At 64.9% G+C, this 55,969-nt stretch carries 53 protein-coding genes and 1 other annotated feature (2 of these 54 only partly in view); of the genes, 18 read left to right on the top strand and 35 right to left on the bottom strand.

Annotated features, from left to right (window positions below; genetic code table 11):
* Both ShzoTeo12_RS21390 and ShzoTeo12_RS21385 read right to left on the bottom strand, forming a co-directional pair.
* Positions 1 to 769: the 5' portion of a sugar ABC transporter permease gene (locus tag ShzoTeo12_RS21390; RefSeq protein ID WP_318914135.1), read on the bottom strand. The gene continues 95 nt to the left of window position 1, outside the view; the window shows 769 of its 864 coding nt (coding positions 1-769); it begins with the start codon at positions 767 to 769; the stop codon falls past the left edge of the window.
* A 60-nt stretch (positions 770 to 829) separates the two neighbouring features.
* Complete coding sequence (locus ShzoTeo12_RS21385) at positions 830 to 2,161, bottom strand: sugar ABC transporter substrate-binding protein (RefSeq protein ID WP_318914133.1); 1,332 nt, start codon at positions 2,159 to 2,161, stop codon at positions 830 to 832.
* 186 nt (positions 2,162 to 2,347) lie between these two features.
* Here ShzoTeo12_RS21385 and ShzoTeo12_RS21380 point away from each other — a divergent pair, with 186 nt between their 5' ends.
* The 4 genes from ShzoTeo12_RS21380 to ShzoTeo12_RS21365 all read left to right on the top strand — a co-directional run bounded on the left by ShzoTeo12_RS21380 (position 2,348) and on the right by ShzoTeo12_RS21365 (position 6,849).
* Complete coding sequence (locus ShzoTeo12_RS21380) at positions 2,348 to 3,946, top strand: choline dehydrogenase (protein WP_318914132.1); 1,599 nt, start codon at positions 2,348 to 2,350, stop codon at positions 3,944 to 3,946.
* A gap of 96 nt (positions 3,947 to 4,042) precedes the next feature.
* Positions 4,043 to 4,801, top strand: coding sequence for a GntR family transcriptional regulator (locus ShzoTeo12_RS21375; protein WP_119254914.1), 759 nt, complete (start codon positions 4,043 to 4,045; stop codon positions 4,799 to 4,801).
* A 10-nt stretch (positions 4,802 to 4,811) separates the two neighbouring features.
* A complete protein-coding gene (locus tag ShzoTeo12_RS21370) occupies positions 4,812 to 5,780 on the top strand; it encodes an ROK family protein (RefSeq protein ID WP_318914130.1) in 969 nt (322 codons plus the stop codon).
* A gap of 10 nt (positions 5,781 to 5,790) precedes the next feature.
* The gene (locus ShzoTeo12_RS21365) at positions 5,791 to 6,849 is read left to right on the top strand and encodes an SIS domain-containing protein (RefSeq protein ID WP_318914129.1); all 1,059 of its coding nucleotides are present in this window, start codon (positions 5,791 to 5,793) and stop codon (positions 6,847 to 6,849) included.
* A 98-nt stretch (positions 6,850 to 6,947) separates the two neighbouring features.
* On the opposite strand, the gene ShzoTeo12_RS21360 is transcribed toward ShzoTeo12_RS21365, so the two are convergent.
* The 8 genes from ShzoTeo12_RS21360 to ShzoTeo12_RS21325 form a co-directional block, all read right to left on the bottom strand.
* A complete protein-coding gene (locus ShzoTeo12_RS21360) occupies positions 6,948 to 8,012 on the bottom strand; it encodes a LacI family DNA-binding transcriptional regulator (RefSeq protein ID WP_318914128.1) in 1,065 nt (354 codons plus the stop codon).
* 85 nt (positions 8,013 to 8,097) lie between these two features.
* Positions 8,098 to 8,979 carry a PfkB family carbohydrate kinase gene (locus tag ShzoTeo12_RS21355; RefSeq protein WP_318914127.1) on the bottom strand — a complete coding sequence of 294 codons (882 nt, stop codon included), beginning with the start codon at positions 8,977 to 8,979 and terminating at the stop codon, positions 8,098 to 8,100.
* 7 nt (positions 8,980 to 8,986) lie between these two features.
* On the bottom strand, positions 8,987 to 9,493 hold the full coding sequence (locus ShzoTeo12_RS21350) for an SIS domain-containing protein (RefSeq protein WP_318914126.1): 507 nt from the start codon (positions 9,491 to 9,493) through the stop codon (positions 8,987 to 8,989).
* A complete protein-coding gene (locus ShzoTeo12_RS21345; RefSeq protein ID WP_318914124.1) occupies positions 9,478 to 10,137 on the bottom strand; it encodes an orotidine 5'-phosphate decarboxylase / HUMPS family protein in 660 nt (219 codons plus the stop codon). The genes ShzoTeo12_RS21350 and ShzoTeo12_RS21345 overlap by 16 nt, the downstream gene beginning before the upstream one ends.
* Positions 10,138 to 10,141: 4 nt before the next feature.
* Positions 10,142 to 10,909 (bottom strand): ATP-binding cassette domain-containing protein, encoded by a 768-nt coding sequence (locus ShzoTeo12_RS21340; protein ID WP_318914122.1) that lies wholly within the window; start codon positions 10,907 to 10,909, stop codon positions 10,142 to 10,144.
* Entirely contained in the window at positions 10,909 to 11,892 is a 984-nt protein-coding gene (locus ShzoTeo12_RS21335) for an ABC transporter permease (RefSeq protein ID WP_313192455.1), read from the bottom strand. Before ShzoTeo12_RS21335 ends, ShzoTeo12_RS21340 begins: the two co-directional genes overlap by 1 nt.
* Positions 11,893 to 11,938: 46 nt before the next feature.
* Positions 11,939 to 12,898: an ABC transporter substrate-binding protein gene (locus ShzoTeo12_RS21330; RefSeq protein ID WP_318914119.1), complete on the bottom strand. Its 960-nt coding sequence runs from the start codon at positions 12,896 to 12,898 to the stop codon at positions 11,939 to 11,941.
* Positions 12,899 to 13,053: 155 nt separating this feature from the next.
* Entirely contained in the window at positions 13,054 to 13,356 is a 303-nt protein-coding gene (locus tag ShzoTeo12_RS21325; protein ID WP_318914117.1) for a hypothetical protein, read from the bottom strand.
* Positions 13,279 to 13,334 (top strand) — a sequence feature (sul1 is cis-regulatory element that is thought to sense ions involved in sulfur or methionine metabolism; They are found in Alphaproteobacteria). It overlaps the preceding gene by 56 nt.
* Positions 13,357 to 13,404: 48 nt before the next feature.
* On the opposite strand from ShzoTeo12_RS21325, the gene ShzoTeo12_RS21320 reads away from it, so the two are divergent.
* Complete coding sequence (locus ShzoTeo12_RS21320) at positions 13,405 to 14,892, top strand: SulP family inorganic anion transporter (RefSeq protein WP_318914116.1); 1,488 nt, start codon at positions 13,405 to 13,407, stop codon at positions 14,890 to 14,892.
* 129 nt (positions 14,893 to 15,021) lie between these two features.
* On the opposite strand, the gene ShzoTeo12_RS21315 is transcribed toward ShzoTeo12_RS21320, so the two are convergent.
* From ShzoTeo12_RS21315 to ShzoTeo12_RS21295, 5 genes are all read right to left on the bottom strand, one after another.
* Entirely contained in the window at positions 15,022 to 15,627 is a 606-nt protein-coding gene (locus ShzoTeo12_RS21315) for a histidine phosphatase family protein (RefSeq protein ID WP_318914114.1), read from the bottom strand.
* Entirely contained in the window at positions 15,624 to 16,724 is a 1,101-nt protein-coding gene (locus tag ShzoTeo12_RS21310; protein ID WP_318914112.1) for an ABC transporter ATP-binding protein, read from the bottom strand. Before ShzoTeo12_RS21310 ends, ShzoTeo12_RS21315 begins: the two co-directional genes overlap by 4 nt.
* Positions 16,721 to 18,466, bottom strand: coding sequence for an iron ABC transporter permease (locus ShzoTeo12_RS21305; RefSeq protein ID WP_318914110.1), 1,746 nt, complete (start codon positions 18,464 to 18,466; stop codon positions 16,721 to 16,723). Before ShzoTeo12_RS21305 ends, ShzoTeo12_RS21310 begins: the two co-directional genes overlap by 4 nt.
* Positions 18,467 to 18,555: 89 nt before the next feature.
* Positions 18,556 to 19,674 (bottom strand): ABC transporter substrate-binding protein, encoded by a 1,119-nt coding sequence (locus ShzoTeo12_RS21300; RefSeq protein WP_413251199.1) that lies wholly within the window; start codon positions 19,672 to 19,674, stop codon positions 18,556 to 18,558.
* A 25-nt stretch (positions 19,675 to 19,699) separates the two neighbouring features.
* Entirely contained in the window at positions 19,700 to 20,536 is an 837-nt protein-coding gene (locus tag ShzoTeo12_RS21295; protein WP_318914107.1) for a MurR/RpiR family transcriptional regulator, read from the bottom strand.
* 255 nt (positions 20,537 to 20,791) lie between these two features.
* On the opposite strand from ShzoTeo12_RS21295, the gene ShzoTeo12_RS21290 reads away from it, so the two are divergent.
* The 3 genes from ShzoTeo12_RS21290 to ShzoTeo12_RS21280 are packed head-to-tail and all read left to right on the top strand — an operon-like array spanning position 20,792 to position 22,715.
* Positions 20,792 to 21,535 (top strand): GntR family transcriptional regulator, encoded by a 744-nt coding sequence (locus ShzoTeo12_RS21290; RefSeq protein ID WP_318914105.1) that lies wholly within the window; start codon positions 20,792 to 20,794, stop codon positions 21,533 to 21,535.
* 14 nt (positions 21,536 to 21,549) lie between these two features.
* Positions 21,550 to 22,401: a sulfite exporter TauE/SafE family protein gene (locus ShzoTeo12_RS21285; protein WP_413251191.1), complete on the top strand. Its 852-nt coding sequence runs from the start codon at positions 21,550 to 21,552 to the stop codon at positions 22,399 to 22,401.
* Positions 22,398 to 22,715: a DUF1634 domain-containing protein gene (locus tag ShzoTeo12_RS21280; RefSeq protein WP_318914102.1), complete on the top strand. Its 318-nt coding sequence runs from the start codon at positions 22,398 to 22,400 to the stop codon at positions 22,713 to 22,715. The genes ShzoTeo12_RS21285 and ShzoTeo12_RS21280 overlap by 4 nt, the downstream gene beginning before the upstream one ends.
* Before the next feature lie 138 nt (positions 22,716 to 22,853).
* Here ShzoTeo12_RS21280 and ShzoTeo12_RS21275 read toward each other — a convergent pair whose 3' ends face one another.
* The 6 genes from ShzoTeo12_RS21275 to ShzoTeo12_RS21250 form a co-directional block, all read right to left on the bottom strand.
* Positions 22,854 to 23,534, bottom strand: a complete 681-nt coding sequence (locus tag ShzoTeo12_RS21275) for an inositol monophosphatase family protein (RefSeq protein ID WP_318914100.1) — start codon at positions 23,532 to 23,534, stop codon at positions 22,854 to 22,856.
* Positions 23,535 to 23,581: 47 nt separating this feature from the next.
* Entirely contained in the window at positions 23,582 to 24,469 is an 888-nt protein-coding gene (locus tag ShzoTeo12_RS21270) for a sugar phosphate isomerase/epimerase family protein (protein ID WP_318914098.1), read from the bottom strand.
* 182 nt (positions 24,470 to 24,651) lie between these two features.
* Positions 24,652 to 25,710: an ABC transporter ATP-binding protein gene (locus ShzoTeo12_RS21265; protein WP_318914096.1), complete on the bottom strand. Its 1,059-nt coding sequence runs from the start codon at positions 25,708 to 25,710 to the stop codon at positions 24,652 to 24,654.
* A gap of 2 nt (positions 25,711 to 25,712) precedes the next feature.
* Positions 25,713 to 26,501 (bottom strand): ABC transporter permease, encoded by a 789-nt coding sequence (locus ShzoTeo12_RS21260; protein ID WP_318914094.1) that lies wholly within the window; start codon positions 26,499 to 26,501, stop codon positions 25,713 to 25,715.
* Positions 26,498 to 27,382 carry an ABC transporter permease gene (locus ShzoTeo12_RS21255; protein ID WP_119254891.1) on the bottom strand — a complete coding sequence of 295 codons (885 nt, stop codon included), beginning with the start codon at positions 27,380 to 27,382 and terminating at the stop codon, positions 26,498 to 26,500. The genes ShzoTeo12_RS21260 and ShzoTeo12_RS21255 overlap by 4 nt, the downstream gene beginning before the upstream one ends.
* A gap of 66 nt (positions 27,383 to 27,448) precedes the next feature.
* Positions 27,449 to 28,567 carry an ABC transporter substrate-binding protein gene (locus ShzoTeo12_RS21250; protein WP_318914092.1) on the bottom strand — a complete coding sequence of 373 codons (1,119 nt, stop codon included), beginning with the start codon at positions 28,565 to 28,567 and terminating at the stop codon, positions 27,449 to 27,451.
* A gap of 176 nt (positions 28,568 to 28,743) precedes the next feature.
* Between ShzoTeo12_RS21250 and ShzoTeo12_RS21245 the strand changes: the two genes are divergently transcribed.
* Positions 28,744 to 30,270, top strand: coding sequence for a PLP-dependent aminotransferase family protein (locus tag ShzoTeo12_RS21245; RefSeq protein WP_318914090.1), 1,527 nt, complete (start codon positions 28,744 to 28,746; stop codon positions 30,268 to 30,270).
* A 157-nt stretch (positions 30,271 to 30,427) separates the two neighbouring features.
* Here the strand turns inward: ShzoTeo12_RS21245 and betA are convergent, their stop codons facing one another.
* The 5 genes from betA to speB form a co-directional block, all read right to left on the bottom strand.
* Positions 30,428 to 32,116, bottom strand: coding sequence for a choline dehydrogenase (gene betA / locus ShzoTeo12_RS21240; protein WP_318914089.1), 1,689 nt, complete (start codon positions 32,114 to 32,116; stop codon positions 30,428 to 30,430).
* Positions 32,117 to 32,132: 16 nt separating this feature from the next.
* Positions 32,133 to 33,596 carry a purine-cytosine permease family protein gene (locus tag ShzoTeo12_RS21235; RefSeq protein WP_119254887.1) on the bottom strand — a complete coding sequence of 488 codons (1,464 nt, stop codon included), beginning with the start codon at positions 33,594 to 33,596 and terminating at the stop codon, positions 32,133 to 32,135.
* A gap of 1 nt (position 33,597) precedes the next feature.
* Positions 33,598 to 33,765, bottom strand: a complete 168-nt coding sequence (locus ShzoTeo12_RS21230) for a hypothetical protein (RefSeq protein ID WP_119254886.1) — start codon at positions 33,763 to 33,765, stop codon at positions 33,598 to 33,600.
* Between the two features lie 111 nt (positions 33,766 to 33,876).
* Positions 33,877 to 35,385, bottom strand: a complete 1,509-nt coding sequence (locus ShzoTeo12_RS21225; RefSeq protein WP_318914086.1) for an aldehyde dehydrogenase family protein — start codon at positions 35,383 to 35,385, stop codon at positions 33,877 to 33,879.
* Between the two features lie 59 nt (positions 35,386 to 35,444).
* Positions 35,445 to 36,416, bottom strand: a complete 972-nt coding sequence (speB, locus tag ShzoTeo12_RS21220) for an agmatinase (RefSeq protein ID WP_318914085.1) — start codon at positions 36,414 to 36,416, stop codon at positions 35,445 to 35,447.
* A 93-nt stretch (positions 36,417 to 36,509) separates the two neighbouring features.
* Here speB and ShzoTeo12_RS21215 point away from each other — a divergent pair, with 93 nt between their 5' ends.
* The 8 genes from ShzoTeo12_RS21215 (at position 36,510) to ShzoTeo12_RS21180 (ending at position 43,165) form a co-directional block, all read left to right on the top strand.
* Positions 36,510 to 37,442, top strand: a complete 933-nt coding sequence (locus ShzoTeo12_RS21215) for a LysR family transcriptional regulator (protein ID WP_318914083.1) — start codon at positions 36,510 to 36,512, stop codon at positions 37,440 to 37,442.
* Positions 37,443 to 37,551: 109 nt separating this feature from the next.
* The gene (locus ShzoTeo12_RS21210) at positions 37,552 to 38,478 is read left to right on the top strand and encodes an amino acid ABC transporter permease (RefSeq protein ID WP_318914081.1); all 927 of its coding nucleotides are present in this window, start codon (positions 37,552 to 37,554) and stop codon (positions 38,476 to 38,478) included.
* Entirely contained in the window at positions 38,475 to 39,239 is a 765-nt protein-coding gene (locus ShzoTeo12_RS21205; RefSeq protein WP_318914079.1) for an amino acid ABC transporter ATP-binding protein, read from the top strand. Before ShzoTeo12_RS21210 ends, ShzoTeo12_RS21205 begins: the two co-directional genes overlap by 4 nt.
* A 61-nt stretch (positions 39,240 to 39,300) precedes the next feature.
* Positions 39,301 to 40,158, top strand: a complete 858-nt coding sequence (locus tag ShzoTeo12_RS21200; protein WP_318914077.1) for an ABC transporter substrate-binding protein — start codon at positions 39,301 to 39,303, stop codon at positions 40,156 to 40,158.
* Between the two features lie 22 nt (positions 40,159 to 40,180).
* Complete coding sequence (locus ShzoTeo12_RS21195; RefSeq protein WP_318914076.1) at positions 40,181 to 40,966, top strand: GntR family transcriptional regulator; 786 nt, start codon at positions 40,181 to 40,183, stop codon at positions 40,964 to 40,966.
* A 26-nt stretch (positions 40,967 to 40,992) separates the two neighbouring features.
* Entirely contained in the window at positions 40,993 to 41,733 is a 741-nt protein-coding gene (locus ShzoTeo12_RS21190; RefSeq protein ID WP_318914074.1) for a BtpA/SgcQ family protein, read from the top strand.
* On the top strand, positions 41,730 to 42,233 hold the full coding sequence (locus tag ShzoTeo12_RS21185; RefSeq protein ID WP_318914072.1) for an ureidoglycolate lyase: 504 nt from the start codon (positions 41,730 to 41,732) through the stop codon (positions 42,231 to 42,233). The genes ShzoTeo12_RS21190 and ShzoTeo12_RS21185 overlap by 4 nt, the downstream gene beginning before the upstream one ends.
* Positions 42,230 to 43,165, top strand: coding sequence for a carbohydrate kinase family protein (locus ShzoTeo12_RS21180; protein WP_318914070.1), 936 nt, complete (start codon positions 42,230 to 42,232; stop codon positions 43,163 to 43,165). The genes ShzoTeo12_RS21185 and ShzoTeo12_RS21180 overlap by 4 nt, the downstream gene beginning before the upstream one ends.
* A gap of 131 nt (positions 43,166 to 43,296) precedes the next feature.
* Here the strand turns inward: ShzoTeo12_RS21180 and ShzoTeo12_RS21175 are convergent, their stop codons facing one another.
* The 9 genes from ShzoTeo12_RS21175 to ShzoTeo12_RS21135 form a co-directional block, all read right to left on the bottom strand.
* A complete protein-coding gene (locus ShzoTeo12_RS21175; protein WP_318914068.1) occupies positions 43,297 to 44,922 on the bottom strand; it encodes a GMC family oxidoreductase in 1,626 nt (541 codons plus the stop codon).
* Entirely contained in the window at positions 44,919 to 46,448 is a 1,530-nt protein-coding gene (locus ShzoTeo12_RS21170; protein ID WP_318914066.1) for an FGGY-family carbohydrate kinase, read from the bottom strand. Before ShzoTeo12_RS21170 ends, ShzoTeo12_RS21175 begins: the two co-directional genes overlap by 4 nt.
* Positions 46,449 to 46,527: 79 nt before the next feature.
* Positions 46,528 to 47,346: a class I fructose-bisphosphate aldolase gene (locus tag ShzoTeo12_RS21165; RefSeq protein WP_318914339.1), complete on the bottom strand. Its 819-nt coding sequence runs from the start codon at positions 47,344 to 47,346 to the stop codon at positions 46,528 to 46,530.
* Positions 47,343 to 49,091: a glycerol-3-phosphate dehydrogenase/oxidase gene (locus tag ShzoTeo12_RS21160; RefSeq protein ID WP_318914064.1), complete on the bottom strand. Its 1,749-nt coding sequence runs from the start codon at positions 49,089 to 49,091 to the stop codon at positions 47,343 to 47,345. Before ShzoTeo12_RS21160 ends, ShzoTeo12_RS21165 begins: the two co-directional genes overlap by 4 nt.
* Positions 49,092 to 49,103: 12 nt before the next feature.
* Positions 49,104 to 50,099 (bottom strand): aldo/keto reductase, encoded by a 996-nt coding sequence (locus tag ShzoTeo12_RS21155; RefSeq protein WP_318914062.1) that lies wholly within the window; start codon positions 50,097 to 50,099, stop codon positions 49,104 to 49,106.
* Positions 50,096 to 51,103, bottom strand: coding sequence for a sugar-binding transcriptional regulator (locus ShzoTeo12_RS21150; protein WP_318914061.1), 1,008 nt, complete (start codon positions 51,101 to 51,103; stop codon positions 50,096 to 50,098). The genes ShzoTeo12_RS21155 and ShzoTeo12_RS21150 overlap by 4 nt, the downstream gene beginning before the upstream one ends.
* A gap of 1 nt (position 51,104) precedes the next feature.
* Positions 51,105 to 52,094 carry an ABC transporter permease gene (locus ShzoTeo12_RS21145; RefSeq protein ID WP_318914059.1) on the bottom strand — a complete coding sequence of 330 codons (990 nt, stop codon included), beginning with the start codon at positions 52,092 to 52,094 and terminating at the stop codon, positions 51,105 to 51,107.
* A 22-nt stretch (positions 52,095 to 52,116) separates the two neighbouring features.
* On the bottom strand, positions 52,117 to 53,643 hold the full coding sequence (locus tag ShzoTeo12_RS21140) for a sugar ABC transporter ATP-binding protein (protein WP_318914057.1): 1,527 nt from the start codon (positions 53,641 to 53,643) through the stop codon (positions 52,117 to 52,119).
* A 65-nt stretch (positions 53,644 to 53,708) separates the two neighbouring features.
* Positions 53,709 to 54,710: a substrate-binding domain-containing protein gene (locus ShzoTeo12_RS21135; protein WP_413251198.1), complete on the bottom strand. Its 1,002-nt coding sequence runs from the start codon at positions 54,708 to 54,710 to the stop codon at positions 53,709 to 53,711.
* A 414-nt stretch (positions 54,711 to 55,124) separates the two neighbouring features.
* Here ShzoTeo12_RS21135 and ShzoTeo12_RS21130 point away from each other — a divergent pair, with 414 nt between their 5' ends.
* Positions 55,125 to 55,969, top strand: partial view of an ABC transporter substrate-binding protein gene (locus ShzoTeo12_RS21130; protein ID WP_318914055.1) — the 5' portion only. The gene runs 16 nt beyond the window's last position; 845 of the gene's 861 nt are visible here — the first part of the coding sequence; its start codon is at positions 55,125 to 55,127; its stop codon lies off the right edge, out of view.

Genomic DNA, 55,969 nt, shown 5'->3' with positions numbered 1-55,969 from the left:
CGCCGAACTTGTAGGACTTGAAAGCCGTCTGGTAGGCGAGGGTCTGCACGCTTTCCGTGGCCCTCAGCGGCCCGCCCCCGGTGGTGCCGAAAATGATGTCGAAGACTTTCAGCGTATCGATGGTGCGGAAGATGATGACGGTGATCAACACCGGCTTCAGCATCGGCAGCGTGACGTAGCGGAAGGTCTGGAAAGGCGTCGCGCCTTCCAGCCTCGCCGCCTCGAAAGGCTCGGCCGGCAGGCTCTTCAGCGCGGATGAGAGGATGATGAAGGTGAAGGCCGTCTGCCACCAGGTATCGATCATGATGATGGACGGCATGGCGGTCGGCACGGTTCCGAGCCAGGCAGGGCCGGATATGCCGACAAGCGACAGGAGATAGTTGACGATGCCGAGCGTCGGGTCGAGCATGACCTTCCAGATCAGCGACACCGCGATGCCGGACACCATCAGCGGAAGGATCATCAGCGTGCGGATCAGGCCCGCGCCGATGCGGATGCGATTGATCGCAAGCGCCAGGCCGAGGCCGAGACATGTCTCGATGACGACGGCGAAGACCGCGAAATAGAAGGTGTTGAACAACGCCTTCGGAAAGCCGGTCCCCGACAGGATCCGCACGAAGTTGCGAATTCCGACGAACTTCGCCTCCGCCCCCCAGTTCCACTGAAGGAGCGAGAGGTAGCCGGCATAGATGACGGGGTAGAGCGTTCCCGCGGCCAGCAGCGCGAGGGCCGGCGCGATCAGCCAACGGATATGTTTGTCTCGGCGCATGGTCGATACGATCCTGCTTTGAAAAGCATGGGGCCGGTTCGCCGGCCCCACGGGTCCGGTCTATTCGAGCGTGTCCTGAACGTTCGTCTGAAGTTCCGCCACGGCATCTTCCGGGGCCGTGCCCTGGTAGATCTGGTGGATCGCATCGACGATCAGCAGGACGACATCGTTCCAGCCCTGGCGGAAGACCGAGGTGGGCCGGGTATGCTGCATCTGCTCCTTGACGGCCGCGACATAGCCGGCGTCGAGCGCCTTGACGTAGTCGGCATCGGCCCAGGACGAGTCGCGCGGCGCACCGCCCGTTGCAACGCCGAGCGCCGCCGTCATCTTCCTGTTCGTCGCCCATTGAACGAAGAGCCAGGCGGCATCCTTCTTCGGCGAGTTCTTCGCGATCGAAATGCCCCAGGACCAGTGGCCGCTATAGCCGATATCGCCCGTGGAGGCCGGCAGCGGCGCATAGCCGACCTTGCCCGCGATCGCCGAGGTCGTGGCGTCCTCGAAGCCCGGACCGAAGACCGAGGCGTCGACGAAGAAGGCGGCATTGCCCTGGGAGAAGAATCGGCTCGCATCTTCCCAGCCATAGGAAAGCGCGCTCGGGGGACCGGCCTTCAGCAGCCCGGCATAATAGGAGAGGCCCTTGGCGATGCGCGGATCGTCGAAGCGCGGCTTCGACCAGTCGCCGTCGAACCAGATGTTGTAGGGAAGATCGGCCAGCTGGCTGCCCCAGGCGTCGAGCACGATGCCCGTCATCGTGTCGACAAGCTCGGCCGAACGCTTGCCGCGCATGGATGCGCCGAAGATCTTGCCCTCACCCTTGGCGCTGATCTCGTTTGCCGCGGCGATCAGCTCGTCCATCGTGGCCGGCACCTTGCCGCCGAGATACTTTTCGACCAGGTCCTTGTTATAGAAGAGCGTATAGGCCTCGAAGGAGATCGGGATCGCATAGAGCTGCGGGTCCGGCTTGCCGACCGGGAAGGACGCGCCCGCGCGGAAGCCTTCCGGATAGTCGGCGAGATCGTAATCCGCCTCAGTCTTGGCGGGATCGTCAAGATAGGGCGTCAACGGTTCGACGACCCCTGCTTCCCATTGGGTGTAGAGCGCCGAGTCCATCTGGATCATGTAGACGTCGGCGACGGAATCGGCCGAACGCACCGCAAGGTTCATACGGTCGGAATAAAGGTCTTCGGCAAAAGCGTCGATCTTCACCTTGATGCCAGTCTCGGCCTCGAACTCCCCGATATGCTTGCGCAGTTCGGCCGTCCACGGATGCTCGCTGAGCAGTACCGTGATCTGCTGGCCGGACTGCTGCTTCCAGTCGATGGCGAAGGCGCTGGAGGACAGTGCGGAGGCGGCGAGCGCCGCGGCCAACGTGATGAATCCCCTTCGTTTCATAGTCTCGCTCCCGTTGTTTTGACGACATGTAGATAAGTTGACCGCTTGACAACTTGTTACTACATGTTAGACAGTTTGCTAACACAGAGACGAACCACTGTCCATCCCCCTCGCAAAACCTCTCACGAGGCAGGCCGAACAGGCGAGGATGCACAGGGCCGCGGACCGGTTGCATCGGAGACAGACATGCGCAGCACAATCCAGGAATTCGACTATGTCATCGTCGGCGCCGGCTCCGCCGGCTGCGTGCTGGCGAACCGGCTGAGCGCGGATCCTGCCGTCTCGGTCTGCCTCATCGAGGCCGGCCCGAGCGATCGCAGCATCTTCATCCAGATGCCGGCCGCGCTCACCTTTCCGATCGAAAGTGACCGTTACAACTGGAAATTCGAGAGCGAACCCGAGACGGAACTGCACGGTCGCAGCATCGGCCAGGCACGCGGCCGCGGCCTCGGCGGCAGCTCCTCGATCAACGGCATGGTTTTCGTGCGCGGGGCGAAGCAGGATTACGACGGCTGGCGCGATCTCGGCGTCGAAGGCTGGGATTTCGAGGATTGCCTGCCCTTCTTCAGGAAGTTGGAAAGTTTCGAGGGGGGACGCGACCCGATGCGTGGCGGCTCCGGTCCCATCAGTGTCGTGCGCAGCAAGGCCGACCATCCGCTCTACCGGACCTTCCTGAAGGCCGGCCAGGAATTCGGCCTGCGGGATGCGGGGGACTACAACAGCGGCGCGCAGGACGGTGTCCATATCACACAGGCGACGATCCGCGACGGGGTGCGCTGCAGCACCAGCCTCGCCTATCTGAAGCCTGCCGGAAACCGTCCCAACCTCACCGTCATGACCGGCTGCCTTGTCGAAAAAATTCTCCTCGACGGCCGGACGGCAACCGGGGTGGCAATCGTCCGACAGGGCGAACGCAGGACGATCCGCGCTGCGCGCGAGACCATCCTTTCGGCCGGCACGGTCGGCTCGCCGCATCTGCTGATGCTCTCGGGCATCGGCGACCGTGCGGCGCTGGCGGAGCACGGCATCGCCAGCGCTGCCAACCTGCCGGGCGTCGGCGCGGATTTGCAGGACCACGTCGTCGCCCCGCTGCGCTTCACCGCACCGGGCGGTGTCTCCATCCGCCGGCAACTGAGCATGGTCGGACGCCTGAAACTCGGCATCGAATGGCTGCTCTTCAAGAGCGGCCTCGGCGCGACGAACTTCTTCGAGGTCGGCGCCTTCTTCAAGAGCGACGAGGCCCTTCCCTATTTCAACATGCAGCATGAATTCCTGCCGTTCCTCGCCGACTTCCAGTCCGGCAAGGTGACGATCTCCGACGGCTTCCAGTATTTCGTCAGCCAGATGCGCCCCTACAGCCGCGGCCGCATCGCGCTCAAATCCGCCGATCCCACGGTAAAACCCTCCATCCGCTTCAACTATCTCACCGACCGGCGCGACACATTGGAAATGGTGGACGGCATTCGCAAGACATTGGAAATGGCCCACCAGCCGGCCTGGGGCCGCTATCGCGGCCAGCCGGTCGACACACCCGACATCAAGGCCACGGATGCCGAGATCGAAGCGTGGCTGCGCACCGTCGCCAATACCGAGCACCACCCGACGAGCACCTGCCGGATGGGTACGGACGATCTGGCCGTCACCGATTCGGCCGGCCGCGTGCATGGGCTCGAGAAGCTGCGCATCGTCGACGGCTCCATTCTTCCGCGCGTGCCCTCGGCCAATATCAACGCGCCGATCATCATGGCGGCGGAAAAGATCGCCGCAACCATGACGCGGCGCTGACGGCTTGAAGAAGATGCTCAGCGGGGCGCGCTTGCCGACTTGTCTCGACATGTTAGAGACTGACGGTTTGATCGCCCTTACGAGAAAGGAAGACCGATGACCGAGACATGGCTGAAGAAGAAGCCGATCCGCAAGAGCGGCGCCGTTCCCATGTATGTGCAGGTGGCCGAAATCCTGGACAGCGAGGTGAAGGCACGCAACGGCGCGCATTTCGCCCTTCCGTCCGAAGGCGAGCTGTCGCGCGAATTCGGCGTCTCGCGCGTCACGATCCGCCAGGCCCTCAAGCAGCTCGAAGCCCGCGGCGTCATCTACAGCGAGCACGGCCGCGGCTATTTCAGCACCGCCTCGCGCATGAAGGGCGTTTCCGGCTTCCACAGTTTCACGACGGAAGTGCGCAAACTCGGTGCCGAGCCCGGCTCGACCGTCGTCGCCTACGAGGAACGCCGGCAACTTTCGCCCGCTTTCCGCAAGCACCTCCAGAGCGAGGGGGAAAGCGGCACCGACTTCATCTTCCTGCGCCGCGTTCGCAGCATCGACGGCGACCCCGTGGCGCTGGAGGATGCCTATCTTCCCACGGCACTCTACCCGTCCGCGACACGGGACATGTTCGAGAGCGGCTCGCTCTATGCGGAAATGACCGCGACCTGGGGCATCGTGCCCACATGGACGGATGCGCTGTTCGAGCCCACGGCAGCGACCGCCGAGGAGGCCGGCTACCTGAAGATCGAGCCCGGCGCGCCGGTGCTCAGCGTCTGGCGCGTCACCGTGACCGACACCGATCAGGCCGTGGAATATGTGAAGTCCGTCTACAAGGGCGGCGGCTTCATGCTCAACGTCAACCGCTACCGCCTCTAGGAGCCCGCCCGTGTCGCAACAGGATTTCGCAATCGGCATCGACATCGGCGGCGGCAGCACGAAGATCGGCCTCGTCTCGACCAGAGGCGAGATCGCCGAGCGGCGTCGCATCGTCGTCAGCGAGACCGATGGCGCAGATGCCATCGTCCGGCAATATGCGGCTGCGATCGGCGATATCCTGTCGGCCCATCCGCAGGCGAAGCCACTGGGCATCGGCATCGGCTTTCCGGGGCGCATCCATCCGGACAATCTTTCCGGTGATCTCGGCAACATCCCTGCCCTCGACGATTTCCCCCTGGCCGAGCGCATCGGCAACCTGTTCGGCCTTCCGGCCCGGATGGAAAACGACGGGACGGCGGCCGGCCTGGCGGAAGCCATGTTCGGCAGGGACAGGGATGCCCGGCGCTCGCTGCTGATCGCGGCGGGAACCGGCATCGGCGTTGCGCTCACCGTCGACGGAAAGCCCTTCATCACCTCGGGCGGCGGCCTCGGGAATGCCGGGCAGCTCATCATTCACGGAAGCGACGGCCGGCCCTGCCGGCAGGGATGCGTCGGCTGCCTGGAATCGCTCGCCTCCGCAGACGCCCTGAACGGAACCGTACAACGCTATTGCGCCGAAATGCCGGAGAGTCCGCTCGCGGCAAGGGCGCGCAGCCTCGGGCGGGAGCCCGACGCGTCGGATGTCGTGGTGATGGGCCTTGAAGGCGACCCCGCTGCAGTGGCGATGCTCGCCGATGTCGGGCGATGGCTCGGGCGTGGGGCTGCCACCTGGGCGCAGATCTTCGCTCCCGACGTCATCCTGCTCGGCGGCGGGCTGAGCGCCGCCGGCGACCTGCTGCTGGGGCCGCTCGAGCGCGAGGCCCGGCTCTCGGGCCTCGCGCTCTATCTCGCACCGGTCCGCTTCTCGCTCGCCTCGCTCGGCAACGATGCCGGCATCATCGGCGCTGCGGCGCAAATCTTTCCCACCCCCAAGCCTTGATGGAGTTTCCGTGTCCCAGTCCTATCTCGACGAAATCGCCGAACAGCCGGCAGCAATCCGCAAGCTGGGCCGGCTCGTCACGCCCGGCCTCGCCGCCGACATCCGGGCGATCCGCGCCGCGATCGACAAGGGAGACGTCCGGCACATCATCCTCACCGGCATGGGCGGATCCCTCTTCAGCGCCTACGGCACCTGGCTGCGGCTGAGCCGGTCGCTTCCCGTCCCGGTCTCACTCTGGGATACGTCCGAACTCATCCAGCAGGCGCCCACGCTGCTGCGCCCCGGCGCCATGGTCATCGCCATCTCGCAGTCAGGCGAGAGCGTCGAACTGTGCCGCATGACGGAACTGGATGCCGGCGTCAGCATCCGCGTGGCGATCACCAACCCCCGCGACAACACTCTGGCACGCTGGGCGTCGCTGGCGCTGGCGACGGAGGTTGGCCCGGAACAGACCGTTTCGACCAAGACCTACACCGCCGGCCTTGCCGCCCTATATATCTTCGAACGCATGCTGATCGACGGGGGCGACACGGTCGCCGCGGATATCGCAACGCTCGCCGACGCCACGGACGAGGTTCTGGCCAGAGTGCCCGCGAGGCTGGACGAGATGCTGGCCTTCCTCGGCCATGACTTGCCTCTGACCTTTATCGGCCGCGGCGCGAGCTATGCCAGCGCCATGATGGGCGCGCTGGTCACGGCCGAGGCCGCAAAGGCGCCGACACAGGCACTGTCCGGCGGCCAGTTCCGCCACGGTCCGCTGGAATTGGTGCGCGACGGTTTCCGCAGCATGCTGTTCCTCGGCGGCCCCGGCGCCACGCTCGACCTCAACCTGAAGACCGTCGCCGACATTGCCCGCTTCGGCGGCCGCAGCCTCGTCGTCGCGCCCGCAAGCACGGCGGCCGCGCTTTCGGGAAGCGAAGCGGTCCTGTCTCTGCCCGCCGTGGCGGAAGGGCTTCTGCCTGTCCTGGAGATCCTGCCCATCCAGCTGCTGATGGTGCCGATGGCCATTGCCCGCGGTTTCGAGCCGGCGAAGTTCCTCAACGGCTCGAAGATCACCGTCATCGAATGAGATTATGCTCCTGCGTCGACCCATTCGGTTGGGTCGACGGTTTTCTTGCCTTGTAGGCGTTGGAACAGGTGTGGCTCGACCATCAAGCTCAGAAGCGGCTATAGCGCGGGCGCTTCTACCGATCGCCGTGCGATCAGCTCCGCCTGGAGCACCTGGGAGCTGCGATACGAACTATCCTCGATCTTCTTGAGCAGGAGCTCCGCTGCTGCCGCACCGAGTTTGGCGACAGGACGCCTTATCACGGACAGCGGCGGCCGGAACACACCGGTCCATGGCGCTTCGTCAAAAGCGATGATCGAGAGAGCCTCGCCAATTCCGACCGCAAATTCCTGGGCCGCGGCCAACGCGCCCAGCGCCATTTCCTCATTCGTGGCGAGGATAGCGGTCGGCGGTTCGGGGCTTGCAAGAATCTCCGCCATCGCCGCACGGGCCGTCTCCACGCTGCTGTGGCAGTAGCGCGTCCATTCCGGATTGACCGCAAGCCCCAACTCGGCCAGCGCCGCAGTTGCCCCTTCGACACGATCCCGAACCGTGCTCACCACCTGCTCGGGCATGGCGAGGCAATGTCCTTCGACGCTGGCAGTCGCCACCAGCAAGCCGATCCGCACATGACCCGCGGCGGCAAAATGGCGGATCGCCGCCCCGGCTGCGACGCGATCGTCCGTCGTGACAAAATCGATTTCATCGGAATCGACGCGCCGGTCCAACAGCACGACTGGTACTTCCGGCTCGCTCTGGACGAGCAAATGCTCGATTTCATGCTGCGAAGCAGGCACGACGATAAGGCCATCGACCCGCTTCTCGATGAGAACCCTGACGGCGTTCCGCTCCTTCTCGATATCGTCGTCCGTATTGAGAACGAGAATCTGGTAACCGGCCCTCGAGGCGGTTTCGATGATGGCGCGGATGGCGCTGTTGAAGAACGAGTTGGAGATGTCGGCGACCACGACGCCGATCGTCAGCGACCGGCCGGAGCGCATCGACCGGGCCAGTTCGTTCACCCGGTAATTCAGCTCGGCCGCCGCCGCCAGGACGCGTTCGCGCGTTGCCTCCGTGACGAGGCCGTAGCCGCCGAGCGCGCGCGCGGCGGTGGCGCGCGACACTTCGGCGCGCCGCGCCACGTCGATCAATCTCGCTGCCTTGTCATTCGGTGCCTGCGTCATGTTCCGTTCCGATTTTCCGACCGCATGTCGATATCCCATATTGGGTTCCTCCCGGGATGGAAACCGGGTAGCCCGAGGCGCGACGCTACGGCAGGACGAGCTCGGCGCCTGCCCGGCGGCAGGTCGCGGCGGCGACCGCCATCGCTTCCATCAAATATCGTCGCCAGACGTCGGCGGTGCCGGGCCGCCCGCCGCGCAGCAGGGAGGCGACAAGGCTTGCCAGCGTCGCATCGCCGGCCCCCATCGTGTCGACGATCGGCTCCGGTCTGCCGGCAATCGGAACCGCGACCTGAAGGCCGGACCGATCGATCAGGGTCGCGCCGCCTGCACCATGCGAAAACAGGACGGTTTCGACCCCCATACCGAACAGATGTTCCGCCACCGACCGCCAGTCCGTTCCATAGAGGAGCTGAACATCCTCGTCGCTGAGCTTCACGAGGCTCGCGACGGGAAGGACCTTCTCGAATCCCTGCCGGTAGGCCGGGAGGGAGGAGATCAGGCGCGGACGGGGATTGGGATCGACGATCCGCAAGCCGGGCGCGGCGGAAAAAGCCTGTACCAGATCGTCGGCATGCGCGGGATTGTCCAGCGGATACGAGTTGACGACCGCGGCGGCGGCATTCGACAGCACATGCAGTGCCTCCGGCCCGAACGCGATCCGGCGGCGGTACATGGCCGGCGCAAAGGCATAGCTCGGCTCGCCGTTCAGTCGCGTCGAGCTGACGACGCCGGTCGGGTCCACCGTCGGCGTGTTGACGATCCGGATGCCGCGTTCGCGCGCATAGCGCAGGAGGTAGTATCCGTCCCGGTCCTGGCCGACGCGCGTGACGAGTGTCGAAGGCAGGCCGAGCCGGGCGATGCCGGCGGCGAGGTTGAGCCCTGCCCCGCCGGCGAACCGCTCGGGGTCTTTCCCCTCGGCCCTGATTTCGTCGACGATGCAATCGCCGATGGTTACGACACCATGCATCGGCGGCTCACTGCAGGTTGGTGTGCCGATAGGCCATCGTGCCGTGGGCATCGGCCATGCCGGAGGCAAGCTGCAGCACGACCGCATCGAGGAGAAGCAGGCACGTCTGCTCGAAGAGGCTGCCGCCGAACTGCTTCGTCTCGACCACCGGAACCGGCAGCACGATGTCGGCGATGCCGGCAAGCGTGCCCTTCGGCTTGTGCGTCAGCGTGATCACCTTCGCGCCCTCGGCCTTGGCGATCTTCGCGTAGCTGAGGCTGACGGGCGTCTCGCCGGAACCGGAGATGATCAAAAGGCCATCGCCCTTGCGGACGGACGGCGCCGTCACCTCGCCGACGAAATGCACGGATCTGCCGAGATGCATGAAGCGCATCGCCGACATCTGGGCCGCAAGCCCCGAGCGTCCCTGCCCGGAGAAGAACCACCGGCGGTCGCCGTCACGGAAAGCCTCCACGACGGCGGCGAAGGCCTGCGGATCGATGCGCTCCAGCAGCTCGCCTATTTCTTGTCCCACGGCCAGCCAAGGCCTTGTTCCGGGAGCCGTTCCTTGATCCATGATGCTACCTTTCCTGGGGTTTCCGATTCCGTGATGGCGCTGCCGACGACGAGAATCTCGGGTTTGACGGCGATGACCGAATCCAGCGTCGCCGGGCCGATGCCGCCGGCGAGCGACACGCGGAAGCCGCGTGCATGCATGGCGGCGACGGCGTCGATGTGGCCGGTCGAATTGTCGCCGGCGAGGCGCGCATCCGTCGGCGAATGCACCGCGACATAGGCAAAGCCCTCCGGCAGGGTGAAGTCCTGCGGCAGCAGGATCGGCTTGCCGGATTCCGTGATCGTGTCGACGATGACGGAAGCGCCGAAGGCGACGGCGCATTTGCCGACCGTCTCGTGCGTCGCCCTGGAGGCGCAGGACAGGACGGTCATGAAGGAGGCGCCCGCGCCGAACACCATGTTGGCTTCGAGCGCGCCGCCGTCGACCGTCTTCGTATCGGCGAGGACGGGCACGTCGGGGCAGATCTCGCGCACCGTCGTGATGGCGGCGACGCCGAACCGCTTGAGAAGCGGGGTTCCCACTTCGATGATATCGGCAAGGCCGGTGAGAGCGGGCAGGATTGCGAGATGCTCGGGCTTGTCGAGTGCGACTTGCAGCAGCATGGGGCTATTTTCCTTCAGGTTGACCGAGGCCGGTGATCGCCTTCAAGAGGCTGTCGGGCGTGAATGCCGAGGACGGCGCGTCCGCGACCACCCGGCCGAGGCGCAGGACGACGATGCGGTCCGTCACCTCCAGAACATGCGGCAGCGTGTGGGAGATGAAGATGACGCCGAAGCCCTTGGCGCGGGCATTGCGGATGATCTCCAGCACCTCCCCCGCCTGGCGCGCGCCGAGATGGTTGGTGGGCTCGTCCAGAAGGATGACCTTGTTCGCCCAGGCCACGGCCCGGCCGATGGCGACGGCCTGGCGCTGGCCGCCCGAAAGGCGCGCCACCGGGCGATCGCTCGCCGGCACGGCGATGCCGACCTGCTCGAGCCCGGCATGGGCCTGGCGCCGCATGGCCTTCTCGTCGAGGAAGCCGAGCTTGCCGAGAAGACCCTTGCGCACGATCTCGCGGCCGAGGAAGACATTGGCCGCCACCGTGAGGTCCGGCGCGACGCCCGAATCCTGGTAGAGCGTCTCGACGCCGGCTTCCAGCGCGTCATGCGGCGACTTCCATACCCGGCGCACGCCGTCGAGATAGATCTCGCCGCTGTCCGGCTCATGCGCGCCGGACAGCACCTTGACCAGCGTCGACTTGCCCGCGCCATTGTCGCCGACGAGGCCGACCACTTCTCCGGCGCGCAGGGCGAAGTCGACATTGTCGAGCGCCACGACGCCGCCATAGCGCTTGCCCACGCCACGGACCTCGTAAAGAACGGAAGCGTTTTCCATCAGCGGCCTCCCTTTGCGCCAAGTCCCTGGATGCCGACGGCCAGCGCGATGAGCGCCGCCACGACGATCTGCTGCCAGTTGGGCTGGACGCCGATCAGGATGAGGCCGCTCAGCACCGCGGTCGTGATGAGCGCGCCGACCACGACGCCCGACAGCTTGCCCGTGCCGCCGAGCAGGCTGACGCCGCCGATGACCGTCGCGGCGATGGCGTTCAGTTCGCCGCCGCGCCCGGAGAGCGGCGAGCCGGAGCCGAGCCGGAAATAGACGAAAGCGCCGGCAAGGGCCGCCAGCACGCCGGACAGCAGGTAGAGCTTGATGAGATGCCGCTCGACATTGATGCCGGCACCACGCGCCGCGAAGGGATTGGAGCCGATCGCATAGGTCCAGCGGCCGAACCGGGCCCGGGACATGAAGGCCCAGGAGACGGCGATGATGACGAACACGGCGATGACGGGCACCGTCAGCGCGCCGAAATAGGTGGCGTTGCCGAGCAGGATGACCTCCTTCGGCGCGCCGGCGATCTGCGTGCCGCCGGTCAGCACGAGGCTCATGCCGGCGGCCGCGCCCATGGTCGCCAGCGTCGCGACGAAGGGCACGAGCCGGCAATAGGTGATCAGAAACCCGTTGATCAGGCCGACCACGACGCCAACGCCGACCGCCGCCAGAAGGCCGAGCGTAATCGCCAGCCACGGATCGATGCCCGCCTCGTTCGCCGCGCGGATGACGAGCGCCATGGAGACGCCCGCCAGCCCGAGAACGGAGCCCACGGAGAGATCGATGCCCCTGGAGGCGATGACGAAGGTCTGGCCGATCGCCATCAGGACGACGGGCGAGAAGTCCTGCAGGATGTTCGCCATGGCTCGGACCGAGAAGAACCGGGGATTGGCGAGCGAGAACGCCAGCACCATCACGCAGAACAGCAGCAACAGGACGACATCCTGCCTGAGGCCGGACGCCTTCAGGCGGGCCAACTTGCCTTGCATTTCCATTGTCGTAGATCTCCGTGCGGGAAACAGGAGAGCCGCCGGCTCACTCCGAATACATGGAGGAGCCCGTCTCCGCGAAATTCTCCCTGGTCATGACCACGTTCGGAATGACTACGGATTTCTCGATCTTGTCGGCGCCCTCGCCCGTGACCTTCGCCTTGGCGTATTCGAGGGCCAGTTCCGCCTCCTTGGCCGGCTGCTGGGCGACCAGCGCGGTGAAGACGCCTTCCTGCAACGCATCGACCTGCGCCTTGTAGGCGTCGTAACCGACGAGCTTGACCTTGCCGACCGCATTGCTGTTGCGCAGCGCGGCGATTGTGCCCGTGCCGCTCGTGCCGTCGATCGCGAAGATACCGGCAAGATCGGGATGGTTCAGAAGCACCGTGTTGACCGCGGATGTCGCAGTGGCCGGCTGGCTGTTGGCATATTCGCGGCCGACGATCTCGATCTTCGGGAAGTTCGCCGCCAGTTCCTCGCGGAAGCCCTGTTCGCGCAAGGTGTTGGTCGTCGCGCCCGGCGAGCCGGACATGATGAAGACCTTGCCCTCGCCGCCGATCTGCCCGGCCAGCGTCCTGGCCGCCTGCCGTCCTCCGTCGACATTGTCGCCGGTGATGTGAGAAGTCAGGTAGGCCTGGTCGGTGACGGTCGTGTCGACGGTGATGACCGGAATGCCCGCGGCCTCCGCCCGCACGACGGCCGGCTGGAGCGAGTCGGGATCGGTCGGCACGAGAATGAGCGCATCGATATCGTCCGCGAGAGCGGCATCGACGAACGGCATCTGCGATTGCGGCGAATATTCCGAGGCGCTGCCCTGCCAGACGAGCTCGACGCCGAGCTTGTCGGCCGCCGCCCGCGCGCCCTTCTCCATCGCCAGGAAGAACGGGTCGGAAGCGATGCCGGGAATGAAGGCGACCTTCAGCTTGTCCTCGGCATTTGCGGCATGCGCGCCGATGGCGAGCATGGAAACGGTTGCAGCAATCAACATGCGGCGGATGCGGCTCATTTTTCTCTCCTCCGTGAAAATGAGATCGATCTCATTAACGGATAGCATGCCCTTTTCCTCTGTCAACCGAAAAAGAGATCGATCTCATCGACAGTAAGATGCTTTCCTGATTCAGACAGCCGTAACCGGCCGCCACTGACAGGCCACGGCCGACATCATGGGCGGTTCAAGGGATGTTCGACGGTAGAGGAGGACACCGGCAGAATGGGTGCAACGGCCATCGAGACCCGACTTGCCGGATTGCGCTGCGCGATGCCCGAAAATACGCCGCAGGAGAGGCTACCTTTCGTTTCATCGTCTTTCCTCCGGCCATCCCGCCGCATCTTGTCCGAAATCGCCGTTGACCCGCGCGCAACATTTTCTATAACGGCTTCATTCACCCCGGACCCGGTGAAATTCCGGGTGGCTCTTCTGGCCGCCGATCCGCCAGACAACGCAAAAGCATCAAACCAGTTCACGTGCCGGACATCGTCCGGTCTGGATGCACTACTCTTGCGGACTTTCCCATGCTCAATCTGACAGCCTACAAGCGCGAGTGGTTCTCGAACGTTCGCGCCGACATTCTCTCCGGCATCGTCGTCGCGCTTGCCCTCATTCCGGAGGCCATCGGCTTCTCGGTCATTGCCGGCGTCGATCCAAAGGTCGGGCTTTTCGCCTCCTTCGCCATCGCCTGCGTCTCCGCCTTCACCGGCGGCCGTCCGGGCATGATCTCCGCCGCAACGGCGGCAACGGCCGTTCTGATGGTCACGCTCGTCAAGGAGCACGGCCTGGAATACCTCTTCGCCGCCACGTTGCTGATGGGCCTCATCCAGATCGGCGCCGGCCTCCTGAAGCTCGGCCGCGTGATGCGCTTCGTCTCGCGCTCGGTTATCACCGGCTTCGTCAACGCGCTGGCGATCCTGATCTTCATGGCGCAGTTGCCGGAGCTCATCGGCGTGCCGGGGCTGACCTATGCCATGATCGCCGCAGGCCTCGCGATCATCTACCTCTTTCCCTATGTCACAAAGGCCATCCCCTCGCCGCTGGTCGCCATTCTCGTCCTGACCGGCATCGCCTGGTGGGGCGGCCTGGATCTGCGCACCGTCGGCGACCTCGGCGAACTGCCGTCCTCTCTGCCGATCTTCGCGCTGCCAAAGGTCCCGCTTACATTCGAGACGCTGCAGATCATCTTCCCGTACTCGGTGGCGCTCGCTGCGGTCGGCCTGCTGGAATCGCTGCTGACAGCCCAGATCGTCGACGACATGACGGATACGCCAAGCTCGAAGAGCCAAGAATGCATCGGGCAGGGCGCAAGCAACATCGCCTCCAGCCTCATCGGCGGCATGGGCGGCTGCGCCATGATCGGCCAGTCAATGATCAACGTCACCTCCGGCGGTCGCGGACGGCTCTCCACCTTCGTGGCCGGTTCGTTTCTCCTATTCCTCATCCTCGTGCTGGACGATCTCGTGCGCATCATCCCGATGGCGGCGCTGGTCGCCGTCATGATCATGGTATCGATCGGCACGTTTTCCTGGCGCTCGATCCTGGACCTTCGCCGAAATCCGCCGTCCTCTTCCATCGTGATGCTGGCGACGGTGGCGACCGTGGTCGGCACGCACGATCTCGCAAAGGGCGTTCTCGTCGGCGTGTTGCTCTCGGGCGTGTTCTTCGCCGGCAAGGTTGCGAGGCTCTTCCACGTTCGCTCCACCCTGAACGAGGAGAAGAGCGAGCGCACCTATCACGTCGACGGTCAGATCTTCTTCGCTTCCGCGGAAGGGTTCATCGCCGCCTTCGATTTCACCGAGCCGGTAAGCAAGGTCACGATCGACGTGTCGCAAGCGCATCTGTGGGACATTACCGCCGTCGGCGCTCTCGACAAGATCGTCCTCAGATACCGCCGGCAGGGCATCGATGTCTCCGTGTCCGGCGTCAACGAGGCGAGCGCGCACATGCTCGACCGCTTCGCCCTGCACGACAAGGAGCATGCCGCGTTCTCAGCATCGACCGGACATTGAGATGAAAACGGGAAGTCCGGCCTGCCGATCCGGACTTCCCCGGCAGTTTCGAATGGCAGGACCGCAAAGTCCCGCAGGCGCGGAAAGGTGGAGGCGGACGAAGCCGAAGGCAACGGTCCGCCTCGGGGATCAATCGGCGACCGAAACATCGGGAGCAACAGACCCGATATTGTAGCCTTCGAGCTGCGCAGCCGATCTGTCCCGCCCCGGGAAGTTGAGGATGGTCGCCGTTCCAGGCGTTACCGGCACGACACGGGACGGCGGCAGGTCGAGGAATTCATGGCAGGCTGCACGGATGACGCCGCCATGCGCGACGACGAGAAGATCGCCCTCCGTGCGGGCCATCCAGTCGCGCACCCCCTCGGCAACGCGGCTGCGAAACACGCCCCAGGTCTCGCCCCTTTCCGGCGTGAAGCGCCCGGCCCGCCAGGCCGCGTAGTCGTCGGGCCGTTCGGCGATGAGGTCGGGCTTGCAGCGGCCGGTCCATTCGCCCATGTCCAACTCGCGGAACCGCTCGTCGGAGGGGGCGTCGGGATGGCCGATCAGCGCGACCGTCTGCCGGGTACGGCCGAGATCGGACGCGATGATGCGCGCCGGCTGCAGGGCCTTCGCATAGGCGCGGAAGCGCTTGACCTGGGCGACGCCGCGCTCGGAGAGCAGCGAATTGTCCTGTCCCTGCAGCCTCTGTTCGGCGTTCCACTCCGTTTCGCCGTGGCGCATGAGGATCAGCCTCATTGATGTATCCTTTCTCCAGTGGTCGCGAAGACCGCATCGGGTGTGCGAATGAACGAAAGCGCGACGGGCTCGCCCGGGCTCGCGCTGAAATAGCCGTCGGCCATGCCGGTGATGCGCAGATCCCCCACCATCGCCGTGACCATGGTCCGCCCGGCAATGGGCGCCGCCTCGGCAAACCGCGCGGTGAGCGTCGGTGCGCCGGACACGGCACCGACGCCGACTTCCTCGGCGCGATAGAGAAGCTGTACCTCGTCCCGGCCGCCGGCCAGCGCGGCCGGAGCCAGCGCCGTCTCGCCGAAGACGAGGCTTTCGCCCGACCGGCGCACCGGCAGGAGGTTTGCCGGCGGTGTGCCGAGGAAGGTCGCGACGAAGGTCGTCTGCGGATTGCGCAGCAGATCGATTGGCTTGCCGAACTGTTCGACGCGGCCATTGTTGAGCACCGCGACATGGGTCGCCATGGTCATGGCCTCGACCTGGTCGTGGGTAACGTAGACCGACGTCGCGCCGGTCGCCCGGTGGATGCGCATCAGCTCGCTGCGCATCTCGATGCGCAGTTTCGCATCGAGGTTGGAAAGCGGCTCGTCGAAAAGCAGGATGCTCGGTTCCGGCGCGATGGTGCGGGCGATCGCCACGCGCTGCTGCTGGCCGCCGGAGATTTCCGCCGGGTAGCGCTCGCCGAGCGCGTCGATGCCGAGAAGGGCGAGGACTTCCTTCACCCGCTTCTCGCGCTTTTCCCGCGGCCAGCCGGCAACCTTCAGCGGCCAGGCGATATTGCCGGCGACGGTCATGTGCGGCCAGAGCGCGTAGCTCTGGAAGACGAGGCCGGCATTGCGGCGGCCGGCATCGGCGATGACGCCGCCCGCCCCGCTGGAAACCGTCTTGCCGACGAAGGCTATTTCCCCCTCGCTGGGGCTTTCGAGGCCGGCCAGCATGCGGAGCAGCGTGGACTTGCCGCAGCCAGAGGGGCCGACCAGCACCAGGAAGGAGCCGGCGGGCACGGAGATATCGACGTCCTTGACGGCGGTGAAGGCGCCGAAGCGTTTGACGAGATTGCGGATTTGTATGGCGTCCGCAGCGCCGGTGGCGATGGCGTTCATTGCTCTTTCCATTTCTGGACGCGGTTCTGCAGGGCATGGGCCAGGAACGAGGCCGCAAGGCAGACGACGAGGATGACGAGGGTGATGGCATTGGCGAACTGCATGAAGCCTTCCGACGCATAGCGGTAGGCGACCATGCTGAGCACCGGCGAGGTGGCGGTGAAGAGAAGCACGACCAGCGAGAGGTCACGCACCATCTTGACGAAGACGAGGATTGCCCCGGCGAAGAGACCGCGGATCGCCAGCGGGAAGATGATGGCGAAGAGCCGGCGGATAAGGCCCGCACCGGTCAGCCGCGCACTCTCTTCGATATCCGCCGAGATCTGGCCGAGCACCGAGCGGCCGGACTGTACCGCGAAGGGCAGGTTGTGCGCGGAGGCCGCGACGACGAGCAGCGCGAAAGTGCCGTAAAGCGAGGGGAACGGGCCGATGGGCGCACCGAACAGTGCGATATAGGCCGCGGCGAAGGCGATGCTCGGCACCAGCAGGGGCAGGAAGGCGAGCTGGCTGAGCAGCGTCGCCAGGAGGGTGCCCTTGCGCTGCACGATCGTATAGGCGAGCGCCAGCCCGAGCAGCATGGTGGTGAAGGCGACGACGAGGCCGAGGCGAATGGTGTTCCAGAGCGCGTCGATCAGCACCGGATTGCGGAAGATGCCCGCCTGACCCTGCGCGATCTCGCCGCCGCCCTCGCCGATCCAGAAATGCAGCGTCCAGTTGGAGAACAGCGCTCCGCTCTGCGGCGCGAGGCTGGAGGCGGCCAGCACCAGCACCGGCGTGACGGTGGTCAGAAGGCCGATCAGCAGCGCGACGGCAAAGAGCGGCCAGCGCCAGGCGCCGAGTGGAAAGCGCTTCGTGCGCCCGCCCTTGCCAGTGACCGTGATGAAGGCCTTGCGACCCGACACCAGACGGTCGGACAGGAAGAGGAACAGCGCGGAAACGGCGATGAGCAGCAGGGCAAGCACGAAGCCGCGTTCGTTCTGCCCCGTCTCGATCATGCCGAAGAGGCGGGTGGAGAGCGTCTGCATGCGCACCGGCAGGCCGAGCAGCGCGGGCGCCGCAAAGTTGGCGACGGCACCGGCGAAGGTGAGCGAGGCCGCGGCGATCAGCGCCGGCGTGACGACGGGCAGGATGATGCCGAAGAAGATGCGCGGCCTTCTTGCGCCCGCCATCTGCCCGGCCTCCACGAGATCGGCCCCGACGGAGCCGAGTGCCGCGGCGATGATGGTGTAGGCGAGCGAATAATAGTGGGCGATCAGCACGATGGCCGTGGGGATAAGGCCCCAGGCGAGCCAGTCGGGAATGGCAAGGCCGTTCGTCTCGAAGAAGCCGGCCGAACCGCCGAGGCGCGAATTGCGGAACAGCGTGCCCCAGGCGAGCGCCGCGGCAAAGCTCGGGATCATGTAGGGCAGCGAGGCCATCATGCCGAGGAAGCGCCGGCCGGGCACATCGGTAAGCACGACGAGCCAGGCGAGGAAGCCGCCAATCAGCAGGCAGCCGCTGGCGACGCTGAAGCCGAGCAGCATGGTGTTCAGCAGCGGCCGCCACCACAGATTGGTCGAAAGCGGGCTGGCGAGCACCGCCGTCCAGGCGGCAAGCCCCTCCGGCGTCAGCGTCGAGAGGAGAATGCGCAAGAGCGGCGCGACCACCAGCACGGCGACGATGAGCACCAGCGCGGCCGGCAACAGGAAGCCCGATCGGAGCAGCCGGCTGCCCGATGGCACGGAAAGCGAAGTCGATGTCATGAAAACCCTCCGCGCGGACCGGCGCGCCCGTGTTGATGCCTGTGCGGCTCCCCGTAAGGAACCGCGCGACACGCCGGCCTGCGGGTTCGTTACTGGAGCGTGATGATGAGGTCGGAAATGCGCCCGCGCGCGGCCGCCGTCTTTGCCGGATCGATCGTCCAGGCCTTCAGTTCGCCGAGCTTCACGGAGTCGGGATGATCGGCGATGGACGGACGCACCGCATAGTCGCCCGGCACGTTGAAGGGCTCGAAGCCCGGACCGCCGGTAGGCGTGTCGTCACCGAACATGAAGTCGATGAGCAGGCGCGCGGCCGCCGGATGCGGCGCCTTGTCGGCGATGGTCAGGATCGCCGGGAAGAGGATGCCGTTGGCGGGCTCGACATTGTTGGCGACCTGCAGGGCCCAGCCTTCCTTCTCGTTGTCGCGGCGGTCGGAATAGGTGCCGAAGCCGACAGGCGGGTTCTTGGCGTTGACGTCGCCGACCGACTTGTTGAGCACGTCGCTGTTGGGCAGCATGATCAGGTCGTTTTCGATGAGTGCCTTGATGAACTGCTCGCCGGCGCCTTCAAGTCCGTCCTCGACTTCGATATCCTTGCCGAACTCGGCCTTGTAGGCGGCCGCCATCTCGTCGGGATGGAGCGCGATTTCGGTGAGGAGATCGAGCAGTTCGCCGCGCTGGCTCGGATCGACCATCAGCACCCGGCCCTGCCATTCCGGTTTGGTGAGCTGCCAGAGATTGGTGACGGGCGAACCGTCAGGGAAGGCCTTCTCGTTGTACATCAGCACCTTGGTCGACAGACGCTGCGTGAGGAGCGGCGCCTTGTAGCGATCCTCCAGCACGCCCGCGACGCGCGGCGGCACGTAATTCACGATGCGCTTCTCCTCCAGGAGCTTCGTGAAGACCACCGGGGAATCGGCGATGTAGAGCACGTCGACGGCATGCACGCCGGCCTGCTGCTCGGCCTCCACGCGGGCGATCTGCTTTGTCGAGCTCATGTCGAGGCCGATGAGGTCGATGCCCGGATAGGCCGCCTCGAAGGCCGCTTCGATCTTGGCGATGCGGCTCGACAGCGAGAACACGGTGACGCTGCCCTCCTTCTGGGCGAGCGGCAGCAATTGCTCCGGCGTCAGCCCGTCGAGATCGTCGGCCATCGCGGCGGCCGGCAGAACGAGAAAGGCCGCAAGGGCGGTCGAACACAGTCGTTTCAGCATGGTTTCCTCCTCCAGGTTTCGTTCAGTCGAAGTCGTTGAAAAGCCCCGACAGTTTTTCCAGTCTTCCAATGATCTCCCGCTCATGCCGCCCCGCGATCGTCAGCACGATGCCGTTGACGATGGCGAAGGGGATGGTCGGGGTCTGGAATTCGCTTCCCGAGCGGCCACGCGGGGCGGCCAGCATGAGATCGGCCGGCGGCTCCATCAGTGGACCGGCGAGGTCCGAGATCAGGATGGTGCGCGCGCCGACGCGGGCGGCATGGCGCGCCAACGGCGCATAGCTTTGCGGCTGCTTGCGGAAGGCAAGCGAGATGACGATGTCGTTGCCGTCCATGCCGACGAGGCGCTCGGCGATGTCGCGGCCGCGGCCGGTGAGCGCGATGGTCGTCATGCCGAAACGGTCGAGCCGGCGCTGCAGGAAGCCGGCGACGGACTGCGCATGGCCCTGCCCGAAGACGAAGACCCGGCGCGCCTCGAAGATCATGTCGGCGGCGCGGTCGATATCGGCCTGCGGCACGGCGCGCGCGAGCGTTTCCAGCGCGGCGATCTCGGCATCGATGAGGTCCGTCAGGTAATCGCCATGCTCGACCTTGGCGACCGAGCGGCGCATGCGGTTCGCCGCATCCTGATCCAGCAGCACCTCGCGCTGAAGCTCTGCCCGCAGATCGGGAAAGCCCTTGTAGCCGAGCTTCTGCGCCAGCCTTGTCGCCGTCGCTTCATGAACGCCTGCGCGCTGGGCGATCTGCGGCCCCGACAGGAAGGCTGCCTCCGCGCGGTTCGTCAGCATGGTCGCGACCAGCTTCTGATCCGCGTCTGTCAGCTTCTTCGACTTGGCCTTTATGCGATCAAGAATGTTCATTGCGCCCGACAAAGTTGTTTGCAGCGCCGATTGTGTTGGCAAAGATGTTTGCAGTCAAGTTGCGTCGGGTAAGAATCCTTGCAAAGGCCTGCAAGGCGGAACCGTTTTCCGTGACGCCCGGCTCCCGACAACAAACGATGCCTTCACCACGTTCGCTCCGGTTACGCAGGACCGCTCGCGATCGGCATCTCATGTCAAATGTGGCGTAACGGGAAGGCATCGACATAGTGACGTCATTATGTCATTACGACCATCATGAACATTGACGATGACCACAGCCCCCTCTACGCAAAAGTTGAAGCGGCGCTGATATCCGACATATCCGCCGGCGTGCTTCGTCCGGGTAACCAACTTCCACCGGAAGATCGTCTGATTGAACGCTTCGGCGTCAGCCGCACGACGGTTCGCAAAGCGATCGCAAACCTTGTGTCGCGTGGACGGGTCGAAATCCGTCGCGGCAAAGGCACCTTCATCGCGCCGCCGAAGGTGACCCAGGAACTGACCCAGCTGACAGGCTTCGTCGAGGACATGCGGGCGCTTGGCCGCACTGCGACCACCCGGCTGCTGGACAAGCAAAGCGTGCCTGCCGATGAGGTCGCCGGCAGGCAACTGGCCGTGCCGCCCGGGAGCCTCGTCATGCGGATTCAGCGCGTCCGGATGGCCGATGGCGTCGCCATGTCATTTGATGAAACCTACTTGCCGCACGAGATCGGGAAGAAGATCGTCACGCATGATTTGGATGCCGAGCCTATCTTTTCGCTGCTCGAAGACAGGTATGACCTGCCGCTCGTCGAAGCGGAGTACCGGCTGGAGGCCACGACCGCCGCGCCTGACGTAGCACAGGCCCTCTGCATCGAGCCCGGCAGCGCGATTTTCCTGATCGAGCGGACGTCCTACACCGAAGGGCATCGCCCCGTCGATTATGAAAGGCTCTACTATCGCGGCGACCTGATCAGCTTTGTCACGCGTCTGGAACGGCGTCCGCGCAGCCATTCGTGACGGGAGGCGGGGCAATGGAAACCCTGTGGCTATTCGTGGCCGCGTTCGGCGCCAGTGCTCTCGGCGGTGTGCTGGGCATGGCCAGCGGCATTTTCATCGTGCCGATCCTCACCTTGCTGTTCGGCGTGGACATTCATGTCGCGATTGGCGCGAGCATCGTTTCGGTTATCGCCTGCTCATGCGGCAGTGCAGCCGCGTTCTTGGAAGGACGCCTGACCAATATCCGCCTTGCCATCGTGCTGGAGACGGCCACCACGCTCGGGGCCCTGACCGGCGTGCTTCTCATCGGGATCGTCTCGACGCGAGCCCTATACGGTCTCTTTGCTGCCATTCTGGCGATTTCTGCCAAGCAGATGCTTGCGCGACGGCACGAGGCGATTGATACGGCCGCCCCGAACGTGAAGGATTGGGGTTCGGTGCTGCGCTTGCATTCCAGCTTTCCCGATCCGGCGTCGGGGCAGATCGTATCGTACCGGGTTGGCCGCGTCCCGCTCGGCATGGCGCTGATGTATGGCGCAGGCCTCATCTCCGCACTGCTGGGGATCGGCTCCGGCGTCCTGAAAATCCCGGCCATGGACACCGCCTTGCGGCTTCCCATCAAAGTCTCGTCCGCCACCTCGAATTTCATGATCGGCGTCACCGCAGCCGCCAGTGCCGGCGCTTATTTCGTCAGAGGCGATATCGACATTGGCATTGCCGGCCCCATCGCGATCGGCTCGGTCGGCGGCGCGCTTCTGGGCGCGCGCCTGCTGATGTGGCTTCCGGCCGACAGGCTGCGCGTCTTCTTCGTGATCGTACTTTCGCTGCTGGCGGTTTTGATGGTGCTGAGCGCCTTCGATCTCAACTTTGCCGGAGGATTTGCATGAAGCCCGGGACAGACGATTTCGAGCGGCGGGACCAGATCATTGCCGGACTTCTCCGGTATGGAACCTGGCTCGCCACCTCGCTGGTCGCCTTCGGCCTTCTCCTGACTCTTTTCGAACCGGTGCCACGCTGGCCGGCCCTCCCGCTGAGCGGACATGACGCGATGAGAGCGGGCATCGTGATGTTCATCTCGCTGCCGATCGCGCGCGTGGCATTGCTGCTGGCCATCTTTTTGCGAGAAAGAGACTACGCCTACACGGCTATCGCGGCGCTTGTGCTGGCAATCATCGCCGCCGGCCTCATCCTTGAAGCGTGAACGGCCTGATGCCGGAGTAAATTCAATTCGGGCTTTCATTCCCGAGCTGATGCATGACCAGGCCATGGATTTACCGTCCGCCTTACTATTGGTTCAATATGTCCAAGGCCCTACGGTGAATCTCCTGATTGGCCGCCATCAGCACAGCCTCGTATCGACGGGCATCGACAAGCGGCCGCCCCTCCAGTCGGTCACGATGCCGCCAGCCGCCTCCACGATGGGCATCTGGGGCAGGATGTCGTAGTCGAAGACGTTGCTTTCAACGAGCAGGTCGATGCCGCCGAGCGCGAGCATGCCGGCGGCGTAGCAATCGTGCGAGAACCGGCTGAAGCTGACCTTCGCCGCAAGCGCCGCGAAGCGGTCGTGGCCCACGCGGTCGAACTGCTCCGGGGCGGATGTATAGAGAATGGCCTCGGCGAGCCCGGTTTTGTCGCTGGTGCGGATCGGCTCACCGTTAAGGGTCGCCGCCGCGTCTGTGCCGAGCCAGCGCTCGCCGGTGATCGGCTGGTTGATCAGGCCGAGAACGGGCTCGCCACGATGAAGAAGCGCGATCTGGGTACCAAAGGCGAATGACCCCGAAAGGAAGGATTTCGTGCCGTCGATCGGATCCAGAACCCAGATCCAGTCCGCATCGCTACGGCAGACACCGAATTCCTCACCCCTTATGCCGTGCTCCGGGAATGCAGTCTCGATCATCCCGCGCATGACCGTTTCCGCGTTGCGGTCGGCGATCGTGACGGGACTGGCGTCGGCCTTGGCATCGACGGCGATCCGTTTGCGAAACCACGGCCGGATCGCTTCGGCGGCGGCATCGGCCATGGCGTGCGCCAAGGCCAGGAATTCCGGCGGGCAAGTGGTATGGGCGCTCATCCTTCGGTCCTTTCAGCTTCATGGGCGATGTCTTCGAGCATGGTGCGGATCGTTTCCACCTGCCGTCGGGCGGCAGCCGCCTCCCGGCTCAGGCGCACCTCGATATTGCCCGGACCGATATCGGTAAAGCTTGCCGTACGGCCGGGAATGAAGGGATCCGGTCCGTCAGAGGGCCGGCGTAAAGCCGGGGCGAAATAACCCTCCTCCTCCTCCAGGCCGAAGGCCAGGACCTGGGGCCTGTCTCGCCCCAGCAGAAGCAGGTCCACGAACATCGCCTGCATCGGCAGATGGCCCTCGCCCGACAGGCAGGCAAGGTGTGCCCAGCCACCATTATCAGGCTGCACGAGGCAGTCCTTGACATGGACCTCGGTGACATATGGCGCCTGGATCGCGAGCGCCGGCATCGGCAGTTCATAGGCATTGATCATGTTGCCGAAGTCGAAAAGCAGGCCGAGGCGCGGATTGGCGACGGCATTCACGATATGAACGAGCTCTTCCGATTTCAGGTCCTCATGCTGTTCGAGCGTCAAGCGCAACCGGCCCTCGGGATCCAAGTCGGCAAGGCGGCGCAGATCGGCGATCGTCCAGGCGATGATTTGCGATACCCGCCCCTCGTAGCGCGGATAGCACCGCAGGGAGGTCGCCCCCGTGGCCAGCCCGATACGCACCGCGTCTGCAAGACCGCTCGCATGCGTCGTGCTGGTTTCGATATGAAGTTCCAATCCCCGCGCCTTCAGTTGCGCGGCGAAGGCAGTGAGCGCATCGTCGCTCATCCGGCTGAGGCTGGCCTGTTCTCCGTCGTCGACATGCAGCTTGAGACCGGCAAGGCATTGCGCTTCGGCAAAATCCACGAGCTGTAGCGGCGTCATGCCGCCGAAGCGCATGTTGAGATGGAAGGCATAAGCGTGGGCGAAGAGCGGTGCGCTGCGTGCCCGAGCGGCAAGCCGGAGGCGGCTTGCCGCAGGCAACGCAGCCACTCTTTCACGCCAATCCTGAGACGCTTCCCGGCCCCATGGCATTTCCGTCACGATGTCGGCTCCTCCTTGAGAATGACCGTGCTCCGCGTTCAGGCGGCGAGCACCAGCAGATCGCGCCCGGATACACTGACCTCGACAGGCGCGCCCACCACCGGGGGTGGCCGGTCGGGCTGGTTGAATGTATCGAGGGAGAGAATCTGGCCGCCCACCGCCACGCGGATACGGATCACCGACCCGAGGAAATGCACTTCGGCGATGCGGCCGGAAAGCACGACGTCATGCCCCTCGGCGCGCCCGAGCGCCACGATTTCCGGCCGCAGCGCCAGACTGATGCGCTCACCGGCGCGCGCAGACAGGGGACGATTCAGCGCGACGGGCACTTCGCCGAAGCGCACCCTGCCGCTCTCCGCCTCGACCACATCGGCATCGACAAGATTGAGCGTGCCGACGAATTCCGCCACGAAACGCGTCGCCGGGCGGTTGTAGATCTCGAAAGGCGTGCCGACCTGGTCGGCGATACCCTGATGCATGACGACAATGCGGTCCGAGATGGAGAGGGCTTCCTCCTGATCGTGCGTGACGAAGATGGTGGTAATGCCAAGCTCCTGCTGGATGCGGCGAATTTCCTCGCGCAGGCTGATGCGGATTTTTGCATCGAGCGCCGAAAGCGGTTCATCGAGCAGCAGAACCTGCGGGCGCGGGGCAAGCGCGCGGGCAAGCGCCACGCGCTGCTGCTGGCCGCCGGAAAGCTGGAAGGGATAGCGCTCACCCAGTTGCGGCAGGCCGATCAGTTCCAGCATTTCCGAAACGCGGCGGGCAATCTGCGCCTTCCCCTCCCCGGCAACCTTGAGGCCGAAGCCGATATTGTCGGCCACCGTCAGGTTGGGAAAAAGCGCATAGGCCTGGAAGACCATGCCGATCTTGCGCCGATTGGCGGGAAGGTCCGTCACATCCCGCCCGTCGATGCGGATCGTGCCGGATGTCTGCGTCTCGAAACCGGCGACCATGCGCAGCACCGTGGTCTTCCCGCAACCGGACGGGCCGAGGAAGGAAACGAACTCGCCCTTTTCGATGCCGAGATTGAAATCCTTGACGACGCGGAGCGAGCCGAAGGTTTTTTCCAGATGCTGGATGTCGAGAAAAGCCATGGTCAGCGCCTCGCGGTGGAGAATTTCGAAAAACGGGTGAAGAGCTGGATCAGCCCCATGCAGGCCCAGGTGATGGCAAAGGCGACAACGGCGAGCGCAGAAGGCTCATAGGCGCGGTTGCTGCCCATCCAGACCATGTAGGGCCCGAAGGAATTGACGTTCAGCAGGGCGGCGAAGACATATTCGCCGATAACGATCGCAAAGGTCAGGAACGCCCCCGACAGGACCGAGACGAAGACATTCGGCAGGATGACGACCGCAAGGATTCGCACCCAGCCGGCCCCCAGCGACTGCGCCGCCTCGGTAAGGCTGGCGATATCGATGGTGCGCAGGCCCGTATCGACCGAACGGTACATGTAGGGCAGTGCAAGCGTCGCATAGCCGAAGAGCAGGAGGAGGTTGGTGCCCCACCAGGTCCCCGTCAACGGCAGGATGGAGGACGTGTTGTAGATACGAATATAGCCGAAGACGATGACGATGGGCGGAATGACCAGCGGCAGCAGCGTGATGAACTCTATGACAGGCCGCAGGCCCGGAAGTTTCAGCCGTACGAAGAAGGCGGTCGGTACGACAAGGAGAATACCGAGGACGATGGTGAGCAGCGCCAGCCCGACCGAATAGAGGAAAGTCTGCTGGAACTGCGGATCGGCCAGCACGATGCGATAGGCTTCGAAGCTGTATTCGCCGCGTTTCATGCGCATCGAGAAATCGACCATGCCGGCGAGCGGCAGCAGGAAATAGAGGCCGCCCAGCGCGACGGCGACAAGAGACCAGAAGCGTTTTCCCGTCATTTGACCCACCGTTCGGCGCGCATGCGCAGGAGGATGTAGATGCCGTTGGCGATCGCGGTCAGCAGGATCATGCCGAAGGCGATGGCATAGCCGAGATGCGGATCGTTCAGCACGTCGCCGCGGATCTGCGCGAAAAGCACGATGGGTGCGATGGAGAGTGAGGAGCCGGTGAGCGCGATGGCCGTGGCGACGGCGCCGAAGGCATTGGCGAAGAGCAGCGCCAGCGTACCCAGCAGCGACGGCCACAGGACCGGCAGGGCCACCATCCGCCAATATTGCGCACCGGAGGCACCGAGGCTTTCGGCCGCCTCGCGCCATTCGCGGCGCAGGCCTTCGAGCGCGGGAGCGATGATCAAGACCATCAACGGGATCTGGAAATAGAGATAGGTGAGCGCCAGCCCGAGGAACGAGACTATGTTGAACCCGGAGCCATAGAGATTGATGCCGAACCAGTTGCGCAGCAGCATCGTCACGAAACCGAGCCGGCCGAGCGTGGCGATGAACGCGAAGGCGAGCGGCACGCCGGCGAAATTGGAAGCGACACCGGAGAAGGTGACGATACCGTTGCGCAGCCAGCGCGGCAGGCCGCCGAGCGTGATGGCGGCTGCGATGAGGAAGCCGAAGAGGCAGCCAAGCACCGCCGTCAGCAGGCTGAGCTCGATGGAAATCCAAAAGGCTGCGCTGATCGAGGGCGAGAGCAGCTTGCCGAGATTTTCGAGGGTCACCTCACCCTGCGCGTTGCGGAAGGCGCCGACGACGATGTTGAGCGTCGGCAGGATCAGGAACAGCGTGGCAAAGAGAAAGAAGGGGGCGACCCCGACCCAGTTGAGAAGCCGCCGCGGCCGCAAGGCCGCCGGCAGCAGTGCGGCGCTTGTCGTCATCGGATTGTTTCCTGAGGGGAGTTCGGCCGGACGCCGGGTAGAAAGCAGGGCCTCCGGCCGGGTCTGTTACTTCACGTTGGCGCCGACGACCTTGTCCCAGCCTTCGACGATCGCGCCCTTGTTGGCGTCAAGCGCCTCGACGCTCGGGAAGACCGCCTTTTCGTAGGCTTCGGCCGGTGGTAGCTTGTCGAGCAGGTCCTGGGGGAACTTCCCCGCCTTCAGCATGGCGTTGAAGCGGGCGGGATGGCAGTAGCCCTTCAGCCAACCGATCTGCCCCTCGTCGGAATAAAGATACTCCATCCAGAGCTTGGCCGCGTTCGGGTGCGGCGCATAGGCCGAGATGGCCTGCACATAGACGCCGGCGACCACGCCCGTCTTCGGCACGATGACATCCATCGGCGGGTTACCGTTCAGCGCATCGCGCCAGGCGAGCAGATTGTAGTCCCAGGCCGCGATGATCGGCGTCTGGCCCTGCGCGATGGTTCCGGCCTTGCCGAGGACGGGCACGAAATTGCCGGCCTTGTTCAGTTCGGCGAAGAGTTCCAGCCCCTTCTTGCCGGATTCCGCACCTGGTTCTGCGCCGCGCGAAATGCCGGCCGACATCAGGGCGAGGATCGCCTGTGCGGAGGAACGCGGATCGCCGGTTAGTGCGACCGAACCGGAATATTCAGCCTTGGCAAGATCGGACCAGTCGGCCGGCGAGGTCTGGATCAGGTCCTTGTTGATGCCGAAGGCCATGACGCCGTAGTAATCGCCGTACCAGTTGCCGTCCGCATCCTTGATGTTGTCGGGAATTTCGTCCCAGGTCGCCACCTTGTAGGGCTGCAGCAGACCTTCCTTCGTGGCAGCCGGCGCAAAGGCGAGGCCAAGGTCCACGACGTCAGGAGCCTGCGAGCCCGTATTGCCCTTGTTGGAACGGATCGCTTCCAGCTCGTCAGCCGTGCCGGCGTCGGGATTCAGCTCATTGACGGCAATGCCGGCATACTTCGCCTTGAAGCCTTCGATGACTTCGCCGTAGTTGCACCAGTCGTGCGGCAGCGCGATGACCGTCAGCATGCCCTCTTTCTTGGCTGCATCGATGAGTTCCTGGGGCGCTTCGGCGCGGGCAAGGCCCGGTAGCGCGGCAGCGATGGCGAGCGTGGAGACGAACGTCGAGCGGACGGTGTGGGATAGGCGCTTCTTCATGAATTCCTCCTGTTTGGCATCTTCGACAATTGGTGGTCGCTGGCTACTGGCCGGCCTTGGCAATAGGCCGCAGGTGCCACCGCGTATTCCGGTTCCCCCGCACTCTGTCTGCGTCCCGGGGGCTGCATCGGTGCGTTTCGTGTAGATGGAGCATGTAACAATTGGACAACAATAAAATGTCCATTATTGTGCTTTTGATTGTACCAATTCACGAGGTCGCCATGGCCAAGCAGTTCGAAGGCCCGATCTTGCCTTTCCTTCGCCTTGATGCGGCGGCGGCCGTGCCGAAATTCCGGCAGGTGCAGGACCAGTTACGCCAGGCGATCCTCAAGGGATATCTGCGTGCGGGCACGCGCCTGCCGGCAAGCCGCATTCTCTGCGAGGAGCTCGGCCTGTCACGCCAGACGCTGGTGCGCGTGCTGGAGAACCTGAAAGCCGAGGGATATCTCGAGGCGCGCCAGGGAGCCGGCACCTTCGTCTCTACCGCCTTGCCGACACCGGCGGCAAGACCGTACCGGCGCAAGCCCGTGGCCAATGCACCCGATACGCTGCCGCTCCGGCTGTCGCGGATCGGCACTCTCTCCCGGCAGATGTCGGCCGATATCGGCCAGTTCGAGGCGATGCCCTTCCTTCCCAACCGACCGGCTATCGACCGCTTTCCCTTTGCACTGTGGCGCAAATGCTGGAATTCGGTGACGCGCGGCGGCAGGGTGGCCGCGCTTGGCTATGGCGATCTTGGCGGCGAACTCATTCTGCGCCAGCGGATCGCCGAATATCTCGCCGTGCATCGGCACGACCCTTGCGATCCCGAGCAGATTGTCATCACACCCGGCGGGCATGCGGCCTTCACGCTCGCGGTGCTCGCGCTGGCCGATCCGGGTGACGGCATCTGGTTCGAGGATCCCGGCCCTGTCACCGCCTACAACCTCTTCCATACACTTGGCTTCCGGATGTGCCTTGCCGATGTCGACAGCGAAGGCATGGACGTCGCCGGTGCGGCGATGCGCTATCCGGATGCACGGATCGCCTTCGTCATGCCCTCACGGCACCATCCGCTCGGCGTGACGCTTTCGCTTCCGCGCCGGCTCGCGCTTCTCGAATGGGCACGGATGAACGATGCCTGGATTATCGAGGACGACTATGACAGCGAGTTCCGCTACGACGGTGCCCCGCTACCCTCGATGCGCTCCATCGACGGCCATGACCGCGTCATCTACGCCGGAAGCTTCAGCAAGGCACTTTATCCCGGGGTGCGCGTAGGCTATCTCGTGCTGCCGCCGCGGCTTGTCGATACCTTCCGCAACCTTTCGGGCCTGATCAATCGAAGCGTGCCCGTGGAAACCCAGCTCGTGCTCGCAGAATTCATCGGCGGCGGCCACTTCGCCAGCCATCTGCGCCGCATGCGCAGCCTTTATTCGGAGCGCCGCGAAGCCTTTCTGGAGGCGGGTCAAGCCGCGCTCGCCGGGCTCGCCCGCATCGACTGCTCCGAAAGCGGTCTCAACGCGCTTGCCTGGCTTTCGAGCGAACGGGAGGACAGCGCCGTTCGCCGCGACGTTCTCGAAGCGGGCCTGCAATGCTACCCGCTCTCCGATTACACCGTCGCGATCCCAAAGCCTGGTGCGCTCATCCTCGGCTATGCCGGCGTGCCCGCCGAACGGATGAAACCCTATCTCGGGCGCCTCGCAGAGGCTCTTTCCCGATAATGCCCCCCGTGAATCCGCGAGGACCAGATGGCGAAGCGGGCCTGCAGGCCACGAAACAGGGCCTCTATGAAGAGCGCCCAATCGTGCCGTTCCTCCGGGTCTTCCCGTTCCCGCCGGGCAACAACATGTCCTATCACCCGCGGCATCGTTGATCCCCTCAATGCTGCAGGGTACGCACCGGCGAGCCGCTGCGCTGGGTCGTGCCAACACCGGGCGCAACACCGACCTCCGCATTCGAGGCGGCGAGCAGCGGCTTGCCGCGCACGATATCGGAAGCGCGCTCGGCAAGCATGATGGTCGGCGCGTTGAGGTTGGCATTCGGCTCGGCCGGGAAGACGGAGCTGTCGATCACCCGCAGCCCTTCGAGGCCGCGCACCTTGAGGTCACTGTCGACGACCGCCATGGCGTCCTCGCCCATGCGGCAGGAGCCGCAGGGATGATAGGTGCTCTCCATGGTCTCGCGCACCCAGGCGTCGATCTCGTCATTGCTGCGCACATTTTTTCCCGGCGCGATCTCCTCGCCGCGGAACCGGTCGAAGGCCGGCTGGGCGATGATCTCGCGGGTAAGCCGCAGGCAACGGCGGAAGCCTTCGCGGTCCTCCTCGCGGTCGAGATAGTTGAAGAGGATATCCGGCTGCTCGTGCGCCTCCGGCGAGCGCAGGCGCACATGGCCGCGGCTCTTCGGCTTGTTCGGGCCGGTCAGCACCATGAAGCCGTGCCCGTCGAGCGGTTTCTTGCCGTCGTAACGCATGGCGGCCGGCAGGAAGTGGAACTGGATATCCGGCCATTGCAGCGACGCATCGGAACGGATGAAGCCGCCGCTCTCGAAATGGTTGGAGACCGAAAGGCCTTTCTTGAACAGCAGCCACTCCGCGCCGATCATGGCGCGGCTCAGCAGACCCATCTTGCCGTTCAGCGTGATCGGCTCCTTGCAGGCATACTGGATATAGACCTCGGAATGATCCTGCAGGTTCTCGCCGACGCCCGGCAGGTCATGCAGCACCGCGACGCCTGCCTTCCGCAGCACGGCGGCCGGGCCGATGCCGGAGCGCTGCAGGAGGTGCGGCGAGCCGATCGGGCCGGAGGAGATCAGAACCTCGCGGCTGGCCTTCGCCACGATGCGCTCGCCGCCGGCCAGTTCGTATTCGACACCGACGGCGCGCTTGCCCTCCAGCAGCACGCGCCGCGTCATGGCGTGGGTGACGACCCTGAGGTTCGGCCGGCTCATCGCCGGCTTCAGATAGGCGTTGGCCGTCGACCAGCGCACGCCGTCCTTGACGGTCATGTGCATGGGGCCGAAGCCCTCCTGCATATGGCCGTTCGGATCGTCCGTGGTGATGTATCCCGCCTCGTGCCCGGCATCGACGAAGGCCTTGTAGAGCGGGTTCTTCATCTTGTTGCCGGCATTGGTGGCGAGCGGGCCGTCGGCACCGCGATAGGCATCGCTGCCGTCCTGCCAGCTTTCGGCCCGCTGGAAATAGGGCAGGCAATTGGCATAGCGCCAGCCGCGCGCCCCCAGTTCCTCCCACTCGTCGAAGTCACGCGCATTGCCGCGCATGTAGACGAGCCCGTTGATCGAGGAAGAGCCGCCGATGACTTTTCCACGCGGGCAATGCACCTGCCGGCCGTCGAGGCCCGGTTCCGGCAGGGTCATGTATTTCCAGTTGTACTTGGTGCCGTTCATCGGAATGGACAGCGCCGTCGGCATCTGGATGAAGATCGACTTGTCGCTGCCGCCATATTCGAGAACCAGAACCCTTGTGGCCGGGTCCTCCGAAAGACGGTTGGCAAGCACGCAGCCGGCCGATCCGGCACCGATGATGATGTAGTCGTAGGTCTCGGTCATGGCGGTCATCCAGAGGTTACGGGTAGAGGCCCCAGCCGCGCCCGCGGGCGAAGAGCCGGGTCAGGACATAGTGAACCGTGCCGGCCGCAAGGCAGGAGGGCACGGAAGCGGTGAGGTATTTGAAGACCGGCAGGCTCGCGAGCGTCTGCGGATTGAAGACGAGCACGTAGACGCCGAAGCCGATGGCAAGCGCGAAGAGGCCGATCGGGTTGAAGCCACCCCAGAACCGGTAGGGACCGTTTTCCTGCGGGCCATGCAGGCTGCGCATGTCGAGCTTCTGGCGGCGCAGGAAGAAGTAGTCGGCGATGCCGATGCCGGCGAGCGCGGAATTCAGCGCCGAGGTCCAGACGAGGAAGATGAAGAAGCCGTCGTACATCTGCGGATAGAAGACCACGAGGCCGAGCGGGATGATGCAGAACAGGAAGAGGATCGCCCCCCAGGAGATGGCGCGGATCGACGCCGTGCCCACCTGCCGCAGGCCGACGATGGAGGTGTAGAGGATATTGGCCATCGAGGTCATGTTGGCGAAGGCGACGAAGAGCAGCGCGATGATACCGATGACGGGACCTGCGATCTTGGTCATCCAGATCGTCGGGTCGCTGTCGCCGAGTGCGACGGCGGCAAGCAGGCCGACGATCTCACCGAGAGCCGCCGCCCCGAAGATGCCGACGACGTTGGGCCAGAAGGCCGTGCGTTCGTTCTTCGTCAGACGAGCCAGGTTGCCGATATAGGGCCACCAGGAGAAGCCCGCGGCGAGGTTGACCTCGACGGCGATGATGAAGTTGAGCGTGTTGTCCTCGAAGGGCGGGGCGAGCGCGGGCATCGCCAGCAATTCGGAGAAGGAGCGATGCTGGAGGATAAGGTACAGCATCACGATCATCAGGATCACCAGCGCGGGCGAGACGACCATGTTGAAGAACTTGATCGAGGTCGGCCCCTTGGCGACGATGAACCAGGTGACAAGAATGGCGCCGACGGCGGCGACGATCATCTTGATGCCGGTGGGATTGGCCGCCTCGCCGGCGCTCAGCGCCGTCAGCCCGTCGATCGACCGGCCGAACATCATCGCAAGCACGGCAAGCCAGCCCATGGTGAGAATGACCACGGCGAGCACGTAGACGATGCGGCTGCCATTATAGCCGAACTGGCTTCGCAGGGCGATGAACTGCTCGATACCGTAGCGGCCGGAAAGCGGCGTGGTGGAAAGGGCCGTCAGCATGACGCCGACGATATTGCCCATGATGATGGCGGCGATGCCCTCCTTGGGCCCGACGAAGAGACCGACCGACCCGCCGATCAGGAAGGCCCAGGTGGCGATGGCAAGCGCCGAATTGGCGTAGGTGAACTCCCAGAAGCCCCATAGACGCTCGGAGGGAAGCAGCGGCGCATCGCCCCGCTCGGCGGCGGCACGGTTGCGTTCGGCTTCCGCCCGTTCGGTTTCGGCGATGGCAAAGCCGCCCTGGCTGACGTGATCGGTCATGTCAGCCTCCCCAGACCCAGAAGGCGACGACCAGCACGAGCGTCAGCGCCATCATGCAGGCGTAGTCGATGACGGTCATCGTGCCCTCGAAGCGATGCCCCGCCTCGATGTCCTCGTAGATGCGGGCGCGGCGCGCCAGCTCGTTCTGCCAGGCGATATCGTTTTCCATGTTCGGTTCCCCTTTCGCGTCGCGCCTTGGGCGTCTTTCCGCGATGAAAGGCGGCTCCATCGGCCGCCGGTGGTCGTGAGGCGGCCGCCCATGGGCGGCGGCCGGCTGGATCTATGGCAGCGTGATCCACACCGCCTTGGTCTCCATGAGATAGTCGAGCTGTTCCGGCCCGAGATCCTTGCCGAAGCCGGAATCCTTGAAGCCGCCGAACGGCATGGAAGGATCGATCGTGCTATGCGCGTTGACATAGACCGAACCGGCATGCAGTTGCGGGATGAGCGTGTGCACGCGGGCGAGATCGTTCGAATAGATCGCGGCGGCCAGCCCGAACGGCGTGTCGTTCGCCAGCGAAACCGCCTCCTCCAGCGTATCGAACGGGCTTGTCACCAGCACCGGCCCGAAGATCTCCTCACGCACGATGCTCATGTCCGGCGTGCAATGGGCGAAGATCGCAGGCTCGATGAAATGACCCGGACCTTCCGGAGTTGCGCCGCCATGGACGAGCTTCGCGCCCTCGCGCCGGCCGGCCTCGATATAGCCTGCGACGACCTTCTTCTGCTGGGCCGAGACCATCGGGCCGATATAGCAATCCCGGTCGAGGCCCGGCGCGAGTTTCAGCGTGCGCGTGACCGCGATCAGCTCGTCGAGGAAGGCGTCGTGCACCGAGCGCTGGACATAGACGCGGGTGCCGGCATCGCAGACCTGGCCGGAGTTGAAGAATACGCCGTTTGCCACCGCGCGGGCGGCGCTCGCCAGATCCGCGTCGTCGAGCACCAGCACCGGCGACTTGCCGCCAAGCTCCAGCGTGACATGCTTGAGATTGCCGACCGCCGTGCGGCCGACTTCCTGCCCGACGGGCGTCGAGCCGGTGAAGGTCACCTTGTTGATGCCTGGATGGGCAGACATGGCCGCGCCGATGACGCTGCCCTTGCCCGTGACGATATTGACGACGCCATCGGGGAAGCCGGCCTCCTGCACCAACTCCGCAAAGCGCAGGGTGGACAGCGAGGTCAGCTCCGCCGGCTTGACGATGACCGTGCAGCCGGCGGCCAGCGCCGCCGCGACCTTCCATGCCATGGTCTGCAGCGGAAAGTTCCACGGCACGATGGCCGCGACCACGCCCAGCGGCTCCTTGCGGGTATAGGCAAGATAGTTGCCGGGAATGGACGGCTCGACCGTGCGCCCATGCAGCTTGGAGGGCCAGCCGGCGAAATAGCGGAACGTGTCGACCGTTCCCTGGATGTCGATCTCCCGCGCGAAGGTCACGGACTTGCCCATGTCTATGGCTTCGATTTCGGCAAGTTCGTCGCCATGGGTCTCGATGAGGTCGGCAAGGCGATGCAGCAGCCGCTCCCGCTCCAGCGGCTTCAGGCGGCGCCATTCACCGCCGTCGAACTGGCGGCGCGCGGCCCGGACGGCCCTGTCCAGATCATCCGCCGTGCCCGAAGGCGCGCGGGTGACGAGACCGCCCGTCGACGGCTCGAAGATGTCGAAGGTCGCGCCGTTTGCGCTATCGACCCAGGCGCCGTCGATGAACATCTTCTGCGGCTTGGCGAGAAACCGGCGCGTCGCGTCGCTGACGCCGTATTGATCCAGATAATTGCGGACGAGCGAGTCCATGCTTTCCTCCTCCCCGGCCGGCCGCCATGGGCGCGCCGGGTCCTCCCGGGCCTGTTCGATCAGCGTTTTTTGGCGTGCATGATGCGGCCGATGAGGTTCATGAGAACCTGTGCGGCCAGAATGGCGGTGCCTCCGGTGTGGTCGTAGTCGGGCGCGACCTCGACCAGGTCGATGCCGACGATATCGCCGCGCTTGGCCAGTGCCGCCAGGATCTCCAGCACCTCGTAATAGATGAAGCCGCCATGCGACGGCGTGCCCGTGCCCGGCGCGATCGACGGATCGAAGCCGTCGATGTCGATCGTCACATAGTAGCGTGCGCCTGCCGGAATGCGCTCGACCACGCCTTCCGTGCCCAGCGCCCGGATCTGGCGCACGGACAGGATATCGGAGCCCATTTTGCGCGCATCCTCATAGCCTTCCTTGGCCGTGGAGGAGACGTTGCGGATGCCGAGTTGCGACAGGCCGCTGACATAGGGCTTTTCCGCCGCGCGGCGCATCGGGTTGCCGTGACCGTAGCGGACGCCATGGCGCTCGTCGACGAAATCGAGATGGGCGTCGATCTGCACGATGTGGATCGGGCCGTTCTTCTCGCAGTCCTCGGCAAAGGCGTTGATGCAGGGAATGTTGATCGAGTGGTCGCCGCCCAGCACCACCGGCAGCGCACCGGCTTCGAGTATCTTGCGCACGCCGAATTCGATGTTGGCATGGCTCTTCATCGTGTCGGTATGCACGATGTCGGCGTCGCCGATATCGACGATGGAGACTTCGCCGCTCGGCAGGTAGGTGACGTCGTCCTCATGGTCGTAGGCGCCGCCATGGCCGAAGGAGAACAGGGTCGAGGCCTCGCGGATGGAACGGGGCCCGAAGCGGGTGCCGGCGCGCCACTGCGTGCCGCAGTCGAAGGGCGCGCCGAGGATTGCGACATCCGCGTCGATAGCGTCCCAATCCGGCTGGTAGGGATACTTGCCGAAGGTGCAGATGCCGACGAACGGCAGGTTCAGGCGCCCGGTCTCATACGAATTGCTGGTCATGTGCCCTCCTCCAAAGGTGCGAAGGAGTGTGCCAAAGGCCGAAACGTTTAAAAGTATCTATGATTGGATGTTCACTTGTGCATTAATCAATGAATGATCAACAAGGTCCGGCACCGCGTCCTCAATCTGTCGCTTGGCGATGCCGAGCTTCGGCTGCTGCGCGTCTTCGCTTCGGTGGTGCAGCATGGCGGCTTTTCAGCCGCGCAATCGGCGCTCGGCATGACGCAGGCGACCATCTCCACCCATATGCGGCACTTGGAGGAGCGCATCGGCCTGCGCCTGTGCACCCGCGGGCGCGGTGGTTTCCAGCTGACGGAGGAAGGGCGACTCGTCTATGACGCGGCGCTCGAGCTCTTCGGCTCGCTGGAGAAATTCCAGAGCCGCATCGGCGAGGCACAGGGCGAGCTTTCCGGCAATCTCAGCTTCGGCACGGTCGATGCGATGATCAGCAACCGCGACCTCAATCTTCCCGGTGCCCTTGCCGCCTTTCACGCGGAAGCGCCGCGCGTGCATCTGGAGATCGACGTTGCGGCGCCGCAGGTCCTGCATCAGGGGCTGCTGAACGGTTCCTACCAGATCGTCCTCATGCCGTCGGTCGGCAGCGTCATGCCGAACGTCCGCAGCCAGCCGGTCTTTTCGGAAATGCAGAAACTCTACTGCGCCGACGGCCACCCTCTCTTCGACCGCCCCGATGCCGATCTCACCGACACGCTTCTGGAAGCCCAGTCCTTCGCCGGCCGCACCTACATGCTGAACGAGACGATCTGCGGCGTGAATTTCAACTGGGCCGCGGCGACGCCGCATATGGAAGGCACGCTGCTTCTGCTGCTTTCCGGCGCCTATATCGGCTTCCTGCCCGATCATTACGCCGAGGAGTGGGTGCGCAACGGCCGTTTGCGGATCCTCGCACCCGAGCGCATGACCTTCGAGGACATGTTCCACATCGCCTATCCGCGCAACAAGCCCTCGCGGGCCGCCGAGACCCTGGCGGCAGCCATCGCCAGAAGCGTGCGCAAACCGCACTGACATTCCTTCGCGGCAATCTCGGTGGGTCTTCAGGTGTCGCAGAACGCATATTGACTCCCGGATGAATGCTGCCTAGTAAGTTGTAGGCCTAACCCTACAATTGGATGCCATGCAACAGCCCGCCCCGAAATCAACCGCAACGCTCGCGCCCGCCGACCTTCCCGGTCCGGACGTGGCCGTGCGCCGCCTGCGACATCCCGGCCGCTGGATCAGCGGCGGCATCGTCCTTCTTCTTCTCGCCGTGATCGGCCGGGCCTTCGCCGTCGGGCAAATCCAGTGGACCGTCGTCGGGCAATTCCTGACGGCAGGGGTCATCGTCACCGGTTTCGGCTGGACGCTGCTGATCTCAGCCTGCGCGCTGGCGCTCGGCGTCGCGCTCGGTTTTGCCTTCGGCATCATGCGGCTTTCCGAAAACCCGATCCTGCGCTTCGCTGCCTGGCTCTATGTCTGGATCTTCCGCGGCACGCCGGTGCTTCTCCAGCTGCTCATCTGGTTCAACATCGCGCTGGTCTTTCCAAGGCTCTATATTCCGGGCCTCGTCGATGCACGCATGGTCGATGTCGTGACGCCCTTCGTCGCCGCCGTGCTCGGGCTCGGCGTCAACGAGGGCTCCTATCTCACCGAAGTCGTGCGCGGCGGCATCGGCGCCGTCGACAAGGGCCAGAAGGAGGCAGCGCATACGCTCGGCATGACGCCCGGCCAGACCATGCGCCGCATCGTCCTGCCGCAAACGCTGCGGCTGATCCTGCCGGTGCTCGGCAACAGCGCCATCGGCATGCTGAAATTCTCCTCGCTCGCCGCCACGATCGCCATGGGCGAAATGCTGAACGCGGCGCAGCGCATCTACTTCATCAACGGCGCCGTCATCGAACTGCTGTTCGTCTGCGCCGTCTGGTATCTCGCCGGCACGACGGTGCTTTCCATCGGCCAGTATTACCTCGAACGCCATTTCGGCCGCGACGCCTCCGCCACGAGCGACGAGCGGGCGTGGTTCAAGGGCTGGGCGCGCCGCCCGGCCGCCCCGGAGGAAGCATGAGCCTCGCAGTCAAGGCGGTCGGTATCCGCAAGAGTTTCGGCAGCCACGAGGTCCTGAAGGGGCTCGACCTGGATGTCGCCCATGGCGAAGTGCTCTGCATCCTCGGCCCCTCCGGCAGCGGCAAGAGCACTTTCCTGCGCTGCATCAATCACCTGGAGACGCCGAACGGAGGCTATGTCTGGGTCGATGGCGCCATCATGGGCTACGCACTTTCCCGCGGCGCCCTGCAGGAACTGCCGGTCAAGCGCCTGCGCGCCCAGCAAAGCCAGCTCGGCATGGTGTTCCAGCACTTCAACCTCTTTGCCCACCGCACCGTGCTCGGCAATGTCATCGAGGGTCCGATGGTGGTGCGCGGCCTCAAGCGCGCCGAGGCGGAGGCGCGCGCCATGGAGCTGCTGGAGCAGGTCGGCATGGCCGGCAAGGCCGCAAGCTACCCCTCGCAGCTTTCCGGCGGCCAGAAGCAGCGCGTGGCGATCGCCCGGGCGCTGGCCATGGAGCCGCGCGTCATGCTGTTCGACGAGCCGACCAGCGCGCTCGATCCGGAACTCGTCGGCGAGGTGCTGGAGGTGATGCGCACGCTCGCCCGCGGCGGAACCACCATGATCGTCGTCACCCACGAGATCGGCTTTGCCCGCGAAGTGGCTGACCGCGTCGTGGTCATGATCGACGGCGAGATCCGCGAGACGGGCACGCCCGGCGATGTCCTCAGCAATCCCGCAGATCCGCGCGTGCGCTCGTTCCTGAGCCGCGTGCTCGCCTGAAAAAAGCGTTCCCGCCCGGGAATGCTCGAAAAGAAATCAGTCCAACAATGGGAGAACGGACATGAAGACGATACTGCCGATGGTTCTGGGGCTCGCTTCCGCCACCTTCATCAGCCTTGCCGGCGCCGCACAGGCGGCCGGCGACGAAAAGCTTGCCGCCGCCCTGCCGGAGGCCGTGCGCACCGCCGGCAAGCTGAACTTCACGATCAGCCTTGCCTATCCGCCGATGGAATACAACGACGCCGGCTCGACGGAGCTGAAGGGCTTCGACATCGACCTTGCCAAGGCGATCGCCGAGCGCCTCGGCCTGACGGCGGAATTCCAGAACGTCGAGTTTCCGCAGCTCATCCCGCAGGTCGTCACCGGTCGCTCCGACATGATCATCACGGCTTTCTCCGACAAGGTCGAGCGCCAGACGCAGCTTGACTTCATCGACTACTTCAAGACCGGCAACGTCTTCTACTCGAGCATCGACCATCAGGACGAGATCAAGACCGAGGCCGACCTCTGCGGCAAGACGGTCGCCGTCGCGACCGGCACGAGCTGGGTCACCTGGGCCGAAGAGCTCGGCAAGTTGATCTGCCCGGCCGACAAGCTGATCACCGTCATCCAAATCCCGACCCAGGCCGAGCACATCATGCAGATCCGCCAGGGCCGCGCCCAGGCCTCCGTCATCGGCCTCGAAGGCCTGCTCGACCTGATGAAGCAGGAGCCGGGCAAGTTCTACCAGATCGGCGAGGTCGGCGACGTCAATCACTACGGCATCGCCTTCGCCAAGGCCAATGGCGAGCTGCGCGACGCCGTGCACGCCACGCTCGATGCGCTCAAGGCAGACGGCACTTATGCACAGATCCTCGACCGCCACGGCTTGAAAGAGGCGGGCGTCGAAGAGTTCAAGATAAACGGAGCCACCAAGTAACGGAACCGCACCGGAGCCTGCCTTGACCCACCCTTCCACACCAGATGCCAGCGTTGCGGGCGAAAATCCGGATGACCGGCTGTCGCGCTTTCGCCTCGATCCCTATTCGAGCGAACAGCTTTACCGCCAGCTCTACCGGGCGCTGCGCGCCGCGATCCTCAGCGGAGACTTTTCCGAAGGCGAAGCCATTCCCTCGGAAAACCAGATGCGCGACCAGTTCGGCATCGCCCGCACGACGGTTCGAAACGCCATGGCGCTTCTGGTGTCGGAAGGCCTGGTCCAGCAGGTGCGCGGGCGGGGTACGATCGTCTCGCACAGGCCGATCAGCCACAATATCTGGAATTTCGGCAGCTTTACCGAGCTTGCCCGCCGGCAGGGCCAGCGCCCGGTGACCCGCGTGCTCGACCATCGGGTGGAAGACGGCGAGCTCATCCTCGTGCGCGCCCGTGGGCTCGCCAATGACGAGACGGTCAGCTGGCTGAACGTCGATACGTCCCGGCTCGATCTCGCCCTCTATCCGGGCATCGAGACCTACGATTTCGCCGCGCAATCGCTCTACGAGGTGTTGCACCGCGACTATGACCGCCATCCCCTGCGCTCGGAACTGCTGCTCACCGTCGTGCCGCCGTCCGATCGCCTGCGGGAGGTCTTCGGCCCGGCAGCGCCCCAGGTGCCGGGCTACCTTTGCGCCAGCGGAGACGTACTGGACGCCGACGACCGTTTGGTCGAGCGCACGTCGATCGTCTACTCGCCGGCCGTCCAGATGAAATTCGCAACGCGCTGGGGGCGCGATACCGCGCCGGCCTGAGGGCGGCGCGACGCAGGAGAAATGACATGAGCCGTCTCAGCGAGACCTTCGCCACCGTGAAGCCCATTCTCGGCATGCTGCATCTTGCCGGTGAAGACCCCGCAGCAAAACTCGCCCAGGCCGAGGAAGAGGCCCGCATCATGGCCGGCGAAGGTGTCGACGGGCTGGTGGTGGAAAACTATTTCGGCGATGCCGACGATGTCGAGCGCGTGCTCGATCGGCTGGGCGGCCTCGGCCTCGGCGCGAAGATCGGCGTCAACGTCCTGCGTGATGACACACGCGCGTTTGCGCTAGCCCGGCAATATTCCGTTTCCTTCATTCAGGTCGATTCCGTCGCCGGCCACCTGCCGCCGGAAGACGACACCGCCTTCGCGGCCGATTTCGCCGCCCGGCGGGCGAGCGTTCCCGCGCTTTTGCTCGGCGGGGTGCGGTTCAAGTACCAGCCGGTTCTTTCCGGCCGGCCGGAGGAAGAGGACGTGCGCCTCGGCGCTCAGCGCTGCGACGGCCTGGTGGTGACGTCGGATGCCACCGGCCAGCCGACCGACATGGACAAGGTCGCCCGTTTCCGCGCCGCGGCCGGTGGGACCGTCCCGCTTCTCATCGGCGCCGGTCTTACCGAAACGAACGCGGTCGAACAGCTTGCCCATGCCGATGGCGCGATCGTCGGAAGCTGGTTCAAGCACGACCACAAGGATACCGGCCGCGTCGAGGCGTCCCACGTCGCCCGCCTGATGCGCGCCGTCCGCCTCGCACGGAGCGCCGCATGACCCCCGTCGTCGCACGGCCCGTTACAGCCGAAAATTTCGCCCGCTACGGAACGGTCTACGATCTTGCAGGCGATGCCGACCCCAACGTCACCTGGACGAAGGGCGACGGCTGGAACGACGGCTTTACCCGCACCCCGCTGATCGACGGTTCGGGCCATCTCGGCATGACGCGCGGCGGCAGCGCACCATGGCCATGCACCGCCATGGAACGGCACCCGCAGACCGAGGAGGCGCTCCTCTGCGCGGCCGAGCCGATCGTCCTTGCCGTGGCTCCCGCCTCCGAGGCCGATGCGCCGCATCGCGACGAAATCGAGGCCTTCGTCATCGCGCCCGGACAGGTGGTGGTGATGCACCGCAACGTCTGGCACGATGCCTGCCGGGGCGCCACGCGTGCCACGCCCTATTACTGGATGGCAATCTGCGGCCTCGGGGAAAGCCCGTGGGTTCCGGTCAAGGGCGGACCGCGCCGGATCCAGATGAATGACGAGCCCTCAGTATGACCGCCTTCTTCATCGGAGACGTAGCGCTCGACGAATATTACACCGCCGACCGCTGGCCCGGCCGCGCCGACAAGGGCATGGTGCAGGAACTGCCGGCCGAGATCGGGGGCTCCATCGCCAATGCCGCCGTCGTGCATGCCGCACTCGGCGGTGAAACACAGTTCATTTCCCTGCTGAACGACAGCCCGCTGTCGGGGCGGCTCACGGACGACCTCCGGCAGAACGGCGTCGGTATCGAGCACATGCTGGTCGATCCCGCCATCGCGGAATCACGCAACCTGATCTTCCTGATCGACGGCGAGCATGTCGTGCTGACGGTCGAGATGGGCGAGCAGCCGATGTGGCTGGCGCCTGCGACACTGGCGGCGCTGCGCCGGCCGGGCCTTCTCTATACGACGCTCTACCGCGTGCGCCGGCTGCACAGCCGGACGGGGAACGGCGTGCTCAAACAGGCAGACCTTCTGTCCGACCTGAGGCGCCACGGCCGCCGCGCCATCTTCGATCTCGATGTCGGCGGCTGCACGCCGGAAGACATGCCCTACCTCACCGACGCCGCCGTCGTCATCTTCAACCAGGTCGGCTTCCGCGCCGCCTTCGGCCATGACGACATGGCTCGCATCGGCGGGTGGATCCGCGACCACGAAATCGGCTGGGTGGTACGCACGATGGCCGCGGACGGCGCCGAGGCATTCGACGGCGAGACGCGGCTGCAGGCCGCCGGCTATCCCGTGAACGTGGTCGACGTGACCGGCGCCGGAGACACCTTCGGCGGTGCATTGACCTGGTGCCTGGGAGAGGGCCGGTCCTTCACCGAAGCGCTGGACTTTTCCATCGCGGCCGCTTCCCGCTCCGTCACGATCCACGGCCCGCGCGGCGGCAAAGCCACCTCCGGCGAGGTGCTTGCCTGGCGCAAGAAAGAACACGATCGCTAAAGCACGAGGATTGAAGCGCCTGGTGTCTCCCACCCCCATGCCGAGTTGATCCCTGGCAGCACCCTGCGATGGCGCGTTGAGCATTGGCACAGCGCGAAGCTTGAACAGCCCGGCGGAAGAACATCTTCCATCTATTGCGTGCTCAGCACCATCTCCGCCGCCTTTTCCGCGATCATGATCACCGGCGAGTTGGTGTTGCCCGAAACGATGGTCGGCATGATGGAGGCGTCGACGACGCGCAGCCCGTCGAGACCGTGCACCCGCAGCCTGGCATCCACCACCGCCATCGGATCGTCGCCCATCCGGCAGGTGCCGACGGGATGGAAGATCGTCGTCGCGATGTCGCCGGCGCGCCGGATGAGCTCGTCGTCGCTCTGGTATTCCTTGCCCGGCAGCATTTCCTGCGGCCGGAAGCGGGTGATCGCCCGGGTTTCCATGAGGCTTCGCGCATGGCGGATGGATCTGGCCGCCAGCAGACGGTCGCCCGGCGTCGACAGGTAATTCGGCCGGATTTCCGGGGCGAGCGCCGCATCGTCCGCCGTCACATGCACCGTGCCGCGGCTTTCCGGCCGGAGATTGCAGACGGAGACCGTCACGGCCGGATAGCGGTGCAGCGGCTCGCCGAGCCGGTCGGTGCTGAGCGGCTGGACATGATACTCAAGGTCGGCCGTGGCGACCGCCGGGTCGCTCCGCGCGAAGATGCCGAGCTGGCTCGGCGCCATGGAGAGCGGGCCGGAGCGGCGGAACGCATATTCCAGACCCATGCCCGCGCGGCTCAGGAGGTTGTGATAGAGCTGGTTCAGCGTCCTTGCGCCTTCGATGCAGAACACCGTGCGGATCTGGAGATGGTCCTGCAGGTTCTCGCCGACGCCGGCAAGCGCATGGCGCAGCGGAATGCCGAGCGCGGAGAGCAGGTCCGGGCGGCCGATGCCCGACAGTTCGAGGAGTTTTGGCGAATTGACCGCGCCCGCCGACAGTATGACCTCGCGGGAGGCGCGCGCGACGGCGGGTCGGCCGTTCAGCCGGAAGCGCACGCCGCTCGCCCGTTTGCCGTCGAATTCCAGGCGTTGTGTCTCCGCGCCTGTGAGCACACGCAGGTTCGGGCGCTTCATCGCCGGGCGCAGGAACGCCTTGGTCGTGTTCCACCGCAGACCGCCGCGCTGGTTGACCTCGAAATAGCCCGAGCCCTCGTTGTCCCCGCCGTTGAAATCGTCGGTCTTCGGGATGCCGAGTTCCTCGGCAGCGTCGCGGAAGGCGTCGAGGATGGGCCAGGAAAGGCGCTGACGCTCGACGCGCCACTCGCCGCCCGCGCCGTGGACGGCGGACGAGCCGCGATAATTGTCCTCCGACTTCAGGAAATAGGGCAGCACATCATCCCAGCCCCAGCCGGCATTGCCCGCCTGCCGCCAGCCGTCATAGTCCGCCGCCTGCCCGCGCATGTAGATCATGCCGTTGATCGACGAGCAGCCGCCCAGCACCTTGCCCCGCGGATAGTTGAGTGCGCGGCCGTTGAGCCCGGCCTCCGCCGCCGTCTTCATCATCCAGTCCGTGCGCGGATTGCCCATGCAGTAGAGATAGCCGATCGGCACATGAACCCAGTGGTAGCGGTCCGACCCGCCCGCCTCGAGCAGCAGGACGCGGTTCCCGGGGTCGGCGGAGAGCCGGTTCGCCAGAACGCAGCCGGCCGAACCGGCACCGACCACGATGAAATCGTAGCTGCCCTCATCGACCGGCGTTTCATTGACAGGATGGTTCACGCCGCAACTCCCGTTGCCATTTTTTCCGAAGCCGCCAGCCGCCGCCAGAGCGGCATCATCGCCTCGGCGATATCCGTGTAAAGCGCGTAGCGCCTCGCATAGTGCGCGGCAAGGCCGACATTCGGCCTATAGTGCCGCTCTGTCCGCACCATGGCCTCGGCCCCCGTCGCGAAATCGTCAAAGAGGCCGACGCCCGTGCCGGCCGCGATCGCCGCGCCGAGGGCGCCCGTCTCCCGCGAGGCGGCAACCGAGACCGGCACGCCGAGCACATCCGCAAAAATCTGCGGCCAAAGCTTGCTGCGCGAACCACCGCCCGACAAGACCGCCTCTTCGAACGTCGCGCCCGCCTTTCGGATCGTTTCGACATGCTGGCGGTGGCCAAAGGCGACGCCCTCCAGCAGGGCGCGGATCAGATGGCCCCTGGTGTGCCAGCCGGCTACGCCGTAGAAGCCTGCCCGCGCGTGCCCGTCCTGCTGGGCGCCGTAGAGATAAGGGTGGTAGAGTGGATCGTCCGCCGCAGGCTCCACGGCCGCCGCAAGCGCGCAGCAGGCATCGAAGGGCGAGACGGCGGCATGGTGATCGCCGTCGAAGAATTCCCGCACCAGCCATTCGAGATTGGCCGCCGAGGTCGCGCTGTTTTCCATCGCCATGTAGCGCGTGCGGTCGAAGGTGGAGGACATGAAAACCGGACCCTTCAAATCCGGGCCATCGACGATCACCTGGTTGATGCTCCAGGTGCCGGCGATGATCGAGGCGCTGCCCGTGCGCGAAACGCCGGAGCCGAGCGCCGAGGCGACGACATCGAAGAGCCCGCCAATGACGGGCGTGCCCGCGGCAAGCCCGGTTTCGGCCGCAACGGCCTCCGTCACGCGCCCCGCAATGTCGGCACTCTCGATGAGCGGCGGCAGAAGGTCCATGCAATCCCCGAGGCCATAGGCCTCCATCAGCGTCCTGTCATAGCGGCGCGCCGCCAGATCGAGCAGCCCGGCACCGGACATGTCCGAGACCTCGCTGACACGCTGGCCCGTCAGCCGGTTCACCACGAAATCCTTGGAGTAGAACACCGTGCCGATGTGCCTGAACACATCGGGCCTGAAACGCTTCAGCCAGGCGAGCAGCGTCGGCGTCTGGGCCGGCCAGGGGCGCTGCCGGGCGATCGGGTAGGTGCGGTCGCCCACGCCTTCGGCCAGCCATTCCTCAACCAGGCCGGTCGCGCGCGTATCGATCGACTGGATGCCGATCAGCGGCGCGCCGTCGCGATCGAGCGCATAGAGCCCGTTGCCATGGCCCGCGCAGCCGATCGCGGCGATGTCGCCGGCCGCTATTCCCGCCTTGTCGAGGCAGGTACGGATGACGCGTCTGGCGTTGGCCCAGAGTTCGTCGAGATCGCGTTCGACATGGCCGGGGCACGGCATGCGGCTATGCCCCTCCTCCCCGGCATGGGCGAGTTCACGCCCTTCGAGGTCGAAGATGACGGCCTTGATGACCGTGTTGCCCGCATCGAGCCCCAGAAGATATTTTTGCATGCAGAACCCCTCCCAGGTTCACTTTACTCGCGCGATCGCGGGAAATCGCCTCGCGTATTTCCCGCGACCACCCGGCGTCTCATCCCTGCTGGTAAAGTGCGAAGGCCTCCTCGCCGCTCGCATCCGCATGGATGATCGCCATCAGCCCGCGCACCACGGCGCTCGGATTGGCGTGCTGGTAGATGTTGCGGCCATAGACCATGCCCATTGCGCCCTGCCGCATCAAGGCGGCAGATTTCGCAAAGACCGCGGAAAGATCTTCCTTGCCGCCGCCGCGCACCAGAACCGGGCAGCGCGCCGCCTCGACGACGCGATGGAAATCCTCCGCGTTGGTCGTCGGATCGGCCTTGACGATATCGGCGCCCATCTCGCGGGCAAGCCGCGTCAGCGTGACGATCTTGTCGGCGTCGCCGTCGACCATGTAGCCGCCGCGCTCGGTGACGGGCTGCATGACGAGCGGCTCGATCATCAGCGGCATGCCATATTTCTCGCAATCGGCCCGGACGCGCGCGATGTTCTGCACACACTGACGGAAAAGATCCGGTTCATCCGGCAGCATGAAGAGGTTGACGACCACGCAGGCCGCATCCATCTGCAACGCACCGATCAGCGGCTCGGCCTCGTTTTGCAGCACTGCCCACATGTCGCGATGGCGGATGCGGTTATAGGGGTTGCCCATGTCGATGCGCATGACCAGCGCCGGCTTGTCCTTGCCGGGAATGTCCTGCAGCAGATCGGCCTGGCCGTAATTCATCTGGATCGCATCCGGCCCGGCATCGACCAACGCCTTCACCACGGCCGGAACATCCTCCAGCCCGTCAAGGAAGGACGGCTCGTTGCACACGCCATGGTCGATCGCCACGTCCAGGCAACGGCCTTTGCCGAACAGCCGGTTCATCCGGACTTTGCGGTTGTCTCGCATAATTCACTCCTGTGTTCATTCCGTGCGGAAAGGGTTTGTTCGGTAACGCCGTGGCGTTCACGCATGAAATCCAGAAAACGGCCGCGCTCTTCGGCCGTCCGTTGCGCGGACCAGCCCTTTTCGGCGGCGAGCAACTCAAGCACGGCCTCCGCCATGGCGAGTGAAAGATCGCCCGCGACCGCCAGCGTCGTGCGGCGCAGCAGCAGATCGTCCAGATGCTCGGCCGCCTCGGCACGGATGAGATATTCCAGCTCCCGTGCGCTGTAGAGAGCATGCGGCAGCGCGTGATCCGGTTTCGCCGCGATGAAACGGGCGACGTTCTCGGCCTCCGTACCGTAGCGACCGAAGAGAACCGTGACGCGCGCGACGGAAAGACCGGTCGATGCGGCAAGGTCGCGGATCCAGGTCCCGGGATCTTTGGGGAAGACGCGGCCACCGCCGATCGCCCGTTCAGCGGTATCGATACGGCGCGTCACGCCCAGATGTTTGAGCGCCATGTCGGCGGCGAGCTCCCCGAAGGAGCGGAAGGTCGTCCACTTGCCGCCGATCATGCAGAGCACCGGCGGCCCGCCATTCCTGCCGTCCAGCACGGTGCAGAAATGGTCGCGCGGGATGCGGCCGGTAAAACTGTCCTTGCTCGCCGGCAGCGGGCGCACGCCGGCAAACTGGAAGACGATCTCCTCCGGCCGGATCGTGACGCCCGGCAGCACGAAGGCGAGCGATTGCAGGATGTAATCACGCTCGTCCGCCTCGCAGCGCACCGTGCCGGGATCGTCGACGCGGATATCCGTTGAACCGACCAGCACCTTGCCGAGATAGGGAAACAGGATGCAGATGCGCCCATCCTCGTTCTCGTAATAGATCATGTGGCCGTCGAGCATGTCGCGAAGTGACGGGTTGTCGATGATGAGATGCGAGCCCTTGGTGCCGCCCATCAGCGGCGACGGCCGTGCCTCGCCTGAAAACAGCGTGGCATTCGCGATGTCGATCCAGCCGCCCGTCGCATTGACGATCAGCCGCGGCTCGAGGGGCAGCGCCTCGCCGGACAGGCCGTCGCGCAGGACGAAGCGACCGGCCCCGGCTTCCTCGATCGTCGCATAGTTCAGCGCTCCGGCATTCGCGCCAGCGGACAGGCCGTCGCGCAGAAGCTCGATGCCGATGCGCTCGGGATGGCTGACCCAGGCGTCGTAATAGGTCGCGGAATTGCGGATCGACGAATTGAGCGCCGGCCATTTCGAGAGCGTCGCCCTGCGGCTGCGGAATTCGTGTTTCGGCATCAGGGCGCGCCTGCGCGTCAGAAAGTCGTAGATGCCGAGCCCCGCCTTGATGGCGATGGCGCCGCGACGACTGGGGCGGCGGGTAAGGCCGAGGAAGCGCACCACGCCATTGGCAAGGCCGGAAAAGGTGTCGAAGATCGGCACCGTGGTCGGCAAGGGCGCGACATAATGCGGGGCGTTGCGCAGCAGCCGGTCGCGCTCGACGAGCGATTCCTTGACCAGGCTGAACTCGCCGTTCTCGAGATATCGCAGGCCGCCATGAACCATGCGCGAGAGCGCCGCACTCGCGCCGGAGCAATAGTCCGCCTTTTCGACGAGCAGCACGTTGACGCCCTGCAGCGCCAGCTCGCGGAAGACGCTGAGCCCGTTGATGCCGCCGCCGAGGACGCACACGTCCACCTTCGGGCTCTGACGGAGCCCGTTCAATGTCTCTGTCCGGTTCATGATGGCAGTCCGTTATCCGTCCATATCGGCCAGTTTTGCCGCAATACCGGCGTCGATGGCCGCAAGATCGTCGTGATCGAGCCGGAGCGTTCCGGCCCGTGCATTGTCGAGCGCCTGCGTCGGGTTTCGGGCGCCGCAGAGCGCAAAGGTCACGCCGGGCTGCGCCAGCGTCCAGGCGATCACCACCTGCGCGATGCTGGCGCCGTGCCGTTCCGCGACCGGGCGGATAGCATCGGAGAAATCCCTGGCCTTCTGCCTGTTCGCAACGGAGAAACGCGGATTGTCCTTGCGCTGGTCGTCGCCGGCAAAGACCCGGTCCGGCCCGATCGTGCCCGAGAGCAGGCCGAGCGCCAGCGAGGAATAGCTGAGCGTCGCCACGTCGTTTTGAAGGGTGAGCGGCAGCAGGTCCGCCTCGATCTCGCGATCGATCATGCTGAACCGCTCCTGGATCGCATCGAGCGACCCGGTCTCAATGTATTTTTCCAGTTCCGGCCGGTTGACGTTGCTGGCGCCGATTGCCCGGATCTTTCCGGCTTTCTTCAAATCTTCCAGCGCCGAGACAGTCTCCTCGACGGGCGTCGTCGGATCCTGCCAATGGGTGATGTAAAGGTCGATATAGTCGGTGCCGAGCCGGCGCAGGCTTTCCTCGACCTCGTGGATGATTCCGTCGCGGCCGAGATAGCGATGAACCGGCCTGCCGTCCTGATCGAAGAAATGCCTGCCCTTCCCCGTGTGCCAGACGAGGCCGCATTTCGTGGCGATGACAGCCTTGTCGCGGCGGCCGGCGATGGCCTTGCCGACGATCTCTTCCGAGCGGCCGAGACCGTAGGCCGGGGCTGTATCGATCAGCGTCACGCCGGCATCGAGCGAGGCCTGGATCGCGGCGATGGATTCGGCCTCGTCCGTGCCGCCCCACATCCATCCGCCGATGGCCCAGGTGCCGAGGCCGACGGCCGAGGCCCTGACGCCGGAGCGGCCGATTTCACGGTTCAACTGTTCGCCGCTCATGCGGAAAGTCCTTCTTCGGATGCAAGGTCGAGAATGCGTGCGCCGGTCGCTTCGTCCGTGACGAGCGTGTCGAGATGGCCGCCGCGCAGCACGGAGAGGATCGAGCCGGCCTTGTTGAGGCCGCTCGCCACCCCGATCTTCGTCGGGATCGAGGCGAATTCCGTCAGCGTCAGTGAAACGAGCGCGCGGTTGAGGGCGTAGTCGCAAACCCGCCCCTCGCCGTCGAGCAGATGGGCGAGCAGTTCCGCGCTCGCACCGGACTGTTCGATGGCATTGCGATCCTCGCTGGAGGAGGGATGCAGATCGTAATAGGTCGAATCCTGGCTGAGGATCGAGCCGATGCCGACCAACGCCACCTTGGCCTCGCGCGCCCGCTGAAAGACATCGGCGACGGAGCGCATGTTGATCAGCATCGCGCGCTGCGCGGCGTCGTCGGCAAAGAGCGGCGCGTGGATCTGCCAGGAACGGCCGCCCAACCGGTCGGCCATCAGCGTCGAGACGTGGTTGACGTCGGTATAGTGTTTTCCCTGCACGCAGCCGGTCGCCGGGATGACCTCGACATCGTAACGGCGCGCGGCCTGCAATCCGGCGACGACAGCGCCGACACCCTTGCCGCCGGTGATGCAGATCGTGTCCCCATCGGCGATCTCCTCCAGAAGCAGCCGCGCCGCCGCCTCTCCCACCGCGAGCAGCGCGGTCTGCGGATTGTCCGAGACGGTCGGCACCACCACGGCGCGGCTGATGCCGCCGAGCGCCAGAAGCCGCTCCTCCATGTCCACCAGCGGCTCGACCGGCGACTTGATCTTGATCTCGACGAGGCCGAGCTGGCGGCCGCGCTTGATGAGGCGGTTGACGGTGGCATGCGAGATGCCGAGCTGATCGGCGATCTGCGCCTGAGTCAGGCCTTCCAGGAAGTGCAGGACGAGCGCCTGATGCATCTGGCGGGCGATGACGATTTCCTCGCGCGGGGCGGTCGTCTTGGGTTTCAGTCTGGCGATCGGCATATCAGCTGGCCTTCCGCTTGTGCATGAAATGATCGATGGAGACGGCGGCGAGCAGAATGCAGCCCTTGATCATGTCCTGCCAATAGACCGATACGTTGAGCAGGATGAGCGACGAGGTGACGAGCGAGAGCAAGGCCATGCCGAGGATAGCCCCGAGGACCGTGCCCGAGCCGCCGCTGAGCGAGGCCCCGCCGATGACGGCGGCTGCGATGATGTTCAACTCCATGCCCGCGCCGAAGGTGGGTGTGGCAGCGCCGAAGCGGGACATGTAGATCACGCCGGCCACCCCTGCGAGGGTCGAGCACAGCACCGTCACCCAGAACTTCACCTGATTGGTCTTGATGCCGGAATAGAGCGCGGCCTTCTCGTTGCTGCCGGTGTAGAACACCTTGCGGAACGCGGTCGCCCGGCGCAGCAGGAAATCGAACAGGATAACGATGGCGACGAAGATCAGGATGACATAGGGCACGCCGTAGAAGGTGCCCTGCCCGACTTCCTTGAAGGCTGCCGGCAGCGTGAAGAGCGACAGCGGCGTGCCTTTGGTGATGATGAGGCAGAGACCGCGCACGATCACCATGGCCGCGAGCGACGTGATGAAGTGGTTGAGCCCGACGACCGTGACGAAGAAGCCCATGGCACCGCCGATGGCGCTCGAGGCGGCAATGCCGATCAGCGAGGCGGTCCACGGGTCGAGTCCGGCAAGGAAGAGCGAACCCGACAGCACCATCGCAAAGCAGACGACGGATCCGACGGCCAGGTCGATGCCGCCGACGATGAGCAGGATCGTCATGCCGACGACGACGATGCCTTCGACCGAGAAGCTCATCAGCATGGCGCGAAAATTGCCGAGCGTCAGGAAATGCGGCGAGGCGAAGCTCATGATCACGCCGAGCGTCAGGATGATCGCGATCAGCCCGGCCTCGCGCATCGAACCGATGCGCCTGAAGGACGATGTTTTCGGCGCTGTACCCGCCATCGTGTCGATTGCCATTTCCCGCTCTCCCAGTTTCTTCTCACGCGGCATGATCTGCCACCCGCGCCGCGCCGAGCCCCGAGGCAAGACGGATCACGGCCTCCTCCGACATCTCGTCAGCTCCCAGTTCGCCTGCGATGCGCCCCTCCCGGACGACCAGCACGCGATCGCAAAGACCGAGCAGTTCCGGCATTTCCGAGGAGATGACGACAATGCCGATGCCCGAGCCCGCAAGCTCGCGCAGCAGGCGATGGATTTCGGTCTTGGCGCCGACATCGATGCCGCGCGTCGGTTCATCCATCAGGATGACCTTCGGCTTCACGGCCAGTTGCTTGGCGATCGCCACCTTCTGCTGGTTGCCGCCGGACAGCGATTTGACGGGCGCCTCGATACCGCCCATGCGAACGGCGAGCCGCCTTGCGAAATCCTCGGCCAGAGCCGCTTCGGCACGGCCATCGAGCAGGCCGGCGGCATTGGTCAGCGACTTCAGGTCCAGCACGGAAATGTTCTGCGCGATGGACATATCGAGGAAGACGCCGGAACCCTTCCGGTCTTCGGACAGGTAGACGATGCCCGCCTTCACCGCATCGGAATAGGTGGCGATCTTCTGTACGGCGCCATGCAGCCGCACCATGCCTTCGGCACGGGACCGCAGACCGCAGATACTCTCGGCGATCTCCGTTCGACCGGAGCCGATCAGGCCGCCTATGCCGAGGATCTCGCCCTTGCGTAAATTGAAGCTGACATTCTGGAAGCGGGAGCCGTCGCCGATGCCGTCCACCTCGAGAATCGTTTCGGCCGTCTTCTCGTCCGGCCGCAGCTTGTCGGGATAAAGCTGGGTGATCTCGCGGCCCACCATGCGGCGCACCACGTCGTCAGGCGTTACGTCCGAAATACGGTCCGTGCAGACATAGCGGCCGTCGCGGAAGACGGTCACACGGTCGCAAAGGCTGAAAATCTCGGCCATGCGGTGGCTGATATAGATGATCGATATGCCATTCGCCTTGAGATCGCGGATGATCGAGAAGAGCTGCTGCGCCTCGGTTTCGGTCAGCGCCGCGGTCGGCTCGTCGAGGATCAGCACACGGCAGTCGAGCGTCAGCGCCTTGGCGATCTCGACGAGCTGCTGGCTGGAAATCGGCAGATCGGCGACCTTGCGGCGAACGTCGATGGCGGCGAGACGGTTCATCACGGCTTGCGCATCGCGCTCCAGCGCGCGGTAATTCATGAGGGGCGAGCGGCGGCGGTTCGTGGCCGCCATGAACATGTTTTCGGCAACCGTCGCATCCGGGCAGAGCGCGATTTCCTGATGCACCAGGCCGATGCCGAACGACTGCGCGGCGGCGGGGGACGCGATACGCACCGGCTGGCCGTCGACGCGGATTTCGCCCGCGGTCGGCTGCAAGACGCCGGCGATGATGTTCATCAGCGTCGACTTGCCGGCGCCGTTCTCGCCGCAGAGCGCATGGACCTCGCCGCGTTCGAGCGTGAAGCCGACATCCGTCAAAGCCTTCACCGCCCCGAAATGCTTGGTCACGCCATGAATGGTGAGCACCGGCTCCGCCATCGTCTTCCTCCCCTCTCCCCGAAGCCCATCCGCGCCGCACGGCGCGGATGGCGTCTCTTGGGAGATTACTCCTCGATACCCTTGGTGCCACGGCGCTTCAGGTACTTGTCCCAGTAGAAATCGTCGGCATTTTCGGCCGTGACGATCGACAGGCCGTTGTCGACGACCGGGATGCTCATCGGGTTGAAGCCCGAGCGCTTGGCATCGTTCATCGGGTCGATCAATTCCGGGTGCTTGGCAAGCCACAGCAGCATGAAGCCCATGTAACCCTGCATGCCCTGGTTCGGGTTGATCGAGCCAAAGACTTCGCCGGCCTTGATCATGTCGAGAATATTGGCGTTGACGTCGGCGCACATGACGAGGACCTTGCCGCCGGCTTCCTTGTTGGCCTGCGCCGCGCCGATCGCCGAGTTGGCTTCCGGCATGAAGACGGCGCCGAGGTTCGGATTGGCCTGGATGAGGCTCGACAGGCCCTGGTAGGCCTTGGTCGGATCCTGGTTGGAGGCCGCGCGGCCGACCAGCTTCATGTCGGGCCACTTCTCTTCCATGCGGGCGATGAAGGCGGCGATGCGCTTGTCGTGGTTGTCCTGGCCCGGATTTTCGAGAACGGCGTATTCGCCCTTGCCGCCCATCTTTTCGGCGATCGCATCGGCCGCGTAGGTGCCTTCACGAGTATTGTCCGAGGTGATGAACGAGACGCGCTTGGAGAGCGGCGAGTCTGCGGCGAAGGTCACGACGGCCGTGCCCTGATCGATGGCGCGATTGATCGGCTCGATGAACGGATCGGAGTTCATCGGGTGCACGAGAATGCCGGCCGGGTTCTGCGCCAGCGCCTGGTCGAAGGTGGCGATCTGCTTGTTGACGTCATATTCCGGCGTGCCGGTATATTCCGTCTCGCAGCCGAGCTGCTGGCCCGCCTGCTTGAACATTTCATAGACCGGGAACCAGTATTCGACGCCCGAAACCATGACGTTCATGACGTATTTTTCGCCCGGCTTGCAGCGGAACGGGTTGTCCGTCTCCGCAGATGCCGTGCCGGCAAAAAGCGTTGCCGCAAGGACCGCCATGGCGGTCGAGCCGATAAATTTGCGCAAGTTTCCTCCTCGAGGCCGAAGCCCCTCCCAAAAGCCCGAGGGCGTCCCGAAGACGCCGCAGATCGCGTTGAAACCGAACTTCCTCCTCGAAGTCCGATGAAGGGCAATAGAGGCGAAGATGAAACGCATGTCAATATAATTCAGCATCTGAAATATATTTCAGATTCTATAGGCGGACCGCACTCATTGCGGGCCGCTGCAGTGCGGTCCTCGCGGAGGACTGCGCCAGCGCGTGCTCGCACATCCACTGTAGCTACCCCCGGACCCATACCTCACGAAAGGAAGGGGGACCGGGGACAGCCCTGGCTCGGCAAATCCCCTCTTGACTCTCACAAATTGCTGAACAAAACTGTTCAACAATCTTGTTGAGCAATATGGGAGGTTGATATGCTCGATCCATCGCGAATTCTCTCCGGACTATGCGCTGCCGGCACCCTGGCCGCGTCCCTGCTGCTGGCTTCCGCCACGATGCAGCCCGCGCAGGCCGCGCCGCTTCCGACGATCAAGGAGGGAACGCTTTCCGTCGGTTCGGACCTGACCTATCCGCCCTTCGCCTATCTGAAGGACGGCGCGCCGGCGGGCTTCGACGTCGAGTTCATGCAGGCGCTTTCCAAGCGCCTGGAGCTGAGCTCCGAGTTCATCGACACCCGCTTCGCAAGCCTGATCACGGGTATCCGGGCCAACCATTTCGACGTCGTGGCCTCCGCCCTCTACGTCACGCCGGAGCGGCAGAAGATCCTGAACTTCATTCCCTATCTCAAGGCCGGCTCTTCGCTGCTGGTGCTGAAGGACGCGACGTTCCGTCCTACCGGGGAAGCCGAATTGTGCGGCAAGGTCGTCGGCTCGATGCAGGGCGCATCCTGGCTGCCCAAACTCAAGAAATTCTCGGACGAGCACTGCGCGGCGAACGGCCTCGGCGCCATCGAGACCCGCGAATTCGATACGGACGCCCAGGTCACGCAGGCGCTCCGTTCCCGTTCCATCGATGTCGAGTTCATGGACAATGTCGTGGCGGCCGAACTCCTCAAGAAGTTCCCGAACGACTATGAGGTGACGTCGAAGGACCTCATCTATCCGGTGCTGATCGGCGTTGCCGTCAGCCCGCAGAACAAGGACCTCTACGGCGCCGTCAGCGAAGCCTTCTCGAAGATGCGCCAGGACGGCAGCTATGCCGCTCTCGCCGAAGCATATGCCATGCCGACGGTGAGCGACGCGGACATCGAGAGCGTCAC

This window comes from Shinella zoogloeoides (assembly GCF_033705735.1).
Lineage (GTDB): Bacteria > Pseudomonadota > Alphaproteobacteria > Rhizobiales > Rhizobiaceae > Shinella > Shinella zoogloeoides_A.
This window is presented reverse-complemented; position numbering and strand designations above follow the sequence as displayed.

Bases quoted from the DNA above. Each gene is read 5' to 3' on its own strand.
- ShzoTeo12_RS21385 (WP_318914133.1), bottom strand. From the start codon at position 2,161: ATGAAACGAAGGGGATTCATCACGTTGGCCGCGGCGCTCGCCGCCTCC.
- ShzoTeo12_RS21380 (WP_318914132.1), top strand. From the start codon at position 2,348: ATGCGCAGCACAATCCAGGAATTCGACTATGTCATCGTCGGCGCCGGC.
- ShzoTeo12_RS21375 (WP_119254914.1), top strand. From the start codon at position 4,043: ATGACCGAGACATGGCTGAAGAAGAAGCCGATCCGCAAGAGCGGCGCC.
- ShzoTeo12_RS21360 (WP_318914128.1), bottom strand. From the start codon at position 8,012: ATGACGCAGGCACCGAATGACAAGGCAGCGAGATTGATCGACGTGGCG.
- ShzoTeo12_RS21355 (WP_318914127.1), bottom strand. From the start codon at position 8,979: ATGCATGGTGTCGTAACCATCGGCGATTGCATCGTCGACGAAATCAGG.
- ShzoTeo12_RS21345 (WP_318914124.1), bottom strand. From the start codon at position 10,137: ATGCTGCTGCAAGTCGCACTCGACAAGCCCGAGCATCTCGCAATCCTG.
- ShzoTeo12_RS21340 (WP_318914122.1), bottom strand. From the start codon at position 10,909: ATGGAAAACGCTTCCGTTCTTTACGAGGTCCGTGGCGTGGGCAAGCGC.
- ShzoTeo12_RS21335 (WP_313192455.1), bottom strand. From the start codon at position 11,892: ATGCAAGGCAAGTTGGCCCGCCTGAAGGCGTCCGGCCTCAGGCAGGAT.
- ShzoTeo12_RS21330 (WP_318914119.1), bottom strand. From the start codon at position 12,898: ATGAGCCGCATCCGCCGCATGTTGATTGCTGCAACCGTTTCCATGCTC.
- ShzoTeo12_RS21320 (WP_318914116.1), top strand. From the start codon at position 13,405: ATGCTCAATCTGACAGCCTACAAGCGCGAGTGGTTCTCGAACGTTCGC.
- ShzoTeo12_RS21315 (WP_318914114.1), bottom strand. From the start codon at position 15,627: ATGAGGCTGATCCTCATGCGCCACGGCGAAACGGAGTGGAACGCCGAA.
- ShzoTeo12_RS21310 (WP_318914112.1), bottom strand. From the start codon at position 16,724: ATGAACGCCATCGCCACCGGCGCTGCGGACGCCATACAAATCCGCAAT.
- ShzoTeo12_RS21305 (WP_318914110.1), bottom strand. From the start codon at position 18,466: ATGACATCGACTTCGCTTTCCGTGCCATCGGGCAGCCGGCTGCTCCGA.
- ShzoTeo12_RS21295 (WP_318914107.1), bottom strand. From the start codon at position 20,536: ATGAACATTCTTGATCGCATAAAGGCCAAGTCGAAGAAGCTGACAGAC.
- ShzoTeo12_RS21290 (WP_318914105.1), top strand. From the start codon at position 20,792: ATGAACATTGACGATGACCACAGCCCCCTCTACGCAAAAGTTGAAGCG.
- ShzoTeo12_RS21285 (WP_413251191.1), top strand. From the start codon at position 21,550: ATGGAAACCCTGTGGCTATTCGTGGCCGCGTTCGGCGCCAGTGCTCTC.
- ShzoTeo12_RS21280 (WP_318914102.1), top strand. From the start codon at position 22,398: ATGAAGCCCGGGACAGACGATTTCGAGCGGCGGGACCAGATCATTGCC.
- ShzoTeo12_RS21275 (WP_318914100.1), bottom strand. From the start codon at position 23,534: ATGGCCGATGCCGCCGCCGAAGCGATCCGGCCGTGGTTTCGCAAACGG.
- ShzoTeo12_RS21270 (WP_318914098.1), bottom strand. From the start codon at position 24,469: ATGCGCTTCGGCGGCATGACGCCGCTACAGCTCGTGGATTTTGCCGAA.
- ShzoTeo12_RS21265 (WP_318914096.1), bottom strand. From the start codon at position 25,710: ATGGCTTTTCTCGACATCCAGCATCTGGAAAAAACCTTCGGCTCGCTC.
- ShzoTeo12_RS21260 (WP_318914094.1), bottom strand. From the start codon at position 26,501: ATGACGGGAAAACGCTTCTGGTCTCTTGTCGCCGTCGCGCTGGGCGGC.
- ShzoTeo12_RS21255 (WP_119254891.1), bottom strand. From the start codon at position 27,382: ATGACGACAAGCGCCGCACTGCTGCCGGCGGCCTTGCGGCCGCGGCGG.
- ShzoTeo12_RS21250 (WP_318914092.1), bottom strand. From the start codon at position 28,567: ATGAAGAAGCGCCTATCCCACACCGTCCGCTCGACGTTCGTCTCCACG.
- ShzoTeo12_RS21245 (WP_318914090.1), top strand. From the start codon at position 28,744: ATGTCCATTATTGTGCTTTTGATTGTACCAATTCACGAGGTCGCCATG.
- betA (WP_318914089.1), bottom strand. From the start codon at position 32,116: ATGACCGAGACCTACGACTACATCATCATCGGTGCCGGATCGGCCGGC.
- ShzoTeo12_RS21235 (WP_119254887.1), bottom strand. From the start codon at position 33,596: ATGACCGATCACGTCAGCCAGGGCGGCTTTGCCATCGCCGAAACCGAA.
- ShzoTeo12_RS21230 (WP_119254886.1), bottom strand. From the start codon at position 33,765: ATGGAAAACGATATCGCCTGGCAGAACGAGCTGGCGCGCCGCGCCCGC.
- ShzoTeo12_RS21225 (WP_318914086.1), bottom strand. From the start codon at position 35,385: ATGGACTCGCTCGTCCGCAATTATCTGGATCAATACGGCGTCAGCGAC.
- speB (WP_318914085.1), bottom strand. From the start codon at position 36,416: ATGACCAGCAATTCGTATGAGACCGGGCGCCTGAACCTGCCGTTCGTC.
- ShzoTeo12_RS21215 (WP_318914083.1), top strand. From the start codon at position 36,510: ATGATCAACAAGGTCCGGCACCGCGTCCTCAATCTGTCGCTTGGCGAT.
- ShzoTeo12_RS21210 (WP_318914081.1), top strand. From the start codon at position 37,552: ATGCAACAGCCCGCCCCGAAATCAACCGCAACGCTCGCGCCCGCCGAC.
- ShzoTeo12_RS21205 (WP_318914079.1), top strand. From the start codon at position 38,475: ATGAGCCTCGCAGTCAAGGCGGTCGGTATCCGCAAGAGTTTCGGCAGC.
- ShzoTeo12_RS21200 (WP_318914077.1), top strand. From the start codon at position 39,301: ATGAAGACGATACTGCCGATGGTTCTGGGGCTCGCTTCCGCCACCTTC.
- ShzoTeo12_RS21190 (WP_318914074.1), top strand. From the start codon at position 40,993: ATGAGCCGTCTCAGCGAGACCTTCGCCACCGTGAAGCCCATTCTCGGC.
- ShzoTeo12_RS21185 (WP_318914072.1), top strand. From the start codon at position 41,730: ATGACCCCCGTCGTCGCACGGCCCGTTACAGCCGAAAATTTCGCCCGC.
- ShzoTeo12_RS21180 (WP_318914070.1), top strand. From the start codon at position 42,230: ATGACCGCCTTCTTCATCGGAGACGTAGCGCTCGACGAATATTACACC.
- ShzoTeo12_RS21170 (WP_318914066.1), bottom strand. From the start codon at position 46,448: ATGCAAAAATATCTTCTGGGGCTCGATGCGGGCAACACGGTCATCAAG.
- ShzoTeo12_RS21165 (WP_318914339.1), bottom strand. From the start codon at position 47,346: ATGAACCGGCTGTTCGGCAAAGGCCGTTGCCTGGACGTGGCGATCGAC.
- ShzoTeo12_RS21160 (WP_318914064.1), bottom strand. From the start codon at position 49,091: ATGAACCGGACAGAGACATTGAACGGGCTCCGTCAGAGCCCGAAGGTG.
- ShzoTeo12_RS21155 (WP_318914062.1), bottom strand. From the start codon at position 50,099: ATGAGCGGCGAACAGTTGAACCGTGAAATCGGCCGCTCCGGCGTCAGG.
- ShzoTeo12_RS21150 (WP_318914061.1), bottom strand. From the start codon at position 51,103: ATGCCGATCGCCAGACTGAAACCCAAGACGACCGCCCCGCGCGAGGAA.
- ShzoTeo12_RS21145 (WP_318914059.1), bottom strand. From the start codon at position 52,094: ATGGCAATCGACACGATGGCGGGTACAGCGCCGAAAACATCGTCCTTC.
- ShzoTeo12_RS21140 (WP_318914057.1), bottom strand. From the start codon at position 53,643: ATGGCGGAGCCGGTGCTCACCATTCATGGCGTGACCAAGCATTTCGGG.
- ShzoTeo12_RS21135 (WP_413251198.1), bottom strand. From the start codon at position 54,710: ATGGCGGTCCTTGCGGCAACGCTTTTTGCCGGCACGGCATCTGCGGAG.